This is a genomic window from Phaeodactylibacter luteus (genome assembly GCF_007993045.1).
GTDB classification, from domain to species: domain Bacteria; phylum Bacteroidota; class Bacteroidia; order Chitinophagales; family Saprospiraceae; genus Phaeodactylibacter; species Phaeodactylibacter luteus.
This window is the reverse complement of sequence record NZ_VOOR01000046.1, coordinates 1-43,446: the sequence shown is the minus strand read 5'-3', so window position 1 is coordinate 43,446 and position 43,446 is coordinate 1. Positions and strand designations below refer to the sequence as shown.

The window sequence follows — 43,446 nt, the reverse complement described above, 5'->3', positions numbered from 1 at the left end:
CCATCAGCGATAATACGAAGAGTAGCAGCCCGGCCCGAAGGATGAGTAAGGTCGGTCCGTAAGGCCGGGCTCCGTTTTGACTAAGATCAGATTTGCCAAGAGGGTGTTGTCTTGAAAAAGGCAGCACCCTTTTGGTATAAAGGCAGGGCAATATCCGGTGAGTAAGATCAGGTATGCTTGCCAAGCGCTGTCATTTGCAATGCAGATTCATTAGGTAAGGTGTATCTTTGGCCCATGCCAGTATCCATTACCATAGTATCCTACGATAGCGACTGGCCGCACCGCTTTGAGCAGGAAGCCGTACAAATACGGCAACAACTGAGCGGTATGGTACAAGCATTGGAGCATATCGGGAGCACTGCTGTGGAAGGGCTGGGCGGTAAGCCAATCATTGATATGATGCTGGGCGTAAAAGCAACTGAACCTGCCGCCCTTAGCCCTGTTGTCCATCAGCTGATGAGCATGGGCTATTGCTATTTCCCACTGTACGAGGAAGGCATCTACCGCGACCGCCGTTTTCTAGCCCGCTACGAAGGGCTGCCGTCCATGCGTATTGAATCGCACAGTCAGTTTCCCGACCGGGCCGCTTACCCTCCGTTGTTCCATGTACATTTGTTAAGTATAGACAGCCCATACTGGAAGCGGCATTTGCAGTTTCGGGATTACCTAAGGGCGCACCCTATCGCCCGGGATGCCTACTACCGGATGAAAGTAAAGTTGGCCCGTGGTGTATGGGAAAGTGGAGAAGACTATGCGCAGGCGAAAAGGGGGTTTATTCAGCGCATAGAGCGTTTAGCAGAGTTAGGGCTGTGATGAGCGAACGGCCAATGAGGCTTGCTCATTGACCGTTCGAGATTGGGGATACAGTAGGGAGGGGTTAGATATGCAGGGCCCGGTTGGCCGTTGCAGCAAGTGCCGCCTCCTTAGTCGCTTCGGTATAAGTTGGGTGAGCGTGGCTCATGCGTGCGATATCTTCGGCAGATGCCCGGAACTCCATCAGGGCAACTGCTTCGGCAATCATGTCTGCTGTCCGCGGCCCAACCATGTGAACGCCAAGCACCTCATCGGTCTCCTTGTGCGCCAGTATCTTTACCATCCCTTCGGTATCTGTGCTTGCCCGTGCACGCCCGAGAGCTTTCATCGGGAACTTTCCGGATTTGTAGGGCACACCGGCATCTTTCAGCTCCTGTTCGGTTTTTCCTACGCTAGCTACTTCTGGCCAGGTATACACTACGCCCGGTATGAGATTGTAGTCGATATGTGGCTTTTCGCCGGCAATAACTTCGGCTGCGAAGACCCCTTCCTCTTCAGCTTTATGCGCAAGCATAGCGCCACGGATCACATCGCCGATGGCATAGATGTTGTCCACATTCGTTTGCAAGTGGTTATTAACTTCCACCCTGCCACGGTCGTCGGTTGAGATGCCCACGTTCTCCAGCCCGAGGTTGTCGGTATACGCCCGCCGCCCGATGGCAACGAGGCAGTAGTCTGCATTGATGGAAAAGGCGTCTTCGCTGTCCCGCTTCTGCACAGAGACGGTCACGCTTTTTTTATTGATTTTGACGTCTGTCACCCCATGCTTGAGGTGGAATTTGACGCCTAGTTTTTTCAGGGCCCGCATGAGCTCTTTGCTGCAGTCGATGTCCATAGTAGGGATGATGCGCTCCATATACTCGACCACTTCGACTTCTGTTCCAAGCCGGGCAAAAACAGAACCTAGCTCAAGCCCAATAACGCCGCCGCCAACAACGACCATTCGTTTAGGCACCTCATCAATATTTAGCGCTTCGGTAGAAGTGATGACCCTTTCTTTGTCGTAGTTGAAATTGGCAGGGACAATCGGTTTGGAGCCGGTGGCGATGATGATTTTTTCGGAGGTGATTTCCTCCGTTGAGCCATCCTCCTTTGCGATGCTCAGGGTATTTTTGTCTTTGAAGCTGCCATGGCCATGGTAGACATCAATCTTGTTCTTCTTCATGAGGAACTCAATCCCTTTTACCGTTTGCCCGACCACATCATTTTTCCGAGCAATCATCTGAGGCATATTTACCTTCAGGCTCTTCAGCTCAATGCCGTGCAGCTCGAATTTCTCTTTAGCATTGTGATAATGCTCCGAGGAGTCTAGCAATGCTTTGGATGGGATACAGCCGACGTTCAGGCAAGTACCTCCCAAGCTATCGTACCGCTCGATAATAGCGGTCTTTTTGCCGAGCTGTGCAGCCCGGATAGCGGCGACATATCCTCCTGGACCGGAGCCTATGACGGTTACATCGTATTTCATCTGCGTACAAAAGTTTATATGGTCTCAAATATGCCCTTTCGCTTAGCGCGAAAAAAGCTTTGGCAAAGGTGCTGTAGTGTAAACAACCCTTCGTTGGGAAAGGCTCAATGACGGCCCTGCTTTCCTTGTAGCTCGTTCCTATTGCAAATCCACGCTTGATGGACCTGGCTTCCCCACTAATTTTTCATTCAGCCCGCTCAACTCAGATTCAGTCGCTTTGCAAGGCAGCAGGGGGTGTAAGTCATTGATTTTAAAAATGAAACCGCATCAAGAGAGCTATTAAGGCTTCGGTGCATCAGGTTTGGGGTTGTCGTTCCGTCTGCCCCGCCCTTTGCCGCCACGTTTTCTGCGGCTACTGCTTTTCTTCTTGCCTTGGTTGGGGCCTTGGTCTTTGCTCTGCCCATCCCCTTTGGAAGGCGCCGGAGCTTTGGGCTTGGTGTTGTTGCCAGCAGAGGTACTGCTTTCTTTTGCAGTATTGGTATGGCCTCCGATTTTTTTGCCCTTTGACTTTTTGCGGCGGCGGCTTTTTTTGCGCTTTTCCTCTGGCAGCTCAATAACACCGGTGACGTCTTCGTAGTCCATTTCCACTTCGCTCTGATCCACATCTAGGATGACCTGCAGGCTAACGAGGTCAGCGGGCTTTTCCCCCCTCTTATTCTGCTGCTTGATCTCTTTTGCTACTGACGCTTCCAGTGCATACAATTTGCCCCGTCCGCTTTCATTTTGGTAGGCATAGTACATCAATCCTTTGAAGATGTCCGTTTTGATCAAAATGGCGGTGCCGGCAAGGGTATGCAGTTTATCCGCATTGCGCGGGAACTGTTCCAGGGCGTCCAGGTAGGTATCGAGCTCGTAGTTGAGGCAGCATTTGAGGCGGCCGCACATACCGGAAAGCTTAGATTGGTTGATGGCAAGGTTCTGATACCGTGCAGCAGCCGTGGTGACCGACTTGAAATCGGTGAGCCAGGTGGAGCAGCACAGCTCCCGCCCACAGGAGCCAAGCCCCCCGATCCGTGCCGACTCCTGCCGCGCCCCGATCTGCCGCATTTCGATTTTCACACGGAACTCCTTGGCATAGTGGCGGATGAGCTCCCGGAAATCTACCCGCCCATCAGCGGTATAATAGAAAGTAGCTTTCCGCTTATCGCCTTGGTATTCCACATCGCCCACCTTCATGTCGAGATTCAGGCTACGGGCAATGGCCCGTGCGCGGACCATGGTGTGCATTTCCATTTCCCGGGCTTCAGCCAAGCGCTCCAGGTCCCGGTCATTGGCTTTTCGGATGACGTTGAGGTTGACATCTTTCTCCGAAGTTTTTTTCTTCTTCATTTGCAGGCGGACCAGATCGCCAGAGAGGGTAATGCGGCCGACATCCATGCCGGTGCCGGTCTCCACGACGACCATGTCCCCTGTTATAGCACGGGTATGTTCCTGATTGCGGAAAAAAGCCTTACGTGCACCATTTTTGAAGCTGACCTCGACCACATCGAAGGGGTCAGGTTCAGTAATTTCGGTAGCGGCGAGCCAGTCATAAGTGTTGAGCCGGTTGCAGCCGCCGGTGGCACAACCGCCATTGCTGCGGCACCCCTTGGGGCTATCTGTACTGCAAGTTGTACATCCTGTACATCCCATAATGTTCCTATCTGTTTATATTGATGCAGAAGGGGCACGCCCACTCCCCTTTAAAAAAGGAGCTTTGCGGGCAGCCCGGTGTAGGCTTCTGCTGATTTTCGTTTTAAAATATGGTGCATCTTGATAGAGGCATCCAAGAATAACACTTTCGGGTTGGCGTTGCGTTCGACGGCAAAGATACAATCGTTGAACAGATGGCTGAGCTGTTCAGCTTGGTCTAAATCTAAAACAGCGGCCATCTTCCGTGCAGACTCCAATTCTTTTTCCTGTAGGCGTGCCCGGGCATTCCCGTTAGTGGCTTTGAGCAGCGTCAGCTCCCGCAAAAAGTGAAGGGCATACAGCAGGAAATGCTTTTGGGTTTCCCGCCCTTTCTCTGCAAAGGCTTCAGACCATTGCACGAGATTAACGGGTTTTCCCTGATAGCCATTGCGCATCCAAGCCAGGAATAATTGAGCGTCATCCTGATCCCGGTGCTCGACGAGCTTCTGTGCTTCGTTGAAATCGCCATTGGCCAAATAGGCTGCTGTAGCGGCTGCTTCCGGGCTAAGCCCTTTTTGCATCAGCCCATGCTGCACCTCTTCATCGCTGAGGGCAGGAATTTTTACAATTTGGCAGCGGGAAAGTATGGTGTTTAGGATGAGCTCCTGCTGTTCTGCCACCAAGATGAACAGGGTTTGTTCGGGCGGCTCTTCAATCAGTTTGAGCAAGCGGTTGCCTTCTTTGCCCAGGTATTCCGGCAGCCATAAGATCAGCACTTTGTGGCTGCCTTCAAAGGTCTTAAGGCTGAGCTTCCGGATGATGCTCACGCACTCTTCCTTGGTGATATTGCCCTGTTTGTTCTCTGCGCCGATGTGCTGCAGCCAGTCGTTGGCATTGAGGTAGGGGGACCGGTTGATGATGTCCCTCCATTGTGGGAGGAACATTTCGCTTGTAGCCTTGCTGCCGATTGTGGGGTAAGCGTAGTGGATATCGGGGTGTACGAGCTTATTGGCTTTGGTGCAGCTGTTGCATTGGCCACAGGCATCGGCCCCGTTCCGGTTGGGGCAGAGGGCGTACTGTGCATAAGCCATGGCCAGTGCGAGCTTTCCGCTGCCTGAGGGGCCTAGCAGGAGGAGTGCGTGCGGCATACGCCCGCCTGAGGCCATCTGCCGCAAACGGGCCTTGGCTTTTTCTTGTCCGATAATAGGTTCAAACAGCATAGCTTATGCGCAGCGTTGTGCTGTAAGGCGCAGGCAAGGCAGTTGGGCTGTTGTTATTGGGCAGCCCATTCTAGTATGCGTTCATCTATAGGGCTGACGGAAGAGGGGTAAGCCTGTTGCAGCTCGCCGGCTTCATTCAGCAGAAATTTGTGAAAATTCCACTTCACTTCGCTGTCCATGACGCCGTTTTGTGATTTATGCTGCAGCCATGCATAGATGGGGTGCGGCTCTCCTGTTATTTTGATTTTAGCAGACAGCAGGAAGGTAACTCCGAAGTTGCGTTCGCAAAATTGTTGTATCTCTTCGGGGCTGCCGGGCTCTTGCCCGCCAAAGTCATTGCATGGGAACCCTATAACGGCTACCTGGCTTCCATACTGTTCGTGCAGTTCCTGTAGTGGGCCATATTGTGGGGTGTACCCACAGGCCGAAGCTACATTGACGACCAATATTTTCTTTCCAGAGAACTCCGAGAAATCGATGAGCCCTCCATTTATCCCTTCAACTTTGAATTGGTGAATGCTATTCACTTGCCTGTTCTTTCAGCAGTTCCCGGGCGGTATGGTTTTGGCAGCATCGGTTGCTTTTGTACTGCCCGGTATAATAATACGGGCAAAATACGCATTTTAGGAGGACTGTAAAAATAAAGGCAGTTTTTAGCAGTGCTATACGCGGATCCTGATGCCTTAGCAGCAGAGAGGTAAGGGCTTACATCTCAGTGCTTTAATGTCTGTTATTGCCACGGCGACAGGAAGTGCAGGGAGATGTTTTGCCAGGGCTTAATGATGGCACCGGACTAGCGCTGCGGAGGGGTGGCCAGCCCGATAGGGCCGAGCGGACAGCGAGCCCCGTAGCATAGCGGCCCCTGCCGTTAGGCGGGGGAGGCCCCATAAAATCAGCTGTGCCAGGCCAAGGAGCGGTATCCCGGTAAAATATTAGCAGCAAAGGAGGTATGCGCATCCCCAACCTTGCGGCAGCTTTGTTGTTACAACCCAAAATATTTAAACTGACCTATGAGAATTGCCGTTTTCCGCCGCGCACATTTTAATGCTGCCCACAGGCTTTATAACCCTGCATGGAGCGATGAGAAGAACCAAGAAGTGTTTGGGCTGTGCAACAACCCTAACTACCATGGGCACAACTATGAGCTTGAAGTAAAAGTGGCAGGCGAGGTAGACCCTGTGACGGGTTACCTCATTGACCTTAAGGACCTTAAAGACCTCATCAAGAAAGAGGTGGAGTTGCGCTTTGACCACAAGAATTTGAACCTCGATACGGAAGAGTTCCGGAACCTGAACCCTACTGCCGAGAACATCTGTTTTGTGATTTGGAACATCCTCCGGTCGCATCTCGATGAGCGATACGACCTTTCTGTTAGGCTTTATGAGACGCCCCGCAACTATGTGGAATACCCGGCTTAAAGCCTTGCCCATACACAAAACGGGGGCTCAGTCTGAACTGAGCCCCCGTTTTGTGACAGGCTGACCTGATCAGGCTGGCTTAGGGGCGCATAGCGCTTTTCTTCAGCCGCACCGTTTTCAGGGTACCTTGCTCGTCGTTGATTAGGCTGGCCAGGTACAAACCGTTGGGGAGGTCGCCAATGAAGTGGCGCTGCCCGCTATCGTGGTTGAATGCCCGCATCTGACGGCCTAGGATGTTGTAGATCACTATGCGGTCTACGCCCTGCCCACGCAGGCTGATGTAATCTGCCGTGGGGTTGGGGTATATAGAAAAAGGCTGACGGTATAAGTCGGTGGTGCTCGTGACCACAAGGGCTTCGAAAGTGTAAGCCCCGGTGCTGATGATATTGTCGGGGTCATTCGTATCCGAAAGCTCAATGTCGATGCTTGCAGTACCGGCAATGCCACGGGGCTTGACATGCACATCCAGATTGGTAGATTCGCCGGGGTTCAAGACTACGGGGATTTCAATTTCGCCAGGCACAAAGTTGGAATAAACGGAAGTGCTGTAGCAGAGGTTCAGGTCACAGACCTGCACTTCCCAGCCATCGGGCATATCCACGATGATGCGTTCCCAGCGTAGGGAGATGGCTTCGTCGCTGTTGTTCGTGACGGTAGCATATCCTACCAGCTCGTAATCGTTATCGTTGACGTTGATGTAGTCGGATACATTGATGGGGTGGGGGTCAAACACTAAAGCCTCTTGAGCCTGCAGGCTACAGAGGGCGAGTGTAAAAAGAAGAGCGGAGAGTATAGCTTTTTTCATCAGCAACTGTATTCGGGGTAATAGAAAGGAGTTAGCTTAAATTTCCATGTATTTAACAAAAATCTTAATAAAAGCTCGAAGTAACAACTTTAAGCCTCTTAAATAAATGTCAAAGTCTGCCAGAGTCAAGCAGCGGACAGTTGCCCTTTCTCGAAAAACCAACAGCCCGGGGCGGTGAAGCAACCCGGGCTGTCAGATTTACCGCCGATGCGGTGGAGTGCAGGAAGGGGTTATTTTACCACAGTGACCCGCTTAGTCAGTGCGCTATTTTGCGTTGCAATGCGGATGAGGTAAACGCCGGCCTGTTCAGGCTGCCATTGGATCTGATGCGCGCCAACGCCCAGTTCGTCCTGTGCTGCAAGGGTTTGTACGAGCTTGCCGGATACGTCCATCACTTGTACAGTGACCATGCTCTTTTCTACCAGGGTGAAATCCAGGTTGACAAGATCTGTGGCAGGGTTAGGGTAGGCAAATACCTTGCCTTCCAGCTTGTTGGCTTCGTCTGCGCTTACAGGCGTGCCGCTAGCCAGGCCGATGTTGTCAATGAAGAGGTTGTTGCCCCAGTCGGTCTGTGCGCTGACACGGAGGTTCAGCTCAGGGATGCCGTCATAAGCGCTCAGGTCGATGGTGTCAGATGCCCAGCTGTCTGCATTAGCGATGAAGAAGCTGTTTGTGGCCGGAGCCGTTGCGAAAGAAGCACCGCCCTCGTTGAATACGGTTGTCCAGGTTATGCCGCAGTCTGTGGAAACAGAAACCAGCATACGGTCATTGGTGGCAAAACCGCCATACTGCGCAAAAGCATAGTCGAAGGTCAGAATGGTATTCTGGCTGTTGCTGAGGTCCACTTTTTCAAAAATCAGGTGGGCTTGAGCGCCAGGAGCGTTCCAGTCGTAGAAGTTGGCAAAAATGGACTTGTTGGAATTGCCGTAGGCGCCTACGCTTCCAGCCTGGCCGAATGCACTGTTGTTTACGACACCGAGGCGGTCCGGTGCATCATTCTCGATGATGGTATTGGCAGGGATGCTGAGGTTAGGCGTGGTTTCAAAGCCCTCTGCGATCTCCGTGCTGAAGGGGTCCTCTGAAAGGGTATAAACGTTCAGGCTGTTCTCCAGTTGGTTGAGCGTGTTGTAGTCAGGGTTGCCATTTACTGCAGTCACTTCAAAAGAAATGGCGTTCACCCCTGGGTTGACGGCTGTAGTGCCGAAGTCTATCGTTGTAGATTCACCATTGGCCAGTGTGCCTTCCCAAGTCTCAGTAGCGGTAGCGCTGCCATTGACGAACATCGTCAGCTCAAGGGAAGTCACTTCGGTATCGCTGGCATTTTCAATCGTGGCAGAAGGGGTCACCTCGTACTCGCAGTAAGAGTCGGGGGTCTGTACATCAAGCGTCATAGCCACATCAGCGTAACCTTCTGGCACACCTAAAGACTCGCTGATGTCAGACTGGTGGACTTCCTTGTTGGAGTTGGTCTGTACAAAGCCTACTGCTGCAAGCTGGGAGTAGTCGTAAATGTAATCGGGCAGTTCTACTGCATAGGATACAACGGATGAATCGCCTGCGGCAATACTGCTCAAAGGCGTACCGTTTGCGCCGGGCAGCATTTTGCGCATGACGTAGTAGAAGTCGGCTTCGGTAGTTGAGCCTGGAGGCTCTGGGAAGATCAGCTCTTCCTCTACGATGGCTACGTGCAGGACGGTGTTGGCTGGCGCGAATTCCTCCTCGCTCACATTGCGGATGATGCAAGTGATGTACATGGAGTCGAAGTCGGCAGAAACACTATGGGTCATCTCCATTTCGATGGGGGTCATCTCAGCGTGGATGTTGTCGATCTGAGCAACCGTAGCGTTAGATGCTATGCCTACATCCAGGGTACCGCCCATGATGACGTTGGGCACGCCCGTAACGCCGTAGTAGCTTACCCGTGCGGCCACTTCTTCGGGGTTCTGCTCATTCATGGGGTCATAGCCAGGCCATGATGTCTGGTACTTGATGGGGGTTATCTTTTCGAAGTTATTGAATAGCATGTTGTTGAACGCAGGGTTCTGCGATGCACAAGGCGGGCAAGAGGCCTGTGTAAAGTGTTCAACAAGCACTCGCTTCTGGACCTGGGCCGTTAGGCTTCCTGTGGTGAAAAGGAGCGCAAATAGGGGTAGTAGTAAAAGTGAACGCATATGTACTAGGTTTAAATTGTTGGCTGAAGAAAGTGTTAGTTATACTTTTAGGCTAAGGTAGGCGCAACGAATATTGCTGCCTTTTGGCTAGGTAGGCTCGATTGTTAGTGTGCCAAAGGTAATTTAAAAATCTTATTTGGCGGGCTGATAGGGCTATTATTGTCAGCCGGAAAACCGAACTCCTGCTGGCGCAATCTGTCCGGGGCGGGACAGGTAGGGGGAGCGCCTATGGCGTTCTGCCATACCTTTGCTAAATTAGGCTCTGATTTACTAACCTGTCCCTATGCATATTGTAATTATCGGCAACGGCATTAGCGGTATTACCGCCGCCCGCTTTCTGCGCAAGCTAAGCAGCCACCGCATCACGGTCATTTCTGGAGAGTCGGAGCACTTCTTTTCCCGTACGGCCCTCATGTACGCCTATATGGGGCACATGCGCTTTGCAGACCTAAAACCTTACGAAGACTGGTTCTGGGCTCAGAATAAGATTGAGCTAAAAAAAGGTTGGGTGGAAAAGGTAGATTTTGCCGCACAGGCGCTTCACTTTGCCACAGGGGAGGAGATGCGGTATGACCGCCTCATTTTGGCTACAGGCTCAAAGCCTAATAAGTTTGGCTGGCCGGGCCAGGACTTGGAAGGAGTAGGCGGGTTGTACCATCTGCAGGACCTAGAGCGTATGGAAGCCTTTAGCCCTGGGCTGCAGCGGGCTGTTGTTGTAGGCGGCGGGCTGATTGGCGTAGAAATGGCAGAGATGTTCCACGCTCGTCATATCCCGGTTACGTTTCTGGTCCGAGAGGATAGCTACTGGGATGCAGTGCTGCCTGCCGAGGAGTCGGCTATGGTCAGCCGGCACATGCGCGAGCATGGTATAGACCTCCGGTTGGGCACCGAGCTGAAAGAGATAATAGACGATGGGCAAGGCCGGGCAGGAGGTGTTGTAACCTCCGATGGCGAACAGATCCCCTGCGGCTTTGTCGGCCTTACCGCGGGCGTCCACCCCAATATTGGCTTCCTGTCTGGTACGCCCCTAGAAACGGGCAGGGGGATTTTGGTGGATGAGCACCTGCAGACCAACATCTCGGGGGTATTTGCTATTGGAGATTGTGCGGAGCTGCGCCGGCCCCGGCCCGGGCGGCGGGCAGTGGAGGCCGTGTGGTACACCGGCCGTATGATGGGCGAAACAGCCGCCTACAATATCTGTGGGCAGCGGGTGCCTTACGACCCGGGCATCTGGTTCAATTCGGCGAAGTTTATGGACATCGAGTACCAAGTCTATGGCGATGTGAGCGGCCGGCCACCGGAGGGGCATGCGTCAGTGTACTGGGAGCACCCGGATGGGCGCCGCAGCATCCGCATTGTGTATAGCCGGGAGAGCAAGCAAGTGCTGGGCTTCAACCTGATGGGCATACGGTACCGCCACGAAGTGTGCGAGCGCTGGCTGTCGGAGGGCGCCCACATTGAAACCGTTCTGGCCAACCTTAGCGCCGCCAATTTTGACCCTGAGTTTTTTGCGGCATTTGAACAGGAAGTAGTGGCTGTCTACAATCTTTACGAGGGCCGTAAAGTCCGCTTGAAAGGCCGCCGGGGCCTGAGCAGTGCCCTGCGGTTGTTGCGCAGTGCAGTAACTGGAAAACCGCTTTAACCATGACTACCATGAGCATAATTGAAAAAATAGGTTTGGCTTTCTTCGTATTGGCACTGTTGCTGTTTACCGCTGTGCTTGGCCTGGAGCGGTATGAGCTGTCGGAAGCTCGCCTTGCTGCAGCGGTTGACAATGAATACCATTTGGAAGCCATTGTTGAGGAAGCGAGGTCTGCTGGGGCCCTTGGCAAATCCTACGGTTCGAGCTTTGCCTATGTGCCCGAGCTCAACCGCCTATTGAGCCAGGCAGGGCAAGTACTTTCGGGCAAGGCAAAAGAAGGCCTGCCGGATGGCGTTTCCCGTTCCGAATACCTCTTGCCTGGCTGGAAGGCCAAAAATTACCTCTTGCCGGCGGTAAGGGCAGCAAGCTACGGCCCGGTCTCCCGTCGCCCCGCCCTATGGTGGTGGCTGACAATAGGTATGGCTACGTTTGGCGGCCTACTGTACATCCTCCCTCAATTTTTATCGCTCCCTGGCATCAAGCACAATCATATTTACGCCAACAGCCACTCCCGTGGCCTGGGCTGGCCTTTGCGGGGGCTTTTTCTGGGAGGGGCACTGTCTGGTGTGCTGGCCTATGGCGTTTATTATATGAACCAAGATTATTTCTGGCCAGCTCTCACCTTGTTGCTTGCTGTGCTGATCTCTGTCGTAGTATTCCTGCCGCAAGGCAGCTTGGAGCGCCGCCCTGCCCGTTCGGCCTCGCCCCGGGCCACCGGCCTGCTCGGAGTGCTGACAGGGGCTTACCTTATTGCTTTCTACATCTTTTTGTACTGGGCGCCACAGCACCTCACGGCATGGATGCTGATGGCCGACCCGCTGAGCTATTGGCTCAATGGCGGCCCGGCCAGCCAATGGTTTGTATATGGCATGCTCTACACCTTGGCCATCCTCGTTATGGGGGTGCGGATGTTCGCCAAGTATCAGCACAATCGGTATCAGCAGATCCGAACGGCTTCTGTTATGTTTTTTCAGACCGCTTTTGCCTTTCTGCTCCCAGAAATCCTGGTCCGGTTGAATTATCCTTACTTTGATTTCAAGAACATCTGGCCACTCAATTACACCTTTTTCTTCGACTGGAACCTCAATCAATTGATGGACAGCGGTGCCCTGGGCTTATTTATGTTAGGCTGGGGCCTGGCGCTCATCATCATCGGTGTGCCGGTATTCACCTACCTTTATGGCAAGCGGTGGTACTGCTCGTGGGTGTGCGGTTGCGGCGGGCTGGCGGAGACGCTCGGCGACCCCTACCGGCAGCTATCTGACAAAAGCTTGAGGGCATGGCAGTACGAGCGGTGGATCATCCACGGGGTCTTGGTTTTTGCGGTTGTCATGACTGCGGCTGTGCTGCACAGCTACCTGCCTGAAGAAGGGGGAATGCTCACCCGCGGGCGGTTCCTTTGGTTATTGGCGCTCCTACTGCTGGGGGCAATGGGGTATGCTTGGCAGCGCTGGCGCAAAGGGGCGGTTGATATTTCCGCTACAGGGATGTATACCGGGCTGGGCGTTGCCGCAGTGCTTGCGGGGTTCTCCGTTTACCATGCCTCGGCTGGCAGCAGCACTTTCTTGTTCTTGAGCAGTGGGCAGGCTCGGCAATGGTATGGTTTTTTAATTGGCTCTGCTTTTGCAGGGGTAGTGGGCACCGGTTTTTATCCCTTGATGGGCAACCGGGTATGGTGCCGTTTTGGCTGCCCGCTTGCAGCTTACCTTGGCCTTGTACAGCGGTTCAAGTCAAGGTTCCGCATCACCGCCAATGGGGGGCAGTGCATCTCCTGTGGCAACTGCAGCACCTACTGCGAAATGGGCATTGATGTCCGTTGGTACGCACAAAGAGGGCAGGATATCATCCGCTCCTCCTGTGTTGGTTGTGGGGTCTGCGCTGCTGTTTGCCCAAGGGGCGTGCTCCGTTTGGAAAACAGCAGTGAGGACATCAATGACCGCGGCAGCAGCATTCGCGCCCTGCACATCAGCCAAGATGGGGTGCGTTTGGATGCTTGACGATTTCGCTTTTAGCTGCAGCTTGAGTGCCTGCCTGAAAGCGCCCTGTGGCGCATAATGGCTATGCCCGGCGCTGTGCCTGATCAATATAAGCGCCTGCGCCCGGCTGTGAAAGAAGGTTGCTCAGCACTTCTTTGGCCCGGAACAGTTGTGCTTTGACCGTCCCCAGCGGTATCTCCAGCTCTATTGAAATTTCTTCGTAGCTCATTTCCTCGAAGTAGCGAAGCTCAATCATGAGGCGGTACTTGGGGGAGAGGTGCCCTAGGAGCCCGCGCATCAGTTCAAGGCGCTGCTCGCGAATGATCTCCTCTTCGGGGTTGAGGGTATAGCCGGGGATGTTGTGAGAATAGTCGGAGCTGGCCTGCCCGTCCAAGGGCTCATCAATGGAAAGCACCTGAAGCCGCTTCCTACGGATATGATCGATACCGTTGTTGATGGCGATGCGGTAGAGCCAGGTACTGAAAGCATAACGGGGTGTATAGCTGCGCAACTTTGCAAAAGCCTTCCCGAAAGCTTCGATCGCCAGGTCTTCGGCATCCTCCCGGTTGTTGACCATCTTCAGCATCATGTGGAAGATAGGGTTGCGGTAGCGGTCCATCAATACTTCATAGGCCCGCTCGTTGCCTCTGATAGCGTATTTAACCAAGGTGTAGTCATCGGTAGAAGCAGCTACCGGGCTGTAATGTTTAGATTGGGATTGTACTGCTATGTCCATGGTTCCTTTGTTTTAAAAAGGGCCGGCGTGAACAGCAGGTAATACAGTATGTACAAGGCATCGAAAAGCGGTACCCAAGGCAGGAGCCAAGGGTCGCGGAGCTTCCGCAAAATCCAATAGTACATCAAAGAGACTACCCCCATCCGCGCCAGATAATTAATGATTACGATCATTTCCAGCTCGAAAAAAAAGGCCAAGGCGATCCCGGACATATAATGCCCGAAGTGGCTGCCGGAGATCAGCCCAAGCAAAAGCTTATGCTTCAGCTTGTACCGTGCTCCGGTGCTCAGGTGCCTTGTTTTTTGGCGATAGTAGCCTCTCCAACTACTCTTTGGTGTAGAAAATACAAAGGTGTCCGGGCTGAGTACAACCCGGGTATTGCGGCTGTCGGCCACTTCGTTCACGAACAGGTCATCGTCTCCTGAAGTGACTTCCGTATGCGTGGCGAACCCTCCATGCTGCACAAACAGCGATTTGCGGTAAGCCAAATTCCGGCCCACTCCCATATAGGGAAGGCCTGCGAAAGCAAAAGAAAAATATTGGATAGCAGAATAAACCGTCTCAAAGCGGATAAAGGCGTTGAGTACGCCTGTAGCTCTTAAATAAGGGCTGTAGCCTAAGCCAACTTTCACCCTGCCTTTTACAAAAGGCTGCATAAAAGATAGCCATTGATCGGAGGCGGGGCGGCAATCAGCGTCGGTGAGGAAAAGAAGATCAAAATTGGCAGCTTCAATGCCCTTGCTTAAGGCTGCCTTCTTCCCACGGTTGATTTTGGTAGTAAGATTAACTACCCGCAATTTGGGATTTTTCCGCTGAAAATCCAAAAGAACAGATAAAGTTTTATCGGTAGAGGCATCATTGACGACGATGACTTCGAAATCCGGGTAGTCTTGTGCGAGGAGGCTGGGCAGGTTTTTCTGGAGGTTTTCGGCTTCGTTCCGTGCGCAAACGATGACGGAAATGGGTTCTTGCGGCTGTTGCGCAGGCGGGGGCTGCCGGTACAAAGCGAGGCGGGAGAACACCCCCAGCCAGTATGCCAGCTGTACAATAGTAGCGGCCAGGAAAAAGGCGAGGGTGAGGTTCTCCAGGGCTTGCATGAGCGCAGGGGTTCCGTTCAGACAGTTGCCTGCTGCTGATGAGCAAGGGGCAAGATGGCTTCCAAGAGCGCTTGCCGTTGTGTTTTTAAAGCCGAGGCCTGCCCGCTGTGTTTGAGGCGGCGGGCGGCCTGTACTTCCAAAAAGGCCTGATGCCAACCGAGTGCTGCCCAACCGGATAGGGGCAGGCTGACCAGGTAGGGCAATGCCCAAGTGCTGCCGCCCAAGGCGGCTACTGCCCAAGCCTGTAGGGCATAAAACAAGGGGAAAGTCAAAAGCCCGGCCAGCACTCTTACCGTGGCCGTGTAGCCAATGTAGAGGTTTGCTTTATCGGTGGCCAGCTTGGGGAGGTAAGCGGGGAAGAAATTGTTGAGGGCGCCGTACAGGGCAAGAGGCGCTCCCAAGATCGCTTTCCCCCACTTCAGGGCGGCAGGCGGGCCCACTACAGCTTGATCGGTAGTGCGGGCTTCCTTCAAGGCTTGGCGGTAGGCCTCTGCAGCAACGGCAAAAGCTGCAGCAGCTTTCGGGGCCTGTGCTTCCCATGCCCTGAAATTGGCAATCCATTGTTTGGCCCGATAAAAATGGGCCTCCCCATCTAAAGGGTGGCTGTTGCGGAGCATTTCCTCGGCTAGAAGGGCAAGGGCATTTTCTTCCGGCCCACGGGTGTCGATGGCACAATCGCGGACAGCCTGCTCAAGATCTTCGGTGAGCTGTTTAGCAGCAGTTTTTGGGCTTTCCTCGTAGAGGCTTTTATAGTCGCGCAGCAAGATAGGCGGTGCAGCGTGCACCGTCATCCGGCTGCGGAAGCTCGGGGCAGAGTCGTAGGTGAGCCCTACCGGCAGGATGCGCAGCTCAGTGTCGAACCCCGCATTGGCAGCCGCTCCAAGTGCTATGCGGGCAGTACCCGTTTTGAAGGCCCGCACCCGCCTTTCCATATCGCTGCCGCCTTCAGGGGCGATATAGAGGCACCCGCCTTCCGAAATGAAGCGCTGGCTTTTGGCGAAAGCCCCCTTGTTGTTGATAGGCTTGCCTTTGGTGTCTTGTGGGCGTTCTACAGGTATACAATAAAAGGTGTTGAAAAACCAGTTGGTAAACGGTGTCTGGAACAAACTTGCGTTGGCAAGAAAGTGGACCACCTTGGGCACCCGGCAGGCCGCATTGAGGGGGTCTAGCAGGGTATTGGGGTGGTTGGAAACCAAAATGCTGCCCCCCCGGTAGCGCAAGTGCTGCAGCCCAATGCGGGTGGCAGCAGGGTAGTAAACCCGGAAACTGATTTTGGTGAGCAGCTTAAGGAACTGGTAAATCAGGTATTTGATAGGGTTCATATTATGCTTTGAAGTTGAGGAGGAACTGCCGCACTTGTTCGTCAAATGCAGGCCCCTGGCTAAAATGAAAACGGACTTCCACCGGCACAGCAAAAATGGGCAGCTGGTTTTCTTGCAGGAAAGCCTGGTGCAGCTGTAGCCGCATAGCGTCCTTTTCCGTAGTTAGGACAACCTTTTTGTCTGTCTCCATCCGGTCAAAGTTAGCTTTGAGCTGGCCAACGTCGTATTTGGTGAAGTAGTGGTGGTCTTCATACTCCATGGCTTGTATGTGGCTCACTTTGGTGCCGAGGTAGCTGATGAGGTAGTCCGTGCGTGCGATAGCTGAGATGAGCAGGGCCTCGAGCCCTTCTGTATATTGCAGCCGGTACTTCGGGTTGAGTATAAAGTAGGGCTGCCCGTAGGCGTAATAGGAGAAGTAGACCTTCTGATGGGGCAAGGGGGCTATCTCGCTGACCATGGCGTCCCGTTCTGCCTCTGTAACGGCCTCTGGGCATTTGCTTACGATAATGATATCGGCCCTTTCATAAGCCGAGCGCCATTCCCTGAGGCGGCCGGAAGGCAGCAGGTAATCACGGGTGAACGGCCGGCTGTATTCGGTGAGCAGGATATTGAGCCCCGGTTTGACAGACCGGTGCTGAAAGGCGTCGTCCAAAAGTATAGCCTTGGTGTCTGGCCGGTCCATCATCATTTTGGGTATCGCCAGTGAGCGGCTTTCGCAAACGTTGACAAAAACTTCTGGGTATTTGCGCTTGAACTGCAAGGGCTCATCGCCTACCCGCTCTGCATTGTCTGAAGGGTGTACTTCGAGGTAGCCTTTGGTCTTGCGGCCATAGCCCCGGCTCAGTGTCGCTACTTCAATATAATCTTTGAGCAGGCGGATCAGGTATTCGATATGAGGCGATTTCCCGGCTCCGCCCACAGAGAGGTTGCCTACCGATATGACCGGTACGTTGAATTCTACCCCCTTGAGCAGTTGGCGCTCGTAGAGGAAGTTGCGGACGCTCACGCCTATCCCGTATAGCAGGGAGAGGGGGGCGAGCAGGATTTGTGCCAGCCGGTTTTGTATCATGGCCTAAAATTACATTTTCTGGCGCGATCGCCAAATGTGGCCGCGCACCGTTGCCCTTTCCCTAAATGTACAACTCTGTGTATCTTGGTGGCATGAAAGCAATGATCTTTGCAGCAGGCCTGGGCACCCGCTTGCGCCCGCTAACTGACCATAAGCCTAAAGCGCTTGTAGAGGTAGGGGGGGAGCCGCTCCTAGGCCTGGCCCTCCGTAATCTCGCCCGGTACGGGGTAACCGAAGCCGTAGTCAATGTCCACCATTTTGCAGATCAGGTAGAAGATTACCTGTCATCGGTTCAAACGCCCCTGCGCATTCATATTTCTAATGAACGGCAGCAGCTGCTCGATACTGGGGGCGGGCTGAAAAAAGCCAGGCCGTGGCTGCAGGATGCCCCCTTCATAGCCTGCAACGTTGATGTCTTGTCTGGCTTGGACATCCGGGCGTTCTACCAGGCCCACCTCGATAGCGGCGCTATGGCAACGCTTGCTGTGCGTTCCAGGGAGACCTCCCGTTACCTTCAGTTTGATGAGGGCATGCAGCTGACAGGCTGGCGGAATGCTAAGACCGGAGCGCACAGGGCTTGCCGGCCCACAGCCGTTGCCCGGGATTTTGCTTTTAGCGGTATCCACTGCATCAGCCCTGAGCTGTTCGGCTTCATGCCTGAAACAGCGGTGTTTTCTATTATTGATGTATATCTGGAGGCTGCACGGTCACAACGGGTTTTAGGGTACCCTCATGATGATACCCCCTGGATGGATGTGGGCAAACATCATGCCCTCGGCCCGGCAGCAGAACTTGCTGCCCGTTTGTTCGTGTAGGCCGGGCCTAGTAGTTGTTACCATGCAATAATACTGCCCGCTCTGCGTCAAATAACCGGTGCCTTCTGGCAGTGCCCCATTTCTCAGTTGTGCTCTATAAACCAACTCTATGCGTTTGCTTATACTCTTCGCCCTGATCGCTACTGCTTCGCTCAACCTGCTGTCTGCCCAAAACCCTCTGCCCATAGGGCAATGGCGCAGCCACCTGCCTTATCAGGCGGGGCAGTACGTGGCCCAAAGCCCGGATAAGATTTTCTTTTCCACTGAGCTGTCTGTTTTGTCGCTCGATAAGACAGACTTTGCCGTAGACTATATCTCTAAGGTAGATGGGCTGAGCAATACGGGCGTTGAGTTTATCCGATACAATCAGGCCGGTGGGTACCTGATTGTGGTCTACCAAAATACGGTTATCGATTTGTTGTACGAGGACGGGCAGGTGGCCACCCTGAACCAGGTGCGCAATTTCCAAAACTTTGCCGGTGAAAAGCGGATCAACGATCTGCATATCGCCAATGACTCCATCATCTACTTGGCCGCAACCTACGGTGTATCCAGGGTCAACCTGGCCGCTCAGGAGTTTGAGTTTACTACGTTTACAGGCATTGCCGTGGAGAGCATCTATGAGCATGAGGGCCGCCTGTTGGCTGCTACTGAAGAAGGCCTTTATGCTTTCCCACTGGGCAGCGGCAATCCAGATGATTTTGGGAATTGGTCGCTGTTGGGCCCGTCAGAAGGGCTGCCGGAGGTCTACCGTGCCCGTGGCATCATTGCTTTTGAAGGCGCGCTCTACCTAGGGGTCAATGACACCCTTTTCCGTTACGAAGCGGAAGCGCTGTCGTATGTATTTGCGGAAGAAGGGAGCACGATGGAGTTTTTGTCTAATGAGGGTGAGCTGCTTTTGGCGGGCTTTCGCCCCGGGAAGGTCATTTACCTCCATCCGGACGGGCGCTTGGGCGAGCTGCCGTTCAATTGTGTTTTCACGCCCAATTATGCGATAGAAGACGAGCAGGGCAGGCTTTGGTTTGGCAATGAGGCCGTGCGGTCGGGGTTCCGGTATGAAGACAACTTTGAGGCAGGGTTCTGCAATGCCCTCAGTTTCAACTCCCCTTGGTCGGAGGCTGTGTGGGACCTCGCCGCTAAGGATGGGCAGCTGTGGATGGCCTCCGGCGGGCTTGGGCAGACACTGGGCCCCAACTTCGTACCTGATGGCTTTGCTTCCCTGGTAGACGGGCAGTGGGAGATCTACAACCGTGACCTCCGCGAGGAACTGACCGGCGCTGACCCCATCGGAAGGGACGATGATATCCAAGTCTTTGTCACCACCGCCATCCACCCGGATAATGGGAAGGTGTATATGGGCAGTTATATCGAAGGCTTGGTTGAAATAGATCCGTTGGAAGAGGTTATCCAAACGTACAATTTGGGGAATTCCAGCTTGCAGATTGCCAATCAGGATATCCGCGTGCGGGTCGGCGGGCTAGCATTTGATGAAGACAACAACCTTTGGGTCAGCAACAATTCTGCGCCAGAACCGATCTCAGTCCTGATGCCGGGCGGGGAGTGGCGGAGCTTCAACCCTGGCTGTGGCCAAAATCAGGTGCTCGATATGGCAGTAGACGGCAGTGGGTACAAGTGGATGCGGCTGGGCAATAATACGGCCGGGCTGCTCCTGTTCGATGAGGGCGATATGGACGACCCTGCCGATGATCAGTGCCGCGTGTTTACCGCCAACAACAGCGAGCTGCCTACGAATGATGTCAACTGCCTGGCTAGCGACCTGAATGGGGATATCTGGGTAGGTACCACTTCCGGGGTGGCGATTTTTGAATGCGGGGGCAGTGCATTTGACCCCTCCTGCCAAGGTACATTGCGGGTGGTTGAACAGGACGGCTTCGGCGCACTGTTGTTGGAGTCAGAGAGTGTGACGGCCATTGCTGTAGATGGCGCAAACCGCAAATGGGTGGGCACCCTAAATGGCGTCTTCCTGCTTTCCCCAACAGGGGAGGAGCAGATTGCCCGCTTCACAGTAGAGAACAGCCCGTTGTTCGACAATCAAATTGTGGATATTGCTGTTGACCCCGGCAATGGGGAGGTCTTCATTGGCACCGCTTCCGGGCTTATCTCTTTCCAGGGGGACGCAGTCGAAGGGGGGCTCTCCCACCGCTCAGAACTGCTGGTATACCCCAATCCGGTGCGGGAGGATTACGATGGCCCTATCGCGATCAAAGGGCTTGCCAGGGATGCTGTAGTGAAAATCACAGACGTGAGCGGCAAAATGGTCTTCCAAACCAATGCCTTGGGCGGGCAGGCTATATGGGATGGGCGCGACTACAACGGGCGGCGCGTACAGAGCGGGGTCTACCTCGTTTTCAGCAGCTCCAACTCCCGTTTTGTCGGTTTCAGCGGGGAGCCCGATGATGCCGTGGCGAAGATCGTGGTCATCAATGGGGGGCAGTAGCCATAGGCTTTAGTAAACCGCCATCTTGACAATCTCCTCGTAGTAAGCTTCGTACTGCGGCAGGATATTGTCAATGTCAAACCGCTTGGCCTGGGCCAGGGCGTTCTTCCGGAACTCCCTCAGCTGGGATTCATCTTTTAGAATGGCCAGTGCATTTTTCGCCATATCCTCTACATCCCCCACCTCGCTCAGGTAGCCTGTAGAGCCGTGGATGTTGACCTCTGGCAGCCCTCCTACATTAGAAGAGATGACCGGCACCTCGCAGGCCATAGCCTCGAGCGCGGCCAAGCCGAAGCTCTCCGAGCCGGAAGGCATAATGAATAAGTCGGCAATGGCCAGCAGCTCTTCTACTGCATCCTGTTTGCCAAGGAAGCGGGTCTCATGGCAGAGCTGCATCTTCCGGCAGAGCTCTTCCAAGTTGTGGCGCTCTGGGCCATCCCCGATCAAGAGCAGCTTGGAAGGCACCTCTTTGTATACTTTCCCGAAGACGTGCAGCACATCTTCCACCCGCTTGACTTTCCGAAAGTTCGAAACGTGGACGAGGATGCGCTCCCCGTTGGGCGCGATGGCCTTCTTGAAGTGGTCTTTGTTGACCTTGCGGAACCGCTCAAAATCGATAAAATTGTTGATGACCCGGATGTCATTATGGATGTCAAAGTACTCGTAGGTCTGCTGTTTAAGGCTTTCAGAGACGGCTGTCACCCCATCCGATTTGTTGATGGAAAAGGCTACCACTGGGGCAAAGGCGTTGTTATTGCCCACAAGCGTGATGTCTGTGCCGTGCAGTGTAGTGATCACAGGGATGTATTTCCCTTCTGTGAGCAGTATTTTCTTCGCCATATAAGCCACCGCAGCGTGCGGTATGGCATAGTGTACGTGAAGCAGGTCCAGCCGCTCAAACTTCACAACATCAACCAGCTTGCTGGCCAGGGAGGTGTCGTAAGGGGTATATTCAAATAACGGATAGTCATCAGTAGATACCTCGTGGAAGACTACATTCTCGTGGAAAGCGGAGAGGCGAGCTGGGCGTTTGTAGGTGATGAAGTGAACTTCATGCCCGCGCCGGGCGAGCCCCAACCCTAACTCCGTGGCCACAACGCCACTGCCTCCGTATGTTGGATAGCAAACGATACCGATTTTCATAGCTGGTTTTGAGATGAGCTTTGGTGCCCGGGGCGAGGCTCGGGCGTAAGCAGTAGCTGCAATGGCACAGCAATTTAAAAAAGCTACAGATTGATACGTTTTGGGCCGCAAATAGTTTAAGGTGGAGCATAGTAGAGCGGCAGCAGTTGTCGTATCCACACCATTATTTCGTGGGCGGTGCGCAAAACCAGATTGTCAGGTTTTGGGGCCTGCCCCTGCCTAACAGCAGGTGCCGCTATGCTGCGGGGCTCGCTATCCGCTCGGCCCTATCGGGCTGGCACCCCTCCGCAGCGCTAGTCCGGTGCAATAAAGGGAGCCTATGGTGCTGCCTTTTGGCTTTAAGCCTTCTTCTTTTCGGCTTCCCCAAACAAGCGCTAATGAAAAAGGGGCACCCGATTGGACAGGTGCCCCTTCCTCAGGGCGAATGCGGTTAGGCAAGCGGTTTTAGAGCGTGTTGGGACTTTAGTAACCGGCCTATCCCGCTAGACAGCAAAAAATTGCTAGTTTTCGACTAGAAGACCAAAATTCCAACACACTCTTAGTACCCGCCCGCTTTGATCAATTTCAGCGTTTTGACTTGGCCCTCAGCGAATATGCGTACAAAATACATGCCGCTATCATAATTGCTCAGGTCAAGTTGATAAGTTTCCTGATAAGCCTGATCGACCAAACGCTCTGCCATGAGCTGCCCCATGGTATTGATCACCTGAATGCGTGCATCCGTTGGGCGGTTGAACGCAATTTCCAGGTTGGCCAAGTCTGTAGCCGGGTTGGGGGAAAGGCGCACCTGCCCGATTTGGTCTAGGTCGGCTGTGCTCACTTCGATGTCCACCGTCACAGCGATGAGGTCTTGGCAGCCATAGCCATCAGTGACCGTCACCAGATACTGCCCGGGCAGCAGGGTGTTCACCACGCGGGTAGAGTCGCCGCTCGTCCACTCAAAGGTGTAAGGGCCTTCCCCTGCGCCAGTCAGGATTTCTACTACACCGTCAGCATTGTTTTCTCCGGTAGCCCCTGTGATATCAGCATCCAGCTCAAGCGAGCCACAGCGGCGCACGTTGATGTTGTCAATGTCCAGCCAGTAGTCCCCTGCACCCCATACACCACGAAGGCGGAGGCGCATGTACTCGCCGGCCAGGCTGTCTGCGAGCGGTATTTCTACAGTGGCCATTTCTACAGCGGGCGTGTGGTTGTCCACACTGATGGCCAGTACGGGCTCGTAAGTCAAGCCGCAGTCCAGTGAGATTTCCGCAACCAGAGAATCTGCTTCTGTGATCGCGGTAGGGTTCGTCCCCGCAAAGTAGTCTACAAAGCGGTAATCAAAGCGGAGGGTGTCATTGGCTTGTACCGGGCCAAGGACAGGCAGCTCTATGCTCATGGTATTGCTGAAAGACCACAGGTTGGCATGTATGGCGAAAGAGCTGTTGTTGTGCCCATTGGAGACTGCAACATTAGTGCTTGTAGCCCAGCCATCGGGTATGCCGCCCGCTTCGAAGTCTTCGCGGTAAGGCAGGTCGAAAGCAGTGCGGTAAACAAAAGTAGTGGTATCATTGGCAATAAAGCCGTCGCCGTCCAGCATAGACCACGCACGCACTACGTACAAACCAGGCGTAGAGGAGTTGAAGCTTTGGTTGAAGGTGTACTCGAACTCAGCACCCGGGAAGATGATCTGATCTCCTGTCGTCTCCATCACCACGGGCCCGCCATTAACTTGGTAAGCCACGCCGATATTTTGTTGAGGGGCATCGCCAACGTTGCGCACGGTAAAGGTGACCAAGTCAGTAGAATCGCCGCAGGGGTTGAGCGAATTGTTAGCCAGAGCAGAGGCCGCCATATCGTCATCAAGGGTAGGCCCGATGAGCATATTGTCCAGGCCAATCCCTTCCCGGACAACAGAGCCGTCTGAGGAAAATACGAAACGGACCCGGGCTTCTGCCTGCCCGGCGGCACCGGTAAGGATGTTCTGTACATACGACCAGCCCTCAAATCCAGCTGTGCCGTCCCACCATTGGTTGGCCGCATCGTTGTACCAGTTCACGCCAGTCTCTGCTGCGCCTACTTTTTCCCAAGTTTCGCCTCCATCTACAGAGAGCTCCACCCAAGCTTCGTCACAGCAGGATTCAGAATCGAAGTTCATGAAGAAGGCAATACGGGGGTCTTCATTGAGGCTGCTGAAATCGAGGCAGGGAGAAACGAGGTAAGATATCTCACTATTGTTGTACGTACCGCCCAAGTTGGTCACCCAAGCGTTGCTGCCGCTCACTGCACTATTGATGATGGTGCCAGCAGGCATGCCGTACTCCCAAGAGGGCAGGCCATTGCCGCTCTGCTCAACGGTCCAGCCGCCGCCCCACTCTTCGTAAGTGTCGTAGTAGGGGAACTCGGCCACTTCAGGGATGCTCACTACGAGCAGGCGCGTGGTATCGTTGGTGCGTACGCTGTCATTGAGCAGGTCTGTCCAGATTTCGAAAAGGTACTCGCCCGGTTCGCTGAGGTCGTAGCCTGCATCAAATTCTGCGAACTCAGTGCTGTCCGTGCCGATTACGCCAGCGTATACCCCATCGGTGGGCATATTTACGCCCCCGGGGATGCCGTTAACAGAAAAATTGAATGGGATGAGGCTCTGAGGCGCGCCGCCGTAGTTGCTGATCATGAGCGAAATGCTGTCGATAAAGCCCAGGTTGCAGTCGGTCGTAGGGGAGAGGATGTCCGCAACACCTACATCATTAGCGTAGGGCGTAGCGAAAGCGTAAGGGCCTATGGCAAGGCTTGTATCCCCGTTGGAGCAGGCGGCCAAGAGATAAACATCATAGGCTGTGTTCTCTTCAAGGTTGAGCAGCGTGGTCGTTGCGCCGCCAGCCATGAGGTTGGTGCCTTCGCCCAAAACGAACCCGGCAGGGCCGTACTCGATGATGGTCTCGCCGGCAGGGTCGGAAGGGACCCAGCTGAGGTCGGCACGGAAAGCACGGATATTCTCGATATCTACAGCAGAAGTGATAGGCGGTGGGCAGGAAGGGCAGCTCGCTGTGCCTTCGAAGACAACCCCGGTAGCAGGGGCGCCCCCGGCCAGGCCATCTTCAAATACGACGTTGAACTCGGCATCGATCAAGGTATAGGATACCTCAAAGATGAATGCCCCTTCTATAAACTCGAGGGTGATGTCGTCTCCATCTGTCACCGGGATGCCGACAGTGAGAGACTGCCCGTTGTCGTTGATGTTGTCCAGTGCATAAGTGGTGGTCGTGCCACCAATGGTAATGTTCAGTGCACAGCCGTTCCAACCGTCACCGAAGCTGTCTTCCATGACCAGGGTATACTCACAGGAGGTCTGTGCCCGGGCATTACTGAGCGCTGCGATACAGAGCAGGGTGAACAAAATAGGGCGCAGGGTAAAACTCCACTTCATAGTTGCTTTTTTAACCTTTGTGTTTAAAAGCTGCGACAGAGCGCCAGCAGCGTGAATGCAGCAGGAGGAGCACTCAGCGGAATAAAAAAAGCAGGACCGCTGAACCCTGTGCTGCTTGTTTATCTTTGATGCTAAAATTAATGAAAAATTCGGTAACCTCGCCCTAGCGGCTCGTCACCTAGACGCCAAATCTACGTACAACCGCACAATTATCCGAAAATGATTTTATTTAAACCTTTTCATTGGCCGGCTGTTAAAACCGTGAACAAATCTCCTGTACTCTAAGTAATAGATTGTAAATGTGTAACAGGTTGATTTAAAATAAATTGTGCGGTGGCTGTTTATTCAATTAAAGACTTGGAAAAGCTTTCGGGCATCAAAGCGCACACCCTCAGGGTGTGGGAACAGCGCTATGACATCATCCACCCTAAACGCACAAAAACCAATATCCGGTATTATTTGGATGAAGACCTGAAATTCATCCTCAATATCGCGCTGCTCAACAAAAATGGCATAAAAATCTCTAAAATTGCCAAAATGAGCCGGGAGGAGATCGCCGAAAAAGTGGCGGCCATCTCCGAAATCAACTTCGAATACGGCACACAGCTCGATGCCCTCACGATCTCCATGATCGAAATGGATGAATACAAATTCGACCGCATCGTCAGCACTAATATTCAGCAGCTGGGCTTCGAGCGTACAATGATGGAGATCATCTACCCTTTCCTCGATAAGCTCAGTGTCCTTTGGCTGACCGGCTCCATCAATCCGGTACAGGAAAACTTTATGAGCTATCTCATCCGCCAAAAAATTGTGGTGGCCATCGATAAGGAAGCCCTGCCTGCTGCTAAGTCTGCACGGCGTTTTCTCATCTACCTGCCGGAGGGCGAAAAGCAGGAGCTCAGTATGCTGTTTATGCACTACCTGCTCAAATCCCGAGGCTGTCATGTGGCTTATATCGGGCAAGACATTACTTTCACCGACCTTAGCGATGCCTGCACCATCTATCAGCCGGATTTCATCTTCACCATGATTACGGAGACGTTCTCCAAAGAGCCGCTGCAGCAGTACGTCGACCGGTTGTCAGAGAGCTTTCCCGATTGTGAGGTGCTGTTGAGCGGTTACCAGGTGGTAGCTCAAAAAGTAGATGCCCGAAAAAATATCCGTATCCTCCGCAGCCTCCAACAAACGATGGACTTCCTCGGGAGCCTTGATCTTTAAATCTCTCCTCTTACGGACCGTATAATGCCTTCGCACGCTTGGTCCAGCATTTCGTACACCTTTTCAAACCCGTCATCGTCCCAATAGGGGTCCGGTACATTGCTCCCGGCCTGGGCACCGGGCACAAAATCCATGATTTTCTTCACTTTCTTCTGTGCTGTTTCATCCGGTGCCAGCCGAAGGATATCGTCATAGTTGGATTGGTCCATAGCAAGGATGAGGTCGTAGCTCCTGAAGTCATTGGGGGTGAACTGCCGGGCGCGCTGCCCAGAGATGTCTAGCCCGTGCTGGGCGGCAGTGTACACGGAGCGGGGGTCTGGCTTCTCGCCTGCATGCCAGTGGGAAGTGCCCGCAGAGTCTACCTCCACAGCAAGGTGCTGGCTGGCAGCTTTGGCTTCTAAAATACCTTGCGCAAGGGGTGACCTGCATATATTGCCCAGGCAGACCATCAGTACACGTTTCATAAGTTCGCCTTTTTGTTGTTTGTTGTCCTTTTCCACAGCTTGGGCAGGGCTGCAAACGGCTGCCGGCCCTGTCTTCATTTGCTGCCGGAAAGGTAACAGTAATGCTGCGCGGTCAGGCTGCAAGGTGTATATTTGCAGTTCATTGCCCCAGGGGCTCATCTGAAAGAGTGTTGTACTTTTCAACAACGGCAGATGGAATTGAAAAGTTCTGACCATGAAAATTGTGATAGCAGGTGCAGGGGACATTGGCTTCCACCTCGCAGAGTTGCTGGCTTTTGAAAACCAGGACATCGTCTTGGTCGACACCAATCAGGAAGTTCTGGATTATGCCGCTACCCACCTTGACGTGATGACGCTCAAGGGGGACAGCTCTTCCATAGATGTGCTGGAGCAAGCCGATATTGGCCGTGCCCGCCTCGTCCTGGCCGTCACTACTTCCGAGAAAACCAACTTGGTCACGGCTATCCTGGCCAAGAAAATGGGCGCTCGGCAGACCATCGCCAGGGTGACCAACCAAGAATATCTGGCAGAATCTCAGCGGGAGCTGTTCCGTGAGCTGGGCGTGGATTCTCTCATCTCCCCTGTGCTGCTTGCTGCCGAAGAGATTCAGCGCCTTATCCGGGAATCTTCTTTCACAGACCACTTCGCCTTCGAAAAGGGAAAGATCAACCTTATCGGTGTTACCCTTGACGAATACAGCCCGTTAGCCAATCAGCAGTTGTTTGATATCAGTGAACAGGATACGGAAGTAGACCTGCGGCCAATTGCCATACTGAGGGGCCACCGTACCATTATCCCCCGCGGCAAGACTATCCTGCGCCGGGGCGATCATGTCTACTTTATCAGCAAGCGCGACAATATGGAGCGCCTGACCAACCTCGTGGGCAAGCAAAAACATAATGTGCGCAACATCATGATACTCGGGGGGTCTCCTCTGGGCATGGCTACCGCCAAGCGGTTGGAAGATGAGTACAATGTGACGGTGATCGAAAAAGACAGGGAGCGCTGCAAGGTCATGGCAGAGCGCTTGAACAACACCTTGGTCATCAATGGGGATACCAGCAATATCGACTTGCTGGAAGAAGAAGGGCTCAGCCGGATGGATGCCTTTATCGCACTGACCGGCAACTCAGAGACCAATATCATCGCCAGCCTGACGGCTAAAAACCGGGGGGTCCTAAAGACTATCGCACAGGTAGAGAACAAGGAGTATATCCACATTTCTCAAAATATAGGCGTAGATACCCTCATCAACAAGAAGCTGATCGCTGCCAACAACATCTTCCGCTTTATCCGCAAAGGGAAAGTGGAGGCCATTACGAGCCTGCACGGCGTAGACGCCGAAGTGATAGAGTACCTGGTCCACAAGGAAAACCAACTGACGCGCAAACCGCTGAAAGAGCTCCACTTCCCGAAAACCGCGCTTATCGGCGGGGTCATCCGTGGAGAGGAGGCCCTGATCCCCGATGGGGAGTTTCAGCTGCAGCTCAACGATAAAGTCATTGTTTTTGCCCTGCCGGAAGCTATAGAGCGGCTAGAAAAGCTATTCCATTAACCGGTGTGCCCCTTGATCTGAAAATGAGATGATAAATTTCCGCCCCATCGCCCGTGTTATTGCGGTCCTCCTTTTACTGATCGGAGGGCTGATGTTCACGGGCATCCCTTTTTCCCTGTATTTTGATAGCGGCGACCTCTGGGCCCTGCTCAATTCCGGGCTCATTTGCGTGGTCGTGGGCGGTGCCCTCTGGCTGGTGAAGTCTCCCGGCGAGCGCAACATCCGCAAACGAGAAGGCTACCTTATCGTCGCCTTGGGCTGGCTGGCTATGGTCACCTTTGGCATGCTGCCCTACCTGCTCAGCGGGGTCATCCCTGATATCGTTGGGGCTATCTTCGAAACCGTTTCCGGCATGACGACAACAGGGGCATCGGTCCTAACCGATATCGAAGCCGCCCCAGAAGGCATTTTATACTGGCGCAGCCTCACCCAATGGATAGGAGGCATGGGGATCATCGTGCTGACCGTCGCTATCTTCCCGCTGCTGGGCATTGGCGGCATCGAGCTATTTGTGGCAGAAGCCCCGGGCCCTACTTCTGATAAGCTCCACCCGCGCATACGCGAAACGGCCAAACGGCTCTGGCAGATCTACGTGGGCCTTACCATCCTGCTGACCGGTGCCCTGCTGATAGCCGGGCTCAGCTTTTATGAAGCCCTCAATCATGCCCTGACAACGATGGCCACTGGGGGCTTTTCTACCAAAAACGCCAGCATGGCCCACTACGACCTCCCTGCGGTGCAGTACCCGGTCATATTTTTTATGTTTCTTGCCGGCACCAACTACACCGTCATTTATTATGGCCTCAAGGGCCGGCTGCGGAAAGTCTGGCAGAGCGACGAGTTCAAGGCTTATCTCTTCCTGGTGGTCGCCCTGACCGCTATAGTGACTCTCGGCGTCCGTTACCATACTGGACTGGGCTGGGAAAAATCCTTCCGGGACAGCTTGTTCCAGATTGTCTCCATCGTCACGACCACCGGGTTCGTATCGGCTGATTATACGGCCTGGGGCAATAGCCTGATGATGGTCTTCTTCGTATTGATGTTCTTGGGGGCGTGTGCCGGCTCAACCAGCGGCGGCATTAAGCTGGTACGCCATTTGGTCTTTTTCAAAAACTCCTTCCTGGAGTTCAAGCGCATTTTGCACCCCCGTGCGGTCATCCCGCTCAAGCTCAATGGGCAGGTCGTGACCGGGCGCATCCTTACTCATATCATCATTTTTCTGCTGCTCTATCTCTTCCTGTTCGTCATCGGCTCTATCATCGTAGCGGCCATGGGGCTCGATTTCATGACCGCCGTAGGTGCGGTTGCAACCTCCCTGGGCAACGTAGGGCCGGGCATTGGCAAGGTAGGGCCGGTAGACAACTTCGCCTGGCTGAGCCCGGGTATTAAGCTGTTCTTGTCTTTCCTGATGTTATTGGGGCGGCTCGAGCTCTTCACCATCTTGGTGCTCTTCACGCCCTACTTCTGGAAGTCTAACTAAATATGCAGGGGGCGCCAGCTAGATTTTTGGGGCCTGCCCCTGCCGCAAGGAGGGGGGCAGCGGGCAGGTGCCGCTATGCTACGGGGCTCGCTATCCGCTCGGCCTTATCAGGCCTGCCGCCCCTTCGCAGCGCTAGGCCAATGCCAGGCTATGCACAAACGCCTGCAATATTTTGGTTTGCGCCCATATGTGAATGTAGCTTGTAGGCCATTCCGCGCACAGCAGTATCATTATAGCTGGATATTGGCATAACATTCCCAGGTGTTTGGCTGTTAATGCAAATAAAAAACCATGAAGCGTCTATTCTTATTCGTACTGTTGAGCACGCTGGTTTTTAGCTGTGCCAATTCTCAGCAGTCAAGGGGCAAAGCTGCAGCTGGCAAAAGCAGCGCCTTGTCCTATCCGGAAGGGGTTGCCCCGGTCTCTGAAATCGATGCCCCATTGGCTGGGCTGTCCAAAGCGGTGTTCGCTGGCGGGTGCTTTTGGTGTGTGGAAGGAGTGTTTGAGCGGGTAGAAGGAGTAGAAGAGGCGATCTCCGGCTACGCTGGCGGTACATCCCCAAGCCCAACCTATAAAAAAGTAGCCTCAGGAGTGACCGATTATGCAGAAGCCGTCATCGTGTATTATGACGCGGACCGGGTCAGCTATGACGCCCTGCTCACGGCTTTCTTCTCCGGGCATGACCCCACACAGCTCAACCGGCAGGGGCCCGATGTGGGCAAGCAATACCGTTCTGGCATTTACTATCAGAATGAAGCGGAGAAAGAGGCGGCTGAAGCCTTTATCAAAAAATTGGACGAGTCGGGCCGGTTCGGTAAGCCCGTGGTGACGGAGGTGAAGCCCTTGGGCACTTTTTATGCTGCTGAAGGCTACCATCAGGACTACATCGTGCACAACCCCAATCAGCCTTATGTCGTAGGGGTTTCTATGCCGAAAATCGAGAAGTTCATGAAAGCCCACCCTGAGCTGTTGAAAGACAAATACCGCAAGCCGTAAGCTTTGCACCTGCGCGCTGTGCAGACTGGCCAGCAAATCTTAAATTAAGGTTTTTATTGGTGCCCATCGGTGCGCCATCATTCAAAAACCAACCCTATGATGAACCGCAGGTCTTTTGCCCGCAAAGCCCTTGCTTTGCCCTTGCTCCCCGCTGCCGGCCCCGTTATCGCCGGCTTTCCGCCTACCCGTATAAAGCCCAAACGGTTGAGCCCCGGGGATACAATAGGGCTGATCACGCCAGGCAGCTATATTGCTGATGAATCTTTGCAGCGCGCAGTAGATAACCTGTTGAAGCTTGGGCTCAAGGTCAAAATGGGGCGGCACATCCGGGCTAAACATGGCTTTGTAGCCGGTACCGATCAGCAGCGGCTCGATGACCTGCACACCATGTTTGAGGATAAAAGTGTAGATGCCATTTGGTGTGCCCGTGGCGGCTACGGCTGCACCCGATTGCTGCCGCACATTGATTACAGCCTCATTCGTGCCAACCCCAAAGTCTTGGTCGGCTACAGCGATATCACGGCCCTGCACCAGGCTATCTTCCAAATGACAGGGCTTGTGACATTCCACGGCCCGGTAGGGGCATCTGAGCTGACCCCCTATACCGAAGCTCAGCTGAGGGCGGTGCTTATGCAGCCCGAAGCCCCTTACACCATCCCGCCTTCCCTGGAAAACGAAGCTTCGCAGGAGGAAGGCTTTTATGCAGAGACCTATCAGAAGGGGAAGGTGGAAGGCCATTTGTTGGGGGGCAACCTGTCCTTATTGGCCGCTATGGCCGGCACACCCTATCTGCCCGATGTGGAAGGGGCTATCGTGTTCGTAGAAGACATAGGCGAGCCGCCCTACCGCCTCGACCGCATGCTGACTCAGCTCCGGCAAAGCTGGCCTTTGGGCAAAGCAGCCGGGCTGGCCCTCGGCATCTTTGCAGATTGCGAAATGAAGCCCGGGAGTGATTCCCTGCCCTTGCAGCAAACCCTGGCAGAGCAGATCCGGCCGCTCCAAATCCCCTCCGCCTATGGGCTGCCTTTCGGGCACATCAGCCATCAGTGTACCTTCCCCATCGGCATCAGGGCTGCTTTTGACGCTGGCCGGCGTACCATTACCCTTCTGGAAACAGCAGTATCCTGAACCAACGGCAAACGGGCTCCCGGCCAGTGCCGGAAGCCCGTTTGCAAAAGCTGGCGCAAGGAGCGTTAGTCCATATGGGCTACCACCTCTTTGACTTCTGGTATCATGCGCTTGAGCATGCCCTCAATCCCTGCTTTCAAGGTGACTGTGGAGGACGGGCAGCCGCTGCAAGCCCCCTGCATGGAAAGCACTACTGTGCCCTGGTCCCATGATTTGAACTCGATGTTGCCGCCATCCATTTCTACAGCAGGCTTGACGTAAGTCTCGATCATGTCCTTGATCTTTTGAATGATCTCCGCTTCATTCTCGGTATACTCATAGCTCGCGCCCCGCTCTTCCTCGATTTTAGCCATCGCTTCCTCAAAGCCCTCCTTCAGTACCGGCTTGCCTTCAGCGATGTAGCCCTTGAGGTACTCCTTGAGCTTGAGCATGATGTCTGCCCAGTCATAGTTGAACTCCTTGGTCACTGTGACAAAGTTGTTGCAGATGTATACGCTCTTGACGTAAGGCATCTCAAAAAGCGATGTGGCCAGCGGAGACCACTCGCGCGCAAGCTCCTCCTCCCGGAAGTCAGCGGTGCCTTTATAAATCATGCGGTTGGTGACAAACTTGAGGGACTCCGGGTTTGGGGTCTGCTCTGTATATAGCATTACCGGGCTTTGTGTGACGGGATTGCTCATATGATATTTTCGGATTGAGTGTCAGAATTAATACTAAAGAGATATGGCCTTGATTTAGACCGGATCTAAATGCCAAACACCTGACAGCACTACAGGTTTGCTCAAGCCCTGTTTTTTTGCAAGGAATAGCCCGGCTGGCAAAGTCCACACAGACGCTTATCTTTACGCCCGTGTTCTACCCTGATAACCTAACCCCTTCAACACATGTCCAACCAAGATTTCCCGGATTTGCCCGGGGACCCCTCATTGCCCAGTTCTGCGGCAGACCTTCAGCGTCTGATCGGCCGGGAAGAAGGCCAGTATGCCTATTCCGTTGAAGACTTTTTCCGCAATCCAGACCAAACAGGCTTCCAGCTTTCGCCGGGAGGCACTTTCCTGGCATACGCTGCGCCCTACAAGCGGCGGAAAAATATTTTTGTACAGCCAGCAGATGGTGGGCCGGCCGTACAGGTCACTTTCGAAACTGAACGGGATATTGCAGGCTTTTTCTGGTCTAGCGATCAGCGCTTGGCCTACATCAAAGATAGTGGAGGGGATGAGAACTTCCGCCTCTTCGCCATCGACCGAGACGGGGCCAATGCGATAGACCTCACCCCATTTGATGGGGTCAAAATTGATTTGATCGATGACCTCCCCGAGCAGGAGGACGAGCTCATCATCGGCATGAACCACAACAACCCCATGCTGTTCGAGCCGTTCCGCATCAACATACAGACCGGCAACCTGCAGCAGCTCGCCCCCAATGACAACCCCGAGGAGCCTATTACCGGCTGGCTTACCGATCACGATGGCAAGCTGCGCATTGCCATAAAAACCATAGACGGGGTCAATCAGCATATCCAATACCGCAGCCACGAGGGCGAGCCCTTCCGCACTGTTGTGGAAACCGACTTCCGCGAAAGCCTTTCGCCTCTTTTCTTTGCCTTCGACAATAGCGCTGTTGTCTTTTGCCTAAGCGATATTGGCCGCAGCCGCAGCGAGATCGTCCGTTTTGATTTTGAAAAAGGGCAGGAAGTGGGCCCGCCGGTCTTTTCCCACCCTGAGGTTGACGCCGGCAGCTTGTTGTTCTCCCGCAAGCGCAAGGTGCTGCTCGGGGCTGCCTTCACCACCTGGAAACGGCAGGTACAGTTCTTTGACGAAAACCGCGCTCGAATGCAGGAAGCGCTCGAGGCGCAGTTGCCCGGATATGAAGTGGTCGTGACGGGGGCCAACCGGGACGAGGACCGGTTTATGGTGCGTACGTACAGCGACCGCTCCCTTGGCGCCTACTACTTGTTTGATTGGCCAGAAGGCCGGCTGACCCCAATCGCGGAGGTCAGCCCTTGGCTCAGGGAGGAAGATATGGCCCCCATGAAGCCTGTGGCTTATCAGGCCAGGGACGGGGAAACCATACATGGGTACCTGACTTTGCCCGCCCATCATCAGGAAGGGCGCCTGCCTGTGGTGGTCAATCCTCACGGAGGCCCATGGGTGCGCGACAGCTGGGGCTACAACCCGGAGGTTCAGCTGTTGGCCAGCCGGGGCTACGCCGTTTTTCAGCCCAACTACCGGGGCAGTACAGGCTATGGGAAGTCCTTTTGGATGAAAGGCTTCAAACAGTGGGGGCATGATATGCAGAATGACATCACCGATGGCGTACAATGGCTGATCGAGGCTGGGGTGGCCGATGCCGGCAGGGTCGCAATCTACGGGGCCAGCTACGGTGGATATGCTACCTTGGCGGGAATTGCCTTCACGCCAGGCCTGTACGCCTGCGCTGTAGATTATGTCGGCGTCTCCAACTTGTTCACTTTTATGGAGACCATCCCGCCTTATTGGAAACCTTACCTCGATATGCTCTATGAAATGGTAGGCCACCCCGAGCACGATAAGGCGCTCTTAGAAGCTGGCTCTCCGGTGTTCCATATCGAGCGCATCAGAACGCCCCTATTTGTCGTACAGGGCGCCAATGACCCCCGCGTTAATATCGACGAGTCCGATCAGATTGTGCGCTCCCTCCGGGGAAGGGGCATCGATGTGCCTTACTTGGTGAAGTACAACGAAGGGCATGGCTTTGCCAACGAAGAAAACCGTTTCGAATTTTATCACGCTATGCTGGGCTTCCTGGCCAAGCACATGAAAGCCTGAAATGAAATGGAAGCACGGCCTGAGTGCTATATGGAGCAAACCATAGCGGCTGCCCGGGAGGCCGCCCGCCGAGGGATAGCCCCTGAAGTCCGCCCGGATTTCAATACCTTTGCACAGAACTTGTATAAAAAATATCGCCATGACACTAGCAGACATTACTGCGCAGTTTAACAAGACTGCCGCCAAAGCGCCCAGCCTTGGCAAATCTATCAAGTTTATGTTCGATCAGGGGCCAGTCCATATAGACCTCACTGGAGATGAAGCTGTGGTGACCAACGAGGACAAGGAAGCCGATTGTACCATCATTACCAGCCTGGAGACGTTGGACGGTATCCGCAAAGGGGATATCAACGCCATGTCTGCGGTAATGACTGGCAAAGTGAAAATCAAAGGGGATATGGGGCTGGCCATGAAGCTGCCTTCCCTGATTGCATAAGAGTGTGTTTGGATTTTGGCCTTCTAGTCGAAAACCGGAGTTTAGCCAGAGTTTCGGGGCGAAGCATAAGCGAAAAAATGTCCCCCTATCTAGCGGGATAGCCCGATTACCAAAGTCCCAACACGCTCTAAATTGTAGCAGGCATAGGCCGTGGGCAACAAGCCAGGTTGACAGCAGTTGGCCTGGCTTGTTATTTGTGTGCCCTTGCTGCCCGCCGCTCATACTGGGCTGGGGGCAGGCCGGTGAGCCGTTGGAATGAACGTACAAAAGTCTGGTAAGAAGCGATGCTGCTCTGCCGGTATACTTCGGCCACATTGCGCTCCCCCTGATCGATCAGCCGCTGTGCGTGCAGCGCCCGGTAGCTGTTGATGTAGTCGAAGAAGGTCTGCCCGCCTACATGGTGTATAGCCGCTGCCACCTCGCGGGGCGGGCGCCCCATCAGTTGGGCGAGCTTGGGCAACGTCAGCCCCCCATCTAAATAGAGGCGGCCCGTTTGCAATTGCGCATCTATGGTTTTGAACAAGCCCGCGTGTCTGCGCACTTGCTCTGCCTCAGGGGGCCCCTGACTGGCCAGCTCACCGACAAGCGCTTCCTCTTCGGCCGAAAGCGGGCGGAGCGGCACTTCTGTGCTGACGGCAACACCCGCCAGCCCGAGCGTGACAGCCGCCCCTGTAATGGCAGAGAAGATGCGGATGTCGTCCAGGCTCCCTGTGTATTGGAGGAAGGCAGCGGCAGCTAGAAAAGCACACCAGGTGCCTAGGAGGATCTGCGCCCGCAGGATTTTGACTTCTGGCCGCTGACTGCTCACCGTGCTAATGGCCTTGCGCCTGTCCCGCAGGGCCGACCATTGCCACAGCAGATAGGCCAACACTGAGCCATGCAGCCCTAATGCCCACGCTGCTGGCATGGGCTCCTGCCAGTGGCCGCTGGCAAATAATGCAGCCCAGAGCCCTAAAGCAGGCAGGTAGGCTGTCCAGAAGCCCGGCTGTACAGCCCGCCCGAGCATGGCCTGCAGGTGATGCCCGAAGAGGGGGGCGCTCAGGGCAAACAGCCAATAGGGGGAAGAAAGGCCGGCCAGCGATACCATAGCGTATAGGGCCTGTACGGCTAATGCCAGCAGCAGAAAAGCGGAAGCGGGGTGGCGGCGGGCCCGGTACAGGAGCAGGAGGCTGGCTGAAAGCAGGGCAATGCCAAGGGCGATACCAGATAGGATAGGGGCAGGGTAAGTAGGCATAATGATTGTTGAAGCTAAGTTGCAGTGGGCAAAATATAATAAATTCTGCCGAGGAAAAGCATGGGCCGTACGTGCAAATCAGCTGCTGTGGGCTGGCCTGTCAGGAGCCTGGGCCAAAATGCGCCGGTACGGGGCAAGCGCTGCCTGCTTCGCCCGGGCTAGCGATGCGGCGGGGTGGCAAGCCCGCAGGGCCGAGCGGATAGCGAGCCCCGGAGCGTAGCGCCCCGAGCCACCGGGCGAGGGGAGCCCCCCAAAAAAAATAGCAACCGGGCCTGCGCCCTTTGCCGTGCAGTGACAATTATTAGCAGGCTGCATGACGGATGCCCCTGCCCATCTGGCAGCGTTTCCTGTAGTTTTGGCTTATGCGGAAGCAGTAAAAACGAATACCTATGAAAAAGCAGACTGTTCTTTGGATTTTGATGGGGCTTTTCCCCGCGCTGCTCTTTGGGCAGTATACTGAGCAGGGCAATTTTATCATCGGCACTACCTTGGGCTTTTCCTCGGCCCACTCCAAAGTGACCCAAGAGGATGGGGCGGCCGATATCGCTACCGAAAACCCGGTGTCCACTCAGCTGAGCATTTCCCCTTCTATGGGCTATTTCCTGGTAGACCACCTGGCGCTGGGCCTGGGCATGGATTACACCTTCAACCGTGTGGAGCGCAATGAGGGCGATACCAATAAGGACAGTGACCTGCTCTTTGGCCCCTTTGTGCGCTATTATGTGCCGGTAGCTCAGGATATGGCCTTCTTCCTCGAGGGCAACTTTGGTTTTGGCAACGCCTCTGATAATTTGGTCTTGGGCTCAGAGGTGCAGCGCATCAATACCAACATCATGGCAATGGGGGTAGGCCCTGGTTTTACCATTTTTTCTGGCAGTGCCATTGGCATAGAAGCCTTGCTGAAGTACAACTACGCCCGCAGCAAGTTTGATACCGATATTGGGGGCGTACAACGGCAGACCATCTCCCGGACCAATCAGTTCGACTTTTCCATTGGGCTGCAATATTATATCGGCGGGGTAGAGCCTGCGCGCAGCCCGTCACCAAGGCACTATTAAAAGCCGGTCTGGTTTTGGCCTTATAGGCGAAAACTTGCAGCTTTGGGTTAGGCAAGGCACGAAAACCGGAGTTTGGCCAAGTCCCGCTTTTTATGCACAAAAGCGGGAAGGATTTTCGAAACGGGGCATAAGCAAAAAAGTGCCCCGCTGTCCAGCGGGATGGCCCGCTTGCTAAAGCCCCAACAAGCGTTTATACCGGAAGGGCTTCTCTCAGCCGCCTGACGACCTCGAATGCAGCCGGGCAAATGGCGGTGTTGCGCAAGGTCAGGTCCAGGATCTGATGGAAGCCCTTGTGGTCGGTATGCGGGTATGCTCTGCAAGCCTTAGGCCGGTGCTCGTACACGGAGCAGTAGTTGTCTGGCCCCAGGAAGGGGCAAGGCTTGGCTTTCAAGACATAATCGCCTTCCTCGTCCATACGCAGGTACTCGTGCACAAATTCGGCTGGCCTCATCCGCAGGTGGCTGGCGAGGCGCTCCACATCCCGGTCCCGGAAAATAGGGCTGGCCGACTTGCAGCAGTTCGCGCAGGCCAGGCAATCGGTATCGGCAAAGACCTCCTCATGCAGGGCTGCCACTGTGGCATCAAGCTCCCGGGGCTTTTTCTGCCGCAGCTTCCGGAAGTACTTTTTATTGGCTTTTTTCTCGTCTTTAGCCCGCTGCGGCAGGTGTTGCAGTCGGGTCGGCATATCGGGCAGCTGTTCTTCCGGCATCAGGGTTGAAACTTTGGCTTGCAAAAAAGGTTTGACATAAGACTTGCTGCGCATCTCCCCCTCCCTGGGGGCAGCAGCACCATCGTTTAGCCCTGCAAAGATTGTAAATTTTGAACGCAAGCCGTACCCCTTCCGCCACCTTAACCTCACAAGCCCCCGACTGGCGCAGCTGGGCCATCCTCATCGTGCTCAGCCTGATCTGGGGCAGCTCCTACATCCTCATCAAGCGCGGGCTGGAGGTCTACTCCAGCACACAGGTGGCCTGCTTGCGCCTTTCCATCTCAGCATTGGCCTTCGCCCCCTTCCTGCTCTACCGCCTTCGGCGGGTAGACTGGTCCCGCTGGCGCTTCTTATTGCTCGTCGGGCTTACCGGCACTGCCATCCCGGCCTTTATGTTCTCTATAGCGCAAACGGAGATCAGCAGCTCCATGGCGGGGGTGCTCAACTCCCTCACGCCCCTGTTCACCCTCCTGCTCGGCATGCTCCTGTTCAGCGCCCCGGCAGCGTGGGCCAAAGTCGCGGGCGTGCTCATTGGGCTGGCTGGCGCGGCACTGCTCATCGTGCTCGGCAGATCCGCAGGCATATCTGGCAACCCCTGGTACGGCCTCCTTGTGCTCGTCGGGTGCATTTGTTATGCCATCAGCTCCAATACGGTAGGCAAGTACCTTAAAGACATGAGCTCGCTGACCATCAGCGCCGCCTCCTTCTGCATGGTCGGGCTCCCCGCCATCGCCTACCTGTTCACCACCGATTTTGCAGCTACCCTGAGCCATGCCCCACAAGCCTGGGCTGCCCTGGGGTACATCGCCCTGCTCAGCCTGTTCGGCACCGTACTGGCCTCCATCATCTTCTTCCAGCTGGTCCAATGGACTACCCCGGTATTCGCCTCCATGATCAGCTACATCGTCCCCATCGTCGCCCTCGGCTGGGGCGCAGCCGACGGCGAAGCCATTACCCTCGTCCACTTGGGGGGCATGGCGCTCATCCTCAGCGGTGTCTATCTGGTCAAGCGTTAAGGGGCATTAGGGCGTGCCCGGCCCCTGCAAGCCCTCTGCACACCGGGCCGCAGTACTACAGGCTCACCCTGCGGTTCGGTGCTGCGCACTTCGGCTCCGCCTCACCTTCCGTGTTGCTCACGCAGCCAGGCAGCGGCCTATTTCACGGGCTCCACTTTTTCTATAAAGTAATTGCTGTCCCCTTGCCAAGGCATGCTCTTGTACTTTTCCCGGTAGTGCAGCTTCACCTGCCTGCCCTCGTAATTTTGCAGCTCCCGGTACACCTCCTCTTCCCAAACGGAAAACTCCCAGATGTTGCCAGAAATGCCGTCGTCTGCATTTTCCCGGAATCCGCCCAGGTTGAGCTGCCCTTCGTAGGTCTTGAAGACGACCCCCTTACGGGAAATTTTGATCAGGGTGCCGGCCCGGGTACCGCTGCTGTAGGTCCAGTTGCATACCCACAGGTAGCCGCCCCCGATCACGAGGCCCAGGAGGGAGAGGACGAGGAAAAAGCGCTTGATCCAAGAAAAGACCTTGCCTGTGCCCGCTTTTACCACTTGTTTGAATTCGCTCATTGCTCTGGTTTTGTTGCCCCAATATCTGCTATTCTGGCCGAAGTATCAAAACCTGGCACTGCTCAGAAATGCCCCCGGCTCAATCACCGGCTGAATGATCAGCCTCGGGCAGAATCCAGGGGCTGGGCGCCCAAAAAGACCACGTTGCACTTGCCAGGTCGGCCTCGGGGTCGATATATGGGCAATGCGGGCGATAGTTGAGCCTGCAATTGATATGGGCATACACTGCCACCGTATCGCCTTGGGCCGCATACTCGTCCCGCAGAAAATGGGCAAACTGCAAAATCATGTCGGGATGGGTATACAGCTTCCGCTCTTGCCGGTGGGACAAGTAGTCGGCCGGGCGTACTTTTTCCTTCCCTCCGTCAGGCAGCACGACTTCAAAGTGGCCAGCCCCGGTTTTTGACCGCAGCATCATCCGCCAGGCATAACGGTGCCCTTCCTCTGTCCAGGCGACATCCCCGGGCAGAAGGTGGTGCCGTAGCGGCAAGGCGAGGTGGGCCAGGGCAATGCTCGTGAGCCCGGCGAGGATGTAAGGGGCATACCTTTGCCTGAACTGCCAGTACCCTGCCGCCTCAGCCCCATTGTCTGGCAGAGCTGCCCATTTGGCCTGCTGCCGGGCCAGCCAGCCCCAGCGCAGCCCCAGCCACGCCAGCCCTCTTCTCGGGAAGGATGGGGGGAAATACAAGGCGGTGAGGGCAACGGAGAGGAACGGGAATATGCCGATGTTGAAGACCAGCAGGTTGATAGAGTGGAAAAACAAGACGGCCCCAAAGGCCCACAACCGGGGAGGGCGGTACAGCAGAAAAAGCACCACGGTCAAGTCGAGCAGCAGCCCGCCATACGCCATAAACCAGGCTGTAGGCTCCCAGTCCAGCAAGGGCCCAATGAGGGGCAGCCCGCTGCGGTAACTGATCCATTGTTTGAGGGGCACGGCTTGCAGCCAGTCGGGGTTGAGCTTGGCGATGCCGCCAAAAAAATAGACCACGCCCATGAGGAAGGCGAGCAGGCCAGTAGCCCAAGCCGGTGCCAGGGCTGCCCTCAGCCCCGGCCGGTGCCGGGCATCCCAAGACCACTCCCGGTGGGCAGGCAGGCAGGGCATGATCCAGGCAATCCAGCAAAACAGGTAGCCGTGGTTGAGGTAGTGGGCTTTTTCCAGCAAAAAGGTGTAGGTAAACCCAAGGGCAAACAAAGGGGCTACTTTGGTATAGTTCCACCCCAGTGCCACCAGTAAGCCCAGGACTGCAATGCCTGCCAGGGCCAGGCTCATCCAGGGCTCAGACAAAGGCCGGGCCCACTCAAAGCCATAGTATTTGAACTGAAAGCCGGCCGGTTCATAGGCGCCTTTTATCCAATGGTAGTAGATCAGTGTGCCCAGTACATCCGCAAAACCGAGGATGCCAAAGAGGATCCGGAATCCGGCCAGGGTAGCGATGTCAATAGGCTGAAGCAGTCGGTTGAGCACAGTGGTCAGGTCTTTGGGCGATGGTGCAGGCCGGTTTAGGGTTGGGCTACAGCTTCTGCTATGGCCTGGTCGAGTATGCTGATGCCCAGGTCGATCTCCTCCCGGGTGATGGTCAGGGGCGGTGCAATGCGGAACACCCCGGCGTAGCCTTTTATGCGGACAATATTCATGCTCAGCCCGAGCTCGAGGCAGCGGTCGGCTATGCGGCTGCCCAGCTCAGGGGAAGGGGCCCGGGTATGCCGGTCGGCCACGACTTCCAGCCCCAGCAGGAGCCCCGCCCCTCGAATGTCGCCTATGCACTCGTGCCGCTCCTGCAGCTCCAAGAGGGCAGCTTTCAGGTAAGTGCCCATTTCCCGGGCCCTGGCCGCCATCTCATCCCGCAGGAGGATGTTGAGCGTAGCCAGGCCTACCGCAGCGGGCAGGGGGTCTGAAACATGGGAGGTCACGTACATGAAGCCTTTTTCATAGCAGTCCTCCTCTATTTCCCGGCTGCTGATGGTAGCCGCAAGCGGCAGCCCCCCGCCCAGTGTTTTGGAGAGCGTGAGCAGGTCGGGCTGCACTTCATACGCTTCAAAAGCAAAGTTGTGCCCGGTACGCCCAAAGGCGGTCTGGGCTTCATCAAAAATAAGGTAAAGGCCCCGCTCGTCGCACAGCTCCCGCAGGCGGGCCACGTAGCCCGGCGTCAGTGTTATAATGCCTGCTGCGCTCAGCACGGGCTCAGCAATGAGCGCAGCATAAGCTCCTACTGATTGCTGATCGCACAGCTGCATGCCAGCTTCGAGGCAGGTATGGTCGCAAGTGCCCTTGCAGTGTTGTACCGGGCAGCGGTAGGCATAGGGCGGGGGGATCATCAAGCTGCCGGGCATGGCCGGGCCGTAGCCCCGCCGGGTGAGGGAGTAGGTGTAGGATTGTGCGCCGGCGGTCATGCCGTGCCAGGAGCCGGCAAAGCCAATGACTTCAAATCCGCCAGATGACAGCTTGGCCATGCGCAGGGCTGCTTCGTTCGACTCCGAGCCGGTATTCAGCAACAAGCAGCGGTCGAGCCCTTCTGGCAACAGGGCGGCCAGCTGCTGACAGAGCTCGAGCACCGCCGGGGAGAGCATGGCGCTGAGAAGGTGGATGGGCTGATCTCCAGCCCGCTGCAGTGCAGCCACGATATCAGGGTGGTTGTGGCCGAAAACGGAGCACATCTGGCCGGAGGTGAAATCAAGAATGGCCCGCCCATCGGTAGTGTAGACGTAGCTGCCCTCCGCCCGCTCCGCCAGCAGGGGGGTGAAAGTGCCGCAGTAGCGGATCAGGGCATCTGTGCCGGGTATGGCGTTCGGTTGCTGTTCCATATCGCAGTAGTTGTCGGTATCGGCCGCCCGGTGCGGCTGCGGTTTGGGCAGCCGCACCGGGCGGTGTACCCAAGATAATCAAATTAGAGGAAGGGGGCGTATCTTGCAGTAAAAGCTGAACGGGGGCAGCTCCGTCGGGAAAACACAAGAAGATGAGCAAACAGGTTGAAGTGGCTTATTTGTACCGCGATGCGGGCAATTATAAGCTTTACGGGAGAGCAGTGCTCCACTGCGAGGGGCAGCGGCCTATAGGCGAGCTGCGGCAGCTGCTGGAGGGGGTGCTGATAGATGGGGCTTATTTTTTGCCGGGTGTTCAGTTTCTGAAGTATGAAACATTTTAGTGCCAAACTTGAGCTTCTAGGTTTGGCTGAGATGGAGCTGAGTTCAAGCTTTCTGTACTTTTGGCGCTCCAAAAGTACCAAAAGAGCAGCGCCCTCAAGGCGGCCGAGTTGAGGCTTAATGTCTAGATTAGCGAGACGTTCGATACTATGCGTTATGCTAGTGCTGCCCTTTTTAACAGGCGCTGTGCAACTCGCTGTTACTGGCACTTGAGCTTTGGAAATTATGCTTTTGCAGCTGCAATGTATCTCTGTTGTCTTCGAGCCTAGGCAGCGATTTGCAAGGCGCGTCTTCGGTGCATTTGCTGGAGAAAAACCTGTGGTCAGGTGGTTTGCATGATCTCTTGCTAGAGTGTTAAAAAGCGCCTAGTGGCCGCTGGACAGAGGGCGCTATCCTTGGCTGATTGAATGTTTACGGTTATAAAGAAGCTCTCTTTTCATCTTTAAATCATTCTAGGATTGTTTTTTGTGTTTTATT

Annotated in this window: 35 protein-coding genes; 16 read left to right on the top strand and 19 right to left on the bottom strand. The window is 54.8% G+C overall.

What is annotated here, in order from left to right:
* Positions 1 to 234: 234 nt before the first annotated feature.
* The gene (locus tag FRY97_RS17595) at positions 235 to 813 is read left to right on the top strand and encodes a GrpB family protein (protein ID WP_147168879.1); all 579 of its coding nucleotides are present in this window, start codon (positions 235 to 237) and stop codon (positions 811 to 813) included.
* 64 nt (positions 814 to 877) lie between these two features.
* Here the strand turns inward: FRY97_RS17595 and lpdA are convergent, their stop codons facing one another.
* The 4 genes from lpdA to FRY97_RS17575 form a co-directional block, all read right to left on the bottom strand.
* Positions 878 to 2,281, bottom strand: a complete 1,404-nt coding sequence (gene lpdA / locus FRY97_RS17590) for a dihydrolipoyl dehydrogenase (RefSeq protein WP_147168878.1) — start codon at positions 2,279 to 2,281, stop codon at positions 878 to 880.
* Between the two features lie 279 nt (positions 2,282 to 2,560).
* Positions 2,561 to 3,913, bottom strand: a complete 1,353-nt coding sequence (locus FRY97_RS17585) for a PSP1 domain-containing protein (RefSeq protein ID WP_147168877.1) — start codon at positions 3,911 to 3,913, stop codon at positions 2,561 to 2,563.
* A gap of 50 nt (positions 3,914 to 3,963) precedes the next feature.
* The gene (locus FRY97_RS17580; protein ID WP_147168876.1) at positions 3,964 to 5,112 is read right to left on the bottom strand and encodes a DNA polymerase III subunit; all 1,149 of its coding nucleotides are present in this window, start codon (positions 5,110 to 5,112) and stop codon (positions 3,964 to 3,966) included.
* Between the two features lie 53 nt (positions 5,113 to 5,165).
* Positions 5,166 to 5,639 (bottom strand): glutathione peroxidase, encoded by a 474-nt coding sequence (locus tag FRY97_RS17575; RefSeq protein WP_147168875.1) that lies wholly within the window; start codon positions 5,637 to 5,639, stop codon positions 5,166 to 5,168.
* Between the two features lie 483 nt (positions 5,640 to 6,122).
* On the opposite strand from FRY97_RS17575, the gene FRY97_RS17570 reads away from it, so the two are divergent.
* Positions 6,123 to 6,530: a 6-pyruvoyl trahydropterin synthase family protein gene (locus tag FRY97_RS17570; protein ID WP_147168874.1), complete on the top strand. Its 408-nt coding sequence runs from the start codon at positions 6,123 to 6,125 to the stop codon at positions 6,528 to 6,530.
* Positions 6,531 to 6,609: 79 nt separating this feature from the next.
* On the opposite strand, the gene FRY97_RS17565 is transcribed toward FRY97_RS17570, so the two are convergent.
* Both FRY97_RS17565 and FRY97_RS17560 read right to left on the bottom strand, forming a co-directional pair.
* Entirely contained in the window at positions 6,610 to 7,335 is a 726-nt protein-coding gene (locus tag FRY97_RS17565; RefSeq protein WP_147168873.1) for a T9SS type A sorting domain-containing protein, read from the bottom strand.
* 230 nt (positions 7,336 to 7,565) lie between these two features.
* A complete protein-coding gene (locus FRY97_RS17560; RefSeq protein ID WP_170254717.1) occupies positions 7,566 to 9,359 on the bottom strand; it encodes a T9SS type A sorting domain-containing protein in 1,794 nt (597 codons plus the stop codon).
* Positions 9,360 to 9,789: 430 nt separating this feature from the next.
* Here FRY97_RS17560 and FRY97_RS17555 point away from each other — a divergent pair, with 430 nt between their 5' ends.
* Together FRY97_RS17555 and FRY97_RS23005 are read left to right on the top strand one after the other, a co-directional pair.
* Complete coding sequence (locus tag FRY97_RS17555; RefSeq protein WP_147168871.1) at positions 9,790 to 11,148, top strand: NAD(P)/FAD-dependent oxidoreductase; 1,359 nt, start codon at positions 9,790 to 9,792, stop codon at positions 11,146 to 11,148.
* Positions 11,149 to 11,150: 2 nt separating this feature from the next.
* Entirely contained in the window at positions 11,151 to 13,145 is a 1,995-nt protein-coding gene (locus FRY97_RS23005) for a 4Fe-4S binding protein (RefSeq protein WP_246141803.1), read from the top strand.
* A 61-nt stretch (positions 13,146 to 13,206) separates the two neighbouring features.
* On the opposite strand, the gene FRY97_RS17540 is transcribed toward FRY97_RS23005, so the two are convergent.
* Genes FRY97_RS17540 through lpxK form a run of 4 tightly spaced genes read right to left on the bottom strand, consistent with a single transcriptional unit; the run spans position 13,207 to position 17,348 of the window.
* Entirely contained in the window at positions 13,207 to 13,860 is a 654-nt protein-coding gene (locus FRY97_RS17540; protein WP_147168870.1) for an RNA polymerase sigma factor, read from the bottom strand.
* A complete protein-coding gene (locus FRY97_RS17535; RefSeq protein ID WP_147168869.1) occupies positions 13,851 to 14,957 on the bottom strand; it encodes a glycosyltransferase in 1,107 nt (368 codons plus the stop codon). The genes FRY97_RS17540 and FRY97_RS17535 overlap by 10 nt, the downstream gene beginning before the upstream one ends.
* A 17-nt stretch (positions 14,958 to 14,974) precedes the next feature.
* Positions 14,975 to 16,279, bottom strand: a complete 1,305-nt coding sequence (locus FRY97_RS17530; protein ID WP_147168868.1) for a 1-acyl-sn-glycerol-3-phosphate acyltransferase — start codon at positions 16,277 to 16,279, stop codon at positions 14,975 to 14,977.
* Position 16,280: 1 nt separating this feature from the next.
* Entirely contained in the window at positions 16,281 to 17,348 is a 1,068-nt protein-coding gene (gene lpxK, locus FRY97_RS17525; RefSeq protein ID WP_147168867.1) for a tetraacyldisaccharide 4'-kinase, read from the bottom strand.
* A gap of 92 nt (positions 17,349 to 17,440) precedes the next feature.
* On the opposite strand from lpxK, the gene FRY97_RS17520 reads away from it, so the two are divergent.
* On the top strand, positions 17,441 to 18,163 hold the full coding sequence (locus tag FRY97_RS17520; protein WP_147168866.1) for a nucleotidyltransferase family protein: 723 nt from the start codon (positions 17,441 to 17,443) through the stop codon (positions 18,161 to 18,163).
* A gap of 109 nt (positions 18,164 to 18,272) precedes the next feature.
* Entirely contained in the window at positions 18,273 to 20,621 is a 2,349-nt protein-coding gene (gene porZ / locus FRY97_RS17515; protein WP_147168865.1) for a type IX secretion system anionic LPS delivery protein PorZ, read from the top strand.
* Positions 20,622 to 20,630: 9 nt separating this feature from the next.
* Here the strand turns inward: porZ and bshA are convergent, their stop codons facing one another.
* Together bshA and FRY97_RS17505 are read right to left on the bottom strand one after the other, a co-directional pair.
* Positions 20,631 to 21,764 carry an N-acetyl-alpha-D-glucosaminyl L-malate synthase BshA gene (bshA, locus tag FRY97_RS17510; RefSeq protein ID WP_147168864.1) on the bottom strand — a complete coding sequence of 378 codons (1,134 nt, stop codon included), beginning with the start codon at positions 21,762 to 21,764 and terminating at the stop codon, positions 20,631 to 20,633.
* A gap of 538 nt (positions 21,765 to 22,302) precedes the next feature.
* Positions 22,303 to 25,170, bottom strand: a complete 2,868-nt coding sequence (locus FRY97_RS17505) for a T9SS type A sorting domain-containing protein (protein ID WP_147168863.1) — start codon at positions 25,168 to 25,170, stop codon at positions 22,303 to 22,305.
* Between the two features lie 333 nt (positions 25,171 to 25,503).
* On the opposite strand from FRY97_RS17505, the gene FRY97_RS17500 reads away from it, so the two are divergent.
* Positions 25,504 to 26,391, top strand: coding sequence for a MerR family transcriptional regulator (locus tag FRY97_RS17500; protein WP_147168862.1), 888 nt, complete (start codon positions 25,504 to 25,506; stop codon positions 26,389 to 26,391).
* Here FRY97_RS17500 and FRY97_RS17495 read toward each other — a convergent pair.
* A complete protein-coding gene (locus tag FRY97_RS17495) occupies positions 26,388 to 26,855 on the bottom strand; it encodes a low molecular weight protein-tyrosine-phosphatase (RefSeq protein ID WP_147168861.1) in 468 nt (155 codons plus the stop codon). The two genes, FRY97_RS17500 and FRY97_RS17495, sit on opposite strands and share 4 nt — an antisense overlap.
* 214 nt (positions 26,856 to 27,069) lie before the next feature.
* On the opposite strand from FRY97_RS17495, the gene trkA reads away from it, so the two are divergent.
* The 4 genes from trkA to FRY97_RS17475 all read left to right on the top strand — a co-directional run bounded on the left by trkA (position 27,070) and on the right by FRY97_RS17475 (position 32,014).
* Positions 27,070 to 28,410 carry a Trk system potassium transporter TrkA gene (trkA, locus tag FRY97_RS17490; protein WP_147168860.1) on the top strand — a complete coding sequence of 447 codons (1,341 nt, stop codon included), beginning with the start codon at positions 27,070 to 27,072 and terminating at the stop codon, positions 28,408 to 28,410.
* Between the two features lie 28 nt (positions 28,411 to 28,438).
* Positions 28,439 to 29,890 carry a TrkH family potassium uptake protein gene (locus FRY97_RS17485; RefSeq protein ID WP_147168859.1) on the top strand — a complete coding sequence of 484 codons (1,452 nt, stop codon included), beginning with the start codon at positions 28,439 to 28,441 and terminating at the stop codon, positions 29,888 to 29,890.
* Between the two features lie 291 nt (positions 29,891 to 30,181).
* Positions 30,182 to 30,886: a peptide-methionine (S)-S-oxide reductase MsrA gene (gene msrA, locus FRY97_RS17480; RefSeq protein WP_147168858.1), complete on the top strand. Its 705-nt coding sequence runs from the start codon at positions 30,182 to 30,184 to the stop codon at positions 30,884 to 30,886.
* 96 nt (positions 30,887 to 30,982) lie between these two features.
* Positions 30,983 to 32,014, top strand: coding sequence for a S66 peptidase family protein (locus FRY97_RS17475; protein ID WP_246141801.1), 1,032 nt, complete (start codon positions 30,983 to 30,985; stop codon positions 32,012 to 32,014).
* Between the two features lie 65 nt (positions 32,015 to 32,079).
* Here FRY97_RS17475 and FRY97_RS17470 read toward each other — a convergent pair whose 3' ends face one another.
* Positions 32,080 to 32,694: a NifU family protein gene (locus FRY97_RS17470; protein ID WP_147168857.1), complete on the bottom strand. Its 615-nt coding sequence runs from the start codon at positions 32,692 to 32,694 to the stop codon at positions 32,080 to 32,082.
* 204 nt (positions 32,695 to 32,898) lie between these two features.
* Between FRY97_RS17470 and FRY97_RS17465 the strand changes: the two genes are divergently transcribed.
* A complete protein-coding gene (locus tag FRY97_RS17465) occupies positions 32,899 to 34,821 on the top strand; it encodes a S9 family peptidase (protein ID WP_147168856.1) in 1,923 nt (640 codons plus the stop codon).
* A 139-nt stretch (positions 34,822 to 34,960) separates the two neighbouring features.
* A complete protein-coding gene (locus FRY97_RS17460) occupies positions 34,961 to 35,257 on the top strand; it encodes an SCP2 sterol-binding domain-containing protein (RefSeq protein ID WP_147168855.1) in 297 nt (98 codons plus the stop codon).
* Between the two features lie 190 nt (positions 35,258 to 35,447).
* Here FRY97_RS17460 and FRY97_RS17455 read toward each other — a convergent pair whose 3' ends face one another.
* Complete coding sequence (locus tag FRY97_RS17455; protein ID WP_147168854.1) at positions 35,448 to 36,491, bottom strand: helix-turn-helix domain-containing protein; 1,044 nt, start codon at positions 36,489 to 36,491, stop codon at positions 35,448 to 35,450.
* A gap of 389 nt (positions 36,492 to 36,880) precedes the next feature.
* Here FRY97_RS17455 and FRY97_RS17450 point away from each other — a divergent pair, with 389 nt between their 5' ends.
* Positions 36,881 to 37,549 carry a hypothetical protein gene (locus FRY97_RS17450; RefSeq protein WP_246141799.1) on the top strand — a complete coding sequence of 223 codons (669 nt, stop codon included), beginning with the start codon at positions 36,881 to 36,883 and terminating at the stop codon, positions 37,547 to 37,549.
* 190 nt (positions 37,550 to 37,739) lie between these two features.
* Here the strand turns inward: FRY97_RS17450 and FRY97_RS17445 are convergent, their stop codons facing one another.
* Positions 37,740 to 38,282, bottom strand: a complete 543-nt coding sequence (locus FRY97_RS17445; protein ID WP_246141797.1) for a YkgJ family cysteine cluster protein — start codon at positions 38,280 to 38,282, stop codon at positions 37,740 to 37,742.
* Between the two features lie 86 nt (positions 38,283 to 38,368).
* Between FRY97_RS17445 and FRY97_RS17440 the strand changes: the two genes are divergently transcribed.
* Positions 38,369 to 39,274 (top strand): DMT family transporter, encoded by a 906-nt coding sequence (locus FRY97_RS17440; RefSeq protein WP_147168852.1) that lies wholly within the window; start codon positions 38,369 to 38,371, stop codon positions 39,272 to 39,274.
* 137 nt (positions 39,275 to 39,411) lie between these two features.
* Here FRY97_RS17440 and FRY97_RS17435 read toward each other — a convergent pair whose 3' ends face one another.
* The 3 genes from FRY97_RS17435 to FRY97_RS17425 all read right to left on the bottom strand — a co-directional run bounded on the left by FRY97_RS17435 (position 39,412) and on the right by FRY97_RS17425 (position 42,630).
* Positions 39,412 to 39,828 (bottom strand): 6-phosphogluconate dehydrogenase, encoded by a 417-nt coding sequence (locus FRY97_RS17435; protein WP_147168851.1) that lies wholly within the window; start codon positions 39,826 to 39,828, stop codon positions 39,412 to 39,414.
* 79 nt (positions 39,829 to 39,907) lie between these two features.
* The gene (locus FRY97_RS17430; protein ID WP_147168850.1) at positions 39,908 to 41,293 is read right to left on the bottom strand and encodes an HTTM domain-containing protein; all 1,386 of its coding nucleotides are present in this window, start codon (positions 41,291 to 41,293) and stop codon (positions 39,908 to 39,910) included.
* Between the two features lie 35 nt (positions 41,294 to 41,328).
* On the bottom strand, positions 41,329 to 42,630 hold the full coding sequence (locus FRY97_RS17425; protein ID WP_147168849.1) for an aspartate aminotransferase family protein: 1,302 nt from the start codon (positions 42,628 to 42,630) through the stop codon (positions 41,329 to 41,331).
* A gap of 152 nt (positions 42,631 to 42,782) precedes the next feature.
* Here FRY97_RS17425 and FRY97_RS17420 point away from each other — a divergent pair, with 152 nt between their 5' ends.
* Positions 42,783 to 42,971, top strand: coding sequence for a hypothetical protein (locus FRY97_RS17420; protein WP_147168848.1), 189 nt, complete (start codon positions 42,783 to 42,785; stop codon positions 42,969 to 42,971).
* Positions 42,972 to 43,446: the final 475 nt, after the last annotated feature.

Coding starts and splice junctions, on each gene's coding strand:
- FRY97_RS17450 (WP_246141799.1), top strand. CDS start 36,881: ATGAAAAAGCAGACTGTTCTTTGGATTTTGATGGGGCTTTTCCCCGCG.
- bshA (WP_147168864.1), bottom strand. CDS start 21,764: ATGAAAATCGGTATCGTTTGCTATCCAACATACGGAGGCAGTGGCGTT.
- FRY97_RS17580 (WP_147168876.1), bottom strand. CDS start 5,112: ATGCTGTTTGAACCTATTATCGGACAAGAAAAAGCCAAGGCCCGTTTG.
- FRY97_RS17560 (WP_170254717.1), bottom strand. CDS start 9,359: ATGCTATTCAATAACTTCGAAAAGATAACCCCCATCAAGTACCAGACA.
- FRY97_RS17535 (WP_147168869.1), bottom strand. CDS start 14,957: ATGCAAGCCCTGGAGAACCTCACCCTCGCCTTTTTCCTGGCCGCTACT.
- FRY97_RS17475 (WP_246141801.1), top strand. CDS start 30,983: ATGATGAACCGCAGGTCTTTTGCCCGCAAAGCCCTTGCTTTGCCCTTG.
- FRY97_RS17470 (WP_147168857.1), bottom strand. CDS start 32,694: ATGAGCAATCCCGTCACACAAAGCCCGGTAATGCTATATACAGAGCAG.
- FRY97_RS17465 (WP_147168856.1), top strand. CDS start 32,899: ATGTCCAACCAAGATTTCCCGGATTTGCCCGGGGACCCCTCATTGCCC.
- FRY97_RS17460 (WP_147168855.1), top strand. CDS start 34,961: ATGACACTAGCAGACATTACTGCGCAGTTTAACAAGACTGCCGCCAAA.
- FRY97_RS23005 (WP_246141803.1), top strand. CDS start 11,151: ATGACTACCATGAGCATAATTGAAAAAATAGGTTTGGCTTTCTTCGTA.
- FRY97_RS17420 (WP_147168848.1), top strand. CDS start 42,783: ATGAGCAAACAGGTTGAAGTGGCTTATTTGTACCGCGATGCGGGCAAT.
- FRY97_RS17505 (WP_147168863.1), bottom strand. CDS start 25,170: ATGAAGTGGAGTTTTACCCTGCGCCCTATTTTGTTCACCCTGCTCTGT.
- porZ (WP_147168865.1), top strand. CDS start 18,273: ATGCGTTTGCTTATACTCTTCGCCCTGATCGCTACTGCTTCGCTCAAC.
- FRY97_RS17595 (WP_147168879.1), top strand. CDS start 235: ATGCCAGTATCCATTACCATAGTATCCTACGATAGCGACTGGCCGCAC.
- lpxK (WP_147168867.1), bottom strand. CDS start 17,348: ATGATACAAAACCGGCTGGCACAAATCCTGCTCGCCCCCCTCTCCCTG.
- FRY97_RS17495 (WP_147168861.1), bottom strand. CDS start 26,855: ATGAAACGTGTACTGATGGTCTGCCTGGGCAATATATGCAGGTCACCC.
- FRY97_RS17565 (WP_147168873.1), bottom strand. CDS start 7,335: ATGAAAAAAGCTATACTCTCCGCTCTTCTTTTTACACTCGCCCTCTGT.
- FRY97_RS17530 (WP_147168868.1), bottom strand. CDS start 16,279: ATGAACCCTATCAAATACCTGATTTACCAGTTCCTTAAGCTGCTCACC.
- FRY97_RS17570 (WP_147168874.1), top strand. CDS start 6,123: ATGAGAATTGCCGTTTTCCGCCGCGCACATTTTAATGCTGCCCACAGG.
- msrA (WP_147168858.1), top strand. CDS start 30,182: ATGAAGCGTCTATTCTTATTCGTACTGTTGAGCACGCTGGTTTTTAGC.
- FRY97_RS17455 (WP_147168854.1), bottom strand. CDS start 36,491: ATGCCTACTTACCCTGCCCCTATCCTATCTGGTATCGCCCTTGGCATT.
- lpdA (WP_147168878.1), bottom strand. CDS start 2,281: ATGAAATACGATGTAACCGTCATAGGCTCCGGTCCAGGAGGATATGTC.
- trkA (WP_147168860.1), top strand. CDS start 27,070: ATGAAAATTGTGATAGCAGGTGCAGGGGACATTGGCTTCCACCTCGCA.
- FRY97_RS17585 (WP_147168877.1), bottom strand. CDS start 3,913: ATGGGATGTACAGGATGTACAACTTGCAGTACAGATAGCCCCAAGGGG.
- FRY97_RS17555 (WP_147168871.1), top strand. CDS start 9,790: ATGCATATTGTAATTATCGGCAACGGCATTAGCGGTATTACCGCCGCC.
- FRY97_RS17540 (WP_147168870.1), bottom strand. CDS start 13,860: ATGGACATAGCAGTACAATCCCAATCTAAACATTACAGCCCGGTAGCT.
- FRY97_RS17520 (WP_147168866.1), top strand. CDS start 17,441: ATGAAAGCAATGATCTTTGCAGCAGGCCTGGGCACCCGCTTGCGCCCG.
- FRY97_RS17425 (WP_147168849.1), bottom strand. CDS start 42,630: ATGGAACAGCAACCGAACGCCATACCCGGCACAGATGCCCTGATCCGC.
- FRY97_RS17485 (WP_147168859.1), top strand. CDS start 28,439: ATGATAAATTTCCGCCCCATCGCCCGTGTTATTGCGGTCCTCCTTTTA.
- FRY97_RS17435 (WP_147168851.1), bottom strand. CDS start 39,828: ATGAGCGAATTCAAACAAGTGGTAAAAGCGGGCACAGGCAAGGTCTTT.